Here is a 57,671-nt window from a genome sequence, read left to right on the forward strand (position 1 = left end):
CACCTCTGGAAATCGGCTCGATTCAGCCCACCCCGGAACTGGTGGACCAATATTTCAATGATTCGACCGACGAAGATGGCGACGGCTCGACGGACATGGCTGGATCCTGGTTGGGCAAAGAGGGCTTCAAGCGTGTCGACAGCCCCGCGTTCCATCCCGAGCTGATGGCGGTCGACGGACCGAACTGATACGATCCTGTCCGCGATGATGTCACGGGAGTCGACCACGAAAGCGGTCCCTGCGCATGAGGTTTTCGGTAAACGCGATGGTTCGTACAGCCCGAAAATGTCGAGACGTCCGTGACGCTCTCTGCCAGGAACCGCTTCAGCTTGGCGTTCTTCTCTTCCGGAGCCTTGATCGGCCGATCATGCCGAAGCCGGATGATGAGATGTTGAACTGATGTGTGATCCGCAGCGCGGTAAGGGAGATGTTGACCCGGTCGATCGCGTCCATGAAATAGCCTGTAACAGGACGGGCAGGATGCCGCCCCGTCTTCAGCGCGATGGCCTGGCCGCGATCGGTCGCCATGCCCGGCAAGTTGCGTGCGGCTTCAAAGGGCGCTTCTAGCCTTCGGCTGAGTGTGATATTGATTTCTATTTCGAAATAAATGATCCGGCTTGACCCGAAATGTCCGGCGCGCGCAGGGGGCGCCATGCCTCGATCCGGGGTGGCGCGCGAAGGCCGGAGGGGTGGGGCGTTCCGTCCCACAGGGGGGTGCCAGCATAATAGCGGTTCGCGGCCGTATTGCGGACATGGAGTTCGATCTCGGCCATCCCGGGCCGCCATGTCAGGGCGAAGACCGCCCGTGTCGTCACGCGTGTACCCACCGGCGCGCCGTCGAGCAGGCAGGTGACGGAGCCTGCGACGTGGGGCAGCACCAAATGCCATGTGGCGCCCTCGGGCGGCGGGGGTAGCGCGATGGTCCGCCGATAGATGCCCGTCCCGGCGAAGCGGGGATATCCCTGTTGTTCCCAGCCGCACGTGGTGGAGATACTGGCCCAGTCGTCGCCGTCGGCCGGGCGGAACATCCATTCATCGATCAGTATTAGGCTGTCCGCGTCGTCGGCGGAGAGATGCGTGCCCATTGGACGGGGGACCAGTGCGATCGCGCGATCCGGCGTGTCGGAGGGGATGTCGCGGATGTCCAGGCACAGCAGCCCCTGTGCGGGAAGATCAAGGTGCAGGGTGGCGTTTTCCGGAACCACCGCCAATGGATGGATCGTGCCGCTGGCGGCGTCCCAGCTGTCGACGGCACGGCGCACCGGCGCCGGGGCGAGCACGGCCGTGCGCGCGATGTCGCCGTCATTGACGCAGGCGAGCCTGAGGGTCTTCCCCAGCATCTGGGCGGCGACGCGCTGGGGGGCGCCTTCGATGCGCAGCGGCGCGGGGGAGAGATGTCGGGCTATGGCGCGGGCAATGGCGTCCGGCGTGTCGCAAGGGGGCGGCATTCCGGCGCGCAGGCGCGCGAGGGCGTCGGACGGTTCGGCGCGGCGGCAGTGCACGGGCGGCGCGCCCGAGTGCAGCACGCGCCCCCCCGAGTCGAGAAACGCGGCCAGGCACGCCGCCGTGCGCCCGTCCTGGAACAGGGTGACATGCGGCAGGATGATGCAGGCGTAACGCCCGCCCGGCAGTACCAGTTCGCCGCCATCCAGCGTGGCCAGGGCGAGTTGGCGCTCGTCAACGATGTCGAACCCGACCCCGGCGTCGGTCAGCGCCTGTGCCCACCAGCCGAAGGATCGCGTGCAAGGCAGGTCGCCACCACCGGTCCACAGTGTGTCCAGCGGATAGAGCAGCGCCACCGCCCGCAGGGGCGTGCCGTCCTCGAGGAAGGCGGATAGGCGGGCGAGTTCGGTGAACGTGCCGGGCATGTCCTGCCACCAGGGCTGGAAGTTGAAGCCGGGCGGGAAGTCGAAGCGTGGATTGAACCCGTCCTGCGTACCGGGGTCGAACCCGTCGGTCAGATACAGCGCGTGCAGCACGACCCGGCGCGCGCCCGAGAGAAGATGGCGGATGCATTGCATGCGCAGCCGTTCCGCCGTCAGCCCCCATTGCCCGGCGAGGGACGGCGCGCCGGTTTCGCGGCCCGTGGCATATTGTTCGACCGTGCAGCGGCTGCGCCCGTTGGCACGGGCGACCGAATCGCCCAGGCGCGCCGAGAGCTGCATGCGATAATCCGCCGCGTCGACCGACGTTGCGCTACGGTATGAATCGAAGGCGAAATAATCGACCCCGGGCATGACGCGCGGGTCGATCCCGCCGATGCCCGCGCGCAGGTCCCAGCCGCCGACGTGGGTCAGCAGTTCGTGCCCGCTGAATTCCACCTGATGGGCGTCGCACCAGTAGCGCAGCGTGCCCAGGAAGGCGGTGCGGATGCGGCGCGCGTGGCGGGTGAAGAACCCTGCCCGCAGTATGTCCGTGCGTGGTCCGACATCCTGCACCAGCGCCAGCAATTCCGGCATTTCGGCGGTGGTGAGGAGGTCGTCCGCCCACGGCAGGCTGTTGCCCAGCGCGCCGTAATGGCCGTCCCAGATGTAGAAGCCGGCGTAGGGATGGTCGAAGAAGAAGCCGCCGCCGCCCAGCGCGTCGCGTAGCGGGGCGTAGACCTTCCGGGCGAACCGCGCGGCGGCCTCGGGCAGCAGGTAGTTCACGAGGCGCGACGTCGCGCAGCGCCCGGCAAGGAACAATGTCACCCGCGTGCCGTCGGCGCAGTCCGGCAGGAGGATGCGGATCGTACATCCGTCATCACGCGTCGCAATGACCTCAACCGCCGCGTTGGTCTCAAGCCGGTAGCCGGCCGGGGGGGACGCGCCTTCGACGAAGGTGGCCACGGGTTGCCAGTCGGCCCATCGGGGGGTGCCGTCCTCGTAGCACCAGGTGCGGACGGCGGGGCCGAGAAAGTCGAGGAAAGGGGAGCGGATGGCGCCGATGTCCAGGATCGCCTCGCCGCGCGTCACCTGCCCCCGGGTCCAGAACAGGTGGCGTTCGCGCAGATGATCCGCGCCCTGGACCACGCGGCCGCCGCCATGGCCGGACATCCAGCAATATTCGTCGTAGATCTCGATCCCCAGGCCGAGCCGCGTGGCCTCGGCGCCGACGAAGCGGCAGCGCGCGAGGTAGGCGGGCGAGAGATAATCATCCAGTGGCAGCGAGAGGCGTGCCTGCACCATCACGCTGCCCAGCCCCGCATCCTTCATCCCGGCGAGGGCCGCGCGGCATGTCGCCTCGTCGGGGATATGGTCCCAGAACCAGAAGGCGGCGGTGCGAAATCGCGCCTCGGGCGCGGTGAACCACGGCGGCGCGTCGAGGGTGTGACCGGTCATTCGGCCGGCAGGAAATGCACACTCAGCCGTGCGCCCGGGGCCGCGTCACGCCATGTGACGTGGGTCGCGCCGTCCGGCCCGGCCTTGGGCGGCAGCACCCGGTCGTCGAGCCGGACCGAGACGACGCGGCCGTGCACGATGGCGGGCAGCGCGAGCGTGCCCTCGCCCGTGCAGTGCAGGCGGCACGAAAAGATCCCGTCGCCGAAGTGGAGATCGGTCAGTCGTCCGGTCGCGTCGGTGCGCAGGACCGGAATGTCCCCGTGCCGGAGCGTCGTCACCCCGCCGGTGGTCTCGAGCGTCACTCTGCCGATCGGGCTGCACACCGGCCCCAGCCGCGCATCCTCGCCCGCAAGGGTGATTTCCCAGCCCGACCACGGGTTGATGTCCATCACTTCCGCGACCCCCAGCATCGGTAGCATCGCCCCCCACGAGAGGAAAAGGTCCGCGTCGAGCTGGTCGGAGGCCTCGCCGTTGACCGCGCTGTAGTTTTCGCCCGAGATGCGCCGGTCGACCCACGACTGATCGAACAGGCGCATGCTGCGTTCGGCGAAGCGGGTGGCTTCCGCCACGAAGCCGTAGCGGCGCAGCGCGTGCCAGATGAAATAATTGACATTGGGCCAGATGCGTCCGCGCCAGTAGACATTGTCGGCGAAGGCCGGATGGTCGCGCGTGGCGTTCGGGATGACGTATTCGCCGCCGAAGGTCGCCGGGTCCTCCAGATGGCGCAGCAGCGATGCCGCCTGTTCCGCGGTCGCCGCCCCGCAGATCAGCGGATAGAAGCTGGTCGGTCCCAAGCCCTGGACGAAGTCGCCGTCGCGCTGGCGGTTGGCGAAGATGCCGCGCGCCTCGTCCCATAGTTCGGTGCGGATCAGCGTGCGGCTGCGGTCGGCCAGTGCCTCGAACCGTGCGGCGCTCTCTTCGCGCCCCGTCTCGCGCGCCATATGCGCCAGCATCTCCGCATCCAGCGCCAGGCTGCAGTTCAGTCCGACGTCGAGGGTCGAAAGCGTCCGGGTCGCGGGGTCGTAGAGCGCTTCGTCATGGGTCGTGGAATTGTCCATGCCGGTTTCGTTGCGCGCGCCGAAATGCGTGCCCTTGTACAGGGCCTGCCCCACGTCCGACGTGCCGCAGGAGACCAGGCCGCGCCCCTGCGGATCGCGATGGGCGCGCCACCACAGGTGGTTGCGGACATGGGGGCCGTACGTGGCCTCGAGCATCGTCCGGTCGCGGGAGCGCAGATACATCATCCACGCCATGAACGCGCCGTTGGGCGCCTGGGTGCGGTCCACCCAGGCGTCATTCGAGGTGACGATGCAGGCGAAATTGCCCTGTGGCGTAGCGCTGGCCAGCGCGGTCGCCATGTTTTCGCGCGCCATTTCGGTGTCAAACAGGCCGCACATCAGCGCCGCATAGGTCTGGTCGTTGTACCAGACGGCGAACCTGCCAAGGTTCCAGGTGCGGCTGACCGTGGTGTACGGCCGACGGTTCAGCCCGTCGTACAGGGTGTTCCACGCCATGATGTCGCGCACCGCGTCCAGCGCGCCGGCGTGGCGGCCGGTCTGCGCCGGCAGGCACGCGGAGACCTCGGGCACCGTGCCGAGCGCCGCGCGGGCCTTGGCGATGGCCAGCGCGGGGTCGTCGGAGACGGCGACGGCGAATGTTCCCTCGCGCATCATTTCGAGATTGAAGCGCAGCGCGATGACCCGCCCCTCGGTCCCGCGGCTGCCGGTGTAGAAATAGCCGTTCGCTTCGAAATCGCGCGCGACGTCCTCGATGGTGTCGTGCGTGGTCACCTGCACCGCGCGGTCGGCCGATACCAGGGCGACATGACGATAGCCGATGGCGACGACCGCGGCCCCCCCTTCGGCACCGTCCTCGTAGCGCACGATGGCGCCATCCTCGGCCGAGAGGCACAGCGTCACCCAGTAGCGCAGGCCCCATTCGGCGAGCGCCAGCCCCGTCCACGCGCCGCGCATCACGTAGGGATCGGCCTTGTCGTAGCGAAAGGCGATGCGGGTGCCGGCGTGTCGGGTTTCGAACTCGACCAGGCTGGCGTCGGTCGCGTGCCGCCCCAACAGAAGCTGCGGCCCCGGGGGCAGCAGGCTGGCCGTGCGGGTGCTGGTGGCGTACAGGACCGGCGTGACATGCACGCCGAGCGGCAGGAAGCTCAGTGCCGCCGGCCGGTCGGACCAGCTGTTCCAGGCGCGTTCGGCCGGGATGGTGGTATCGAGAATCATGCTGTCCCTTCGTCCGTGACGATTCCGTTGGCATGGTTGATGCGATCGAGCAGCGCGATCAGCCCGTCCTCGTCCGGCTCGCGCCCGAGCGACCAGCTCAACGTGTCATAAAGCCCGAGGAAGGAGGCGCCACAGCGTTCCAGCAGCGCGTCGGCCGCGGTGTCGTCGGCCGTCATCTGGCCGGCCAGCCAAGGCACCAGGAGCCGGCGCGCGTGATCGGTGGCCAGCACGATGCCCGGCGGTGTGTGCAGGGTCAGCCGCCGGGCGGCCGTGCCGTCGCCGGTTACGCGAAGCGGCGCACTCAGCCGGATGTCGCGCGAGGAAGCGCCGACCTCGATCGTGACCATGCCATCGGGTACGCGCCAGCCGTTCGATGCCACGTCGAACCAGGCGAAATCGCGCGGGCCGAGGGTGAAGGTGACCTGCCGGCTTTCACCGGGGGCCAGTTCGACCACTGAAAAGGACTTGAGCGCGCGGTCGGGATGGTCCGGCCCCGTACCGCGCTGCGAGGCGTCCCGGCCCAGATAGAGCTGGCAGATTTCATGGCCGGCTCGGGTGCCGGTGTTGGTGACGGTGCAGTGCACCGCGAGATCCTGGCCCGGCGCCAGCGCCGCGGAGTCGAGGACCAGGTCGCTGTAGCGAAAGCGGGTATAGGACAGGCCGAATCCGAACGGGAACAACGGGGCGATGCGTTTGCGGTCGTAATGGCGATAGCCCACGAAGATTCCTTCGCGGTACAGATGTTTTCCGTTCTCGCCAGGAAAGCCGGGCAGAGCGGGACAATCCTCGATCCGCGCGGGCCAGGTGACCGACAGCTTGCCCGACGGGTTGGCATGGCCGAACAGCAGGTCGGCGATGGCGCCGCCGAACCCCTGGCCCGCGTATCCCGCGGACAGGATGGCGGCGACGTCGTCGGCCCAGGGCAGAAGCACCGCGTCGGGATGGGTGAGCACCACGATCACCCGGTCATGCGTGCGGGCAAGTTCGCTAATCAGCGCGTCGTGGGCCGCCAGCAGGTCGAGCGAGCGGCGGTCTGCGTTCTCGCCGCTGACGCTGGGGGGGGTGGAGGCGAAGACGACCACGCTGCGTGCCCCGCGTGCGGCGGCCAGGGCCTCGGCATGACGGGCCGTGTCGGGGGTGCCGTCGTCGGCCCAGCCGGGACAGTGCAGGAGGCGGACGCCGGGCGGCGCCAGTGCGCGCAGTGCGTCGAGTGGCACATCGCAGGCGCGGGGGCGTACCACGGCGCTGCCTGCCCCCTGGATCTGCGGCGAGCGGGCGCCCGTGCCGACGACGAGAAGCGTTTCGCCGTCCACGGGGGCCAGCGGCAGGGCGCCCCGCCGGTTGGCCAGCAGCACGCAGGACCGCGCCGCCAGATGCCGGGCAAGCCGGTGATGCGCCGCGAAGTCGGGCGTCGGCACGTGCGTGCGCGCAGCAGCGCGCGCGCGCGAGACGAGGGCCAGCATGTTGACGCACGCTTCGTCGAGCGCCTGGGGAGGAACCTGCCCGCCGGCAAGCGCCGCGCGCAGGCGGCGCTTGCGCGCGGCGCTGTGCGGCATGTCGAGGTCGTTGCCCGCGACCAGCGCGGCCGGACGGTCCTGGATGCCGTGCCAGTCGGATACCACCGTACCGCCGTATCCCCAGCGGTCGCGCAGCACCTGTCGGAGAAGCCAGGGGTCGGCCGAGGTGTGCGTGCCGTTGAGCCGGTTGTAGGAGGTCATCACCGTCCAGGGCGCGCTGGCGGCGATCGCGCGTTCGAAGCCCAGGAGGTAGAGTTCGTGCAGCGCCCGAGGCTCCACGACCGAATCCATGCTGGTGCGTTCGGCTTCGGCATTGTTGCAGGCGAGATGCTTCAGCGACGCGCCTACGCCATTCCGTTGCAGCCCGTTGATCATGCCGGCCGCCATGTCGCCGGACAGCACCGGGTCCTCGCTGTAATATTCGAACCCCCGGCCGGCCAGCGGGCAGCGGCGCAGGTTGATGCCCGGACCGAGCAGGATGGAGACGCCGAGCGCGCGCGCCTCGGTGGCCAGCGCCGCCCCCATCCGGAAGGACAGCCCGACGTCCCAGCTGTTGGCGAGGGCGGAGGCGGCGGGAAAGCATGTCGCGGGCAGGCTGTCGCCCAGCAGCAGGCTGGCGCCCGCCTCCTCGTCCTCGCCGCCTGTCCGCACCGCGGCGAGGAAGGCGCCGAGATCGGCGTCCTCGCGCGTGATCTGGTCGGGGACGTAGCGCAGCCCGTTCGGACCGTCGACCATCACGATGGCGGGAATACCCAGACGGGGGATGGGCGCGGTGCTGAACAGGCCGCGACCGCTGACGAGGTCGATCTTCTCCTCGCGCGTCAGGCGGGCCGCCAGCTCGACCAGTGCGGCGCGATCGTCGGCGATGTCGGCGATGTCTTCGACGGTCATGGGTCAGTCTTCAGCGGGTTGGGGGCGGAGACGGCGGCGAGGTGACGCTCGGACGGGTAGAGGCAGATCAGCAGGATCGAGACGCAGGCCACGCACATCGGCACGCCGATGAAGCCGAAGGTGATGAAGGCGCGCGCGGTGGGCGTCTGGGTCGCGGCCTGCGGCACGTAGCCACCCCAGCCAAGCAGCGCCGCCGACAGCGCGCCGCCCATCGCCCAGGCGACCTTGCCGAAGAAGCTGTTGATCGAATAGGCCATCCCCGCCGCGCGTACCCCGGTGATGCGCGCGCCGAAATCGATCGAGTCGGCCAGCATCGCGTAGAAGACCGGCAGCGTCATGCCTTCGAAAAAGCATGTCAAGGTAAAGAGCGCCGCCAGCGGCTCGGCCCGGTTGGGGCTGATATAGAACAGCGCGAGGCAGGCCATGGACAGGACATAGGGCGCAATGACCGTGCCGCGCGGGCCAAGGCGCCGCACCAGGAAGGGCGAGGCCATCGTGCCGAAGACCTTGCCGATGCCCATCAGGGAGATCAGCAGTCCGCCGAACATCTTCGGCCGGCCCAGGACCTCGGCAGCGTAATAGATCGAAAGACCGTAGAACGCCGTCATGTTGATGTAGAACAGACTCAGCACGATCGTCACAGCAATCCAGGCCCGGTTGCGCAGAAGCGAGCCGAGCAGGATCGGCAGGGGCGCCTGGTCGGCGTCGAGCGTGTAGCGTTCGCGGCAGGTGAAATAGGGGATCATCGCGACGAGGCCGCCGACGAGCCCGGCGACCGCCATCGTGATCGGGTAGCCCAGCCGTTCGTTGCCCTGTCCGAACATCTGCACGGCGGGCAGGGTACAGGCGCCAACGATGAAGGTGCCCAGCGTCGCCCCACACATCCGGAACATCGCGAGCGACAGCCGGTCCTGGCCGTTGCGCGTCATGACGTTGGGCAGCAGCCCGTATGGTACGATCACCAGCGAGAAGGTGATCCCCAGGGCGAGATTGCCAACATAGGCCCAGGCCAGCTTGCCGTGCGGCCCCAGGGGCAGCGGCAGGAAGCAGCAGAAGGTGGCCAGGCCGAACAGCAGCGGAAACCATTTGAGGTAGGGCCGCACCCGTCCCCCGAACAGGATCCGCCGGTCGATCATGTAGCCGATCAGGGGATCGGAGACACTGTCCACCACGCGGACCAGCAGCATCAGCATTGCGACGCTGGCCGCCGTCAGCCCGTAGACATTGGTGTAGAAATAAAGAAGGTACGAACCGGACAGGCCGAACAGGCCGTTTCCCACGATGTCCCCGAAGGCGAAGCTCATGCGTTCGGCAAGGCGTGGGCGAGCACCCTTTGCCTCGAGGCGCGCGGGTGCGTCGATCGTCATGCCTGCTGGTGCTCCATCAGCTCTGGTCCTTAGCCCGATATTTATCGCGACGGCCGGATAAGGAGAAGGGCAGGACATCGCTGTCCCGCCCCGGGGATCGCCGCCGGTCAGAAGTCGGCCCGCACGCCGCCGAAGAACTGGCGCGGCGCGCCGGTCAGCAGCGATTGGTAGTCGCCGCTGAGCGGGTTGCCCAGGTCGCCGCCCATCATCGAGATATAATTGATCCCGGTCAGGTTGGTGACGTTGAAGGTCGCAGCAAGGTTATGCATCGGACCGATCCGGCCGAAATCGTACCGTGCGCCGAAATTCACAAGCCAGTAGCCCGGAACCGAGGTGTCGTTGGTGTAGCTGAATTCGCGGCGGCCCATGTACATCGCATCGATATGGAACGTCGCGCGGCGAAAGCTGTAATCGGCACCCGCCTTGTACATGAACTTCGGATAGTTCACGATCTGCTTGCCGTGGGTCGCATAGACGACGCCCTGCTGGGTAATGTTGTTGTCGTAGGTGGCGTGGTTATAGCTGATCGAATTGAAGATGCTCAGCCCGCGCAGCGGACGAAGGGTCAGGGCCGCGTCCATGCCGTTCATGGTCACGCCGCCAAGGTTGGTGACGATCGTCTGCGGGTTGAGCTGGCTGCCGCTGACCAGCGCGCCGAGACGGTTGGAGAAATCGACGTGATAGCCGCTGAGCGAGCCGTCGAGCAGTTTGTCGGTATAGCGGTAGCCCACCGAATAGGACCAGTCGGATTCCGGACGGATCGTCGAGCGCGACATGTCGAAGGCCGCCTGCGACACGGCGAAGGGCGAGGACGACAGGTGGTAGCCGCTTTCAGGATAGGCGCGCATGTTGCGCGACACGTCGAAATACAGCTCGTGATGGTGCAGGAAATGATAATCGGCGCTGAAGTGCGGCAGGAACGCGCCGAAGGTGGTGAGGCCCACGCCGCCTGCGACGTCCTGCACGCCGGTATAGGACGGGTCGTTGCCCGTCTCGGAAACGCGCGTGTTGCTCAGCAGTGATTTGAAGCCGGCGTGCAGCGAGAGGTTCTGGATAGGCCGGTAGGTTTCCTCGATGAAGGTCTGAAGCGTGTTGGTGTTGTACGTCTGCCCCCACGGCATCATGAAGGCGTCAGTCCACTTTCGGAACGGATTCGGTGTCAGCGTCTGGCCGGGTTCGAGAACCGGGTCGGAATAGGCGAACATGGGGGAAATATATTTATTGTTCTCGTACCACAGGCCGGCATGGATCTCGTGCTTGCCGAGTTCATAGGTGGCGGCCGAGGTCAGGCCGTAGCGATGGATCTGGGGCTGCTTGACGATCTCAGACATCGGCGCGCCGTTGGGCGATGCCATCCACGGATCGGACCATTCGGTATTCGAGTCCTGCCCGTGGCCGTAGATGACCGAATCCCAGCGCAAGTGTTCTGTCATCTGGAAGTTCAGGTTCACCCCGCCGAGGTAATCCACGGTGGTGGTGGTGCCATCATAATAGGAAACGTCGCGCGGATCGCTGGTCAAATCCTCGCCATGGGTGTAGATGCCCTGCGCGGCGAGATAGGCGGTCCGGTAGTCGGGATAGTAGTCCGACACCCCGTATCCCAGCTTGTGGATCATTTCCAGAGATTCGGCCTGGTAGTTCGTCTGCTGCAGGTCGGACCAGTCGAAGAACAGCGATATCCTGCTGTTTTCATGGATGGGCTGCACCAGTTTGAAATTGACCTGTTGGAGGAACTGGTCGCCGCCTTTCCACGACCACAGGTCGGTGTCGTTGCGCATGTACGAGGCGAAGAACTTGGTGCCGCTCGGGTTCAGCAGGCCGCTGTCGAAGCGGAAGAAGCTGTGCACGGTAGTATTGCTGCCGCCCATCTGGGCGATGGTGCCGCCCATCTTGTCCTTCGGGTCGGAGGAATAGAGGCGGAAAGCGCCGCCGAGGCTGTTCGTGCTGGGCATGTCGAGCGCGCCCGAGCCCTGCGAAACGTCCATCCGGCCGACGTTTTCCGATGAGATCGCCTCGACTGTATTCAGGCCGTTGTAGTTACGGTAGACGGGTTCGCCGAGAGGAATGCCGTCGAGCGAGAAGCCGATCTGGTTCTGGGCGAAGCCGTGCATGTAAAGTTGCACGCCGCCGGTATCGAGCCCCTGTGGGTCGTCGGACTGGAAGACGACGCCGGGCACGTTGGCCAGGGCCTTTAGCACGGACGTGCCCGGCGCGGAAATCTTGAACACCGTTGTCGAAACAGGGGTTTCCAGCCCACGGCTGGCGCGCCGCTGCATGACGCCGATGTTCTCGGTCGTGGAGGCCAGGAAGGTGTCCTGGTGGGGGGTACGGGCCTGGGCCGCCGGCTGGCCGGCCGCCGGGTGGGACGCGGGCTTGCCGCCGACGGTCTTCTTCGGCGTCGTGGCGGCTTCGGCGACGAGAGGCGGCGTGACGAGCATGCCTGAAAGAAGGAGGAGCAGACGGGTCGAGCAGCGGTCGCGTGTCAGCATCTTGCACCTTGCGGGCGTGGGGGCGGAAGGAAAAGGCAGGGCGGAGCAAAGGCCATGAAATATCATTACGTCCTGAGCTCGATACGATACCGGATTATCACGTACAGACGATATTTACGCAATCAAAAAAATTGGACCGAAGCCCTGAAGTGCCGCTTTGCCGGTAATTTTTGCGGAAATCCCGACACGGAAAAAAGGGGTTGGGTATCGGATTAATGACGTATACGTTATATTTGGTCTGGCTGGAGGATAGCTCGGCAGGCCGGGCGTGGCCCAGGCCCGCCGGGGCCGTGAAATCTGGAACCCGATCATGGAGCGGTTTTCAAGGCCGGCGGCCTTTGGGGGTTTCAGGCCGCGCCGCTGTACGTCGCCGAAAGATTCGTGACTCGGATGGCGTGAGATGACGGAGGCTGTGCCCCATCCAGTTTTGATGCCTCAGGCATCGTGTCTGGATGGTGTCGCGCATGATGCGCTCATGCTGGAGGTAGTCACCCGGCGGAAGCAGGGTATGCCGCCTGAATGCAACGCACATGGCTTCTTCCTCTCTGGACAGACTCGATGAGCTGGCAGCTTTTCAGCCGCCCTATCGGAGCCTTCCATAGTCTCATTCCTTCCGAACGGTCTTTTCATTCAGGTCATGTTTTGGGCGAGCGCCGCGACCGAAGCCTGCGATCGCTGCATTGCCGCTCGGACAGCGTGCGCCGTTCTGGCGCTTCCATGAAATAATCGTTCCATTCCGGGATGCGCTGAAAAATATGATCGAAACGCGCAAGTTATTTTTTAATGATTGACTCGATCATTTTGTCAGCCTATGCCTGATGCATGCTGCATGGATAAAAAAGAGAAAAATCATGCAAATAGGTATCAAGCGAACCCTTGATCGCATACCCGGCGGCATGATGGTCGTCCCATTGCTGACCGGTTCCCTGTTCGCCACCTTCGCCCCAGGGACGGGGCAGTTCTTCGGGTCATTTACTGGCGCATTATTTCGTGGGGCGCTGCCGATCCTTGCCGTGTTCTATGTCTGCATGGGCACGACGATCTCCCTGGATGCGCTTCCGGCCATGGCGCGCCGGGGTGGGACGCTACTGGGATCCAAGATCGCGATGGGGGTGCTTGTGGGCGTCCTGCTCGGGCATGTCCTCGGGGAGCATCCGGTAACGGGAGGATGGTTTGCCGGGCTTTCCACCCTGGCCGTCGTCGCTGCCATCAATGATACGAATGGCGGTCTCTACATGGCGCTGATGAACCAGTTCGGCCGCGCGGACGAAGCCGGGGCCTATGTGGTGATGACACTGGAATCGGGGCCGTTCCTGACAATGGTGACGTTGGGCGTGGCCGGCCTGTCGGCGTTTCCGTGGCAGACCCTGGTCGGGGCGATCCTGCCACTCGCCTTCGGGATCGCCTTGGGCAATATGGACCGGGACATGCGCGCTCTTCTGGGGGCCGCCAGTCCCGCGCTGATCCCGTTCTTCGCTTTCTCGCTGGGGACGACGCTCGACCTGCATCAGGTGTGGGGGGCAGGGTTGCTGGGGATCGGGCTGGGTGTCGGGGTGGTGGCCATGTCCGCCGTGGTACTGATCGGCGCTGACCGGCTGGCGGGCGGAAACGGCACGGCCGGCGCGGCCGCTTCTTCCACGGCGGGAAACGCGGCGGCGGTGCCGGCCTTGATCGCGGCTGCGAACCCCGCCTATCAGGCGGCGGCGGGGCCGGCGACGATCCTGGTCGCGGCCTGCGTCGTGACCTCCAGCCTGCTGGTTCCGCTGCTGACGGCGCAATGGGCGCGTCTTATGCGCGGGAATGGGCTCCCGGCCGAAAGCGTGGCGGCACCCTCTCCACCTGACAAGTTGCCGCAGACTCGTCTGGTGAAAATGTAAGACCATGAGGGGATGTTCCATGATCATCATCGCCGATGACTTGTCGGGGGCCGCGGACTGCGCCATCACCTGCGTCGCTGCGGGCCATGAAGTATCGGTGGCGCTGACCGGTGACCTCGACATGGCGCGCAGCCATGTCGTCGCGATCGACGCGGACACCCGGGGCCTCTCCCCGGCCGAGGCGCAACTGGTCGCCAGGCGTATCGGCGACATCCACGCTCGCCCGGGGCGAACCGTGTTTCGGAAAATCGATTCCACCCTGCGGGGGCATCTGGCGATCGAACTGGCCGCAACCCTTGCCGCGCGGCGTGTCCATGGGCCCGCCGTCATCGTACTGGCCCCCGCGTTTCCCGTGATGGGGCGTACGACGCGCGGCGGCATCCAGTATCTTCACCGCCTTCCGCTGGAGGAAACTGAAATCTGGCGCTACGAGAAGATGCCCGGACGTGCCATCCTCTCTGACATGCTGGCCGTGGCCGGACTTCGCGCGTCGGTGCTGCCGCTGGATGTGGTCCGAAATGACGGACTGGCAACCGCGCTGCTGGCGGCCGAGGCGGGGGTGGACGTGCTGGTGTGCGATGCGGAAACGGATATGGATCTGGCACGGATCGTGACGGCGGGGGCCGAACTGGGCGATCGCGCGATCTGGGCGGGGTCGGCGGGACTTGCGCGTTTCGTGTCGGGCAGCCTGCCGTCGGGTGCCACGCGGCCTGTACCACGCGTACCGGTCGCGCAGTCGGCGGGCCCGATCCTGTTCGTGATCGCCAGCCTTTCGGCCGTATCCGCCCGACAGGTCGCAATGCTGGCGGAATGCGCCGATGTCGCCCATGTGCGGATCACGCCGACCACCCTGCGCGCCGGTGCCGGAACGCCGGACTGGCGTCGCGCGCGGGATGAACTGTCGCGGGTGCTGACTGGGGTGAAGCAGGACGGGAAGGATGTCGTCGTCTCGCTCGCGCCTGAACCGGGCGCGAGCCTGGCGGACGGCGCGTCGCTCAGTGTGGCGCTGGGGGCTCTCCTGGCCCCCTGGGCAGGGCATGTCGGGGCCCTCGTCGCCAGTGGCGGAGAAACCGCTCGGGCCATCCTGCTGGCGTTCGGCGCGACGGGCCTGCGGCTGGTCGGTGAGGTGCAACCCGGCGTGCCAGTCGCCATTGCCGAGGGGGCCGTGACATATCCCGTCATTACGAAAGCCGGTGCATTCGGTGACGAGGCTACCCTGATGACCTGTCGCGCCCTTCTGAAGCAACAAGATCCTGCTCCCGCGAACTGAACGGAGTCGTTCTCATGTCCTTGCCACCTATTGCGATCACGATGGGCGATGCCGCCGGCGTTGGTCCCGAAATCATCATGAAAAGCCTGGCCCACGCGGATCTGTACGACCGCTGTCGTCCGATCGTCATCGGCGACGCGGAGCGACTGCGCCGCGCGGGTGACCTTGTCGGCACGGGCCTGCGGATCAATACGATCACGGCGGTGGAGCAGGCCCGTGCCCAGGCCGGCACCGTCGATTGCTTCGATCTGGGGCTGATCCCTGCGGATCTTCCGTTCGGTGCCCTTTCGCCCGTTGCGGGGGATGCCGCCTTCCATTACGTCCGGGTCGCAACCGAACTGGCGATGAAACGCAAGGTCTCGGCGATCTGCACCGCGCCGCTGAACAAGGAGGCCCTGCATGCCGGCGGGCACCATTTCCCCGGTCATACCGAGTTGCTGGCGGCCTTGACCGACACGGCGGAGGTTTCGATGATGCTGACGGCGCCGAATTTGCGCGTCATTCACGTGACCACGCATATCGGCCTGATCGATGCGATCGCGAAGATCGAGCCCGGATTGGTCGAACGGACGATTATGCGCGGCCATGCGGTGCTGGAGGCGGCGGGACTGCCGCGTCGGAAAATCGGCGTGTGCGCGATCAACCCCCACGCGGGCGAGAACGGTCTGTTCGGCCATGGGGAAGAAGCGGAAAAGATCGAACCGGCAATTCGCGCCTGTCGCGCCAGGGGATGGGATGTGGAAGGGCCGCTGCCGGCCGACACATTGTTCTTTCGCGCCGGACGGGGGGATTTCGATATGGTCGTCGCCATGTATCACGACCAGGGGCATGGGCCGGTCAAGGTCCTGGGCCTGGAAGCCGGTGTAAACATCACGGTCGGCTTGCCGGTCATCCGCACGTCGGTCGATCATGGCACTGCCTTCGACATCGCCGGGACCGGCGTGGCAGACGAGCGATCGCTGCTGGAAGCCCTGCGCCAAGCGGTGGCGCTGGCGCCGGCCGAGGGTATGACGACATGAAAATCGCGGCGGAACGGCGAGAGAGAATTCTGAAACATGTCGAGGCCGGCATGACAGACGCCGACGATCTTGCCGCGACGTTCGAGGTTTCGCTGTCCACGATCCGCCGCGACCTCGCACGACTGTCGCGCGAGGGCGTGCTGGTGCGGACGTATGGCGGCGGCACGCCCGTCAGCCATGCTGCGCCGGAACAATCCCTGGCACAGCGCGCCGACGAGCAGGTGAAGCAGAAACGCGCGATCGCACGCATGGCGGCTTCGTTGATCGAGGACGGCGAGACCATCATCCTGGATGCCGGCACGACGACCGGCGCGCTGGCCTTGGAACTGAAGCTGCGTGTCAATTTGCGCGTCGTGACCTGCGGCCTGACAAGCCTGCAGGTGCTGGCAGGGCAGCCCGGGATCGAATTGCTGTCACTGGGCGGAACCTTGCGCCCGGTCAGCCTCGGCTTCGTCGGGCCGTATGCGGAACTGGCCCTGCGGCGCATGACGGCTGACCGGGTGTTCCTGGGGTGCGACGGCATTGTCGCCAGCCGGGGGATCTGTGAATCTGCGGATGAGCAGGCCTCGCTCAAGGACCTGATGATCGCGCAGGCCAGCGAGATCTACGTGCTGGCGACGGCGGAAAAGCTGGGCCGCGCGACGTCGCACGCCTGGACCACCATCGACCGGCCCTGGACGCTGATCACCGATGCCGGAGCCACGCCGGAGCAGTTGGAGCCGTTCCATAAGCTGGGCCATGTCACCATCATGCGTGAGACTAAACTCTGACCCTTCAAGAGGGAAGCAGTCTACAAGGCGCACGTCGACAGGTCAGGTACAGGTCTGGGCACCGTGATCGACAGTCTCCTGCCCGTGGCATGATGTCCACGGCGGCATGGTGCTACGGAACGATCTTCTGCCGCTTTAACCGATCGATAGCCCGTAGCAAGGACCGTGAGGAACTCATGCATTCCGCAAAGCCGAATTCGCAAATCTTGTGTGTAATGGAAATGACATCGGCCTCGGTACGGAAGATGAAGTCTCCGAACCTCCGGCCGACGAGTCGCGCAAGGTCTCGCTCGAGAAGCCATTCGTGACGTTGAATATCTTACCTGCAGATTTTTTGAAGTTCGCTGCCTACAGGCTTGCGCGTACCAGCAATCCTGTCGATTGTTCTGCGCATCATATCCCCCTGGAGACCCTCATCGTCGTCAATTTGACGATGTCCGTGCCACCACGATCCTGAATCCATTGCCGCGCCAGAATCCGTTCGGCTCGAGACTGCCGCGATAGGTGCAGCAGGCTTTCATCTTGCCGCTGGAGAAACATCCGCCGCGCAACACCCTGCGCACTGTGACATCGGCGTCGAGCGCTTCACGTCCATCGTCGCGGTAGGGATAGGTGAAGCTTGGATTCGCCATATCCGAGCCCCAGAGCGTGGTCGTCCACTCCCATATTTGGCCGGCCATATCATCAATGCCAAGCGGCGTACGGCCGCCGGGGCAGATCCCCACCGCGGTCACGACGTTCAGGCCGAGTTCCGCCGAATTCGACAGGCCCGGTGCCCACGGTCCGGCCCAGGGGTAGCGAACGCTGCCCGGCTGGTCGGGCTGCGCCCCGCGCGCGGCCCATTCCCACTCCGGTTCCGTCGGCAGACGAACATGCTGGTCGGGCGTAATCCTTCCGCTGGCACGCCACTGCTCGGTCAGCCACGCGCAATAGGCGCAGGCGTCGTACCAGGTCAGGTCGGTCGCCGGGGCATTGGAACGTGTAGGCGACGCGGCGTCGGGAGAGGACCATGGCCGCCCGGTGAAAGAGGCGAACGCGCCGTAATCGGCGTTTGTGACCGGATAGCGCCCGATCAGGAAGGCAGCCACGTCTGCATGATGCACCGGCATCGAGTTGGGGTGGGTGTCCGAGCCGATGACCGCGCGGCCGGCGGGGATCGCGATCAACTCGCCCAGGTCGCGCGGATCGCCAATCAGCGCGAGGCTCTGCGCCGCGCGATCGCGCAGCGCCAGGGTCGCGTCCCCGCGTGCGATCATCTCGGCCAGTGCCGCGCGCGCGAACGCCAGCGCATCAGGCGAGGGGTCATAGGTCACGATCATGTCCGCGCCGATCAGGATACCGGTCGCGAAGGCATCACGCGTCGCGAGCAGGGCGCGGGCGAGTGGTCCGACTTCGCGGCCGTTTGCATGCCAGATTTCCGCAAGCAACGGTATGACTGTGCGCAAGGCGCGCGGATGTCCGGCGAATGTGCTGACAATCGTCGCAACCTGCGTGCGGGAGAGCGCGTGTGCGGCCAGCGCGGGGATCAGTACCGTACGGGCAAAAGCGCTGCCCATGACCGGGCCGAGTGAAGCCTCGTTGGATTGGAACGCCGTCTGGTCATCGCAAAGATAAGCAAGGGCCGCGTGCGCCAGCGCGTCGCGCGTTGCGCCGTCGAACGCCGAGGCAAGCCAGGCGTCGGCCAGAGCAAGCGCGCTGCCCTCAACGGCATGGCCAAGGACGGCGGCGGTCGCGAACAGATCAGGCCGCCCGCACATCAGGTCCGCATTCGCGACGAGTCCATAGGCCGCCACTGCATTTGCACGCTGTACGCTGTTGAAGTCGATCAGTGTGAATTGGGCGATGGCATCCGGCACCGGCAGGCTGCGGCAGTAATAATCGTTGCCAAGCAATATCAGGCGCAATGTCGCATGCCGGGCGAGCAGATCGCCCGCCTCCTGCAGTGCGGCAGAGGGATCCGAAAATTGCTCTATTCCGTCGATGATCAGCAGTACCGTCGGCGGTGCGGGCGCATCAAGTTCCGTATCGAGCCAGGGCGTATGCTCGTCAATCAGGTCGCTCAGGCTGATGCCGGCGCGTGCCGGGCAGTAGACAGGCCAGGGCACGTCGCCACACCATGACTCTTCCGCGGCCATGCCGAGATCGTTGCGCGCGACGACACGGCGCAGCTTCGCGAGACCATACTGCGGATCGCCCGTGTGCGCGCCGGCAAGATTGAGCGCAAGATCGAGTGCGAAGCTCGTCTTGCCTGCGCCCGTGCCGCCGAAGAACAGGCATCCCCGTTCCCGCGTCGCCATTTCCAATGCGGTGAAATGCACCGGCGGACGCGGCGCGTTCGGGTCGGCCAGCTTGCGCAGGCCTTTGGCCTCCATGTCTTCCTGCGTGTAGCTCACCAGCAGAGGGACGTAGAATGCGCCGATTGCGACAGGCGTGCGCGAACCATCCGGGAACCAGAGCAGAGGCATCGTGCCGAAACGTTCGATCAGAGATTCGGCCGAGGAGCGCAGGATCGACATGGCAGGACCTCAGGCGCGGAACAGCGCCGCGACCGCGGGGTCGTGGAATCGCTGAATTTCGATGGCATACCCTTCGGGATCCTCAAAAAAGAAATGCTCACAGAAATTTCCTTTCTGGATCCCGGTCAATTTCGCGACGCCGGCGGTCTGCATCCTCGCATGCCATCCCTCGACATCCTGGGCGACGATCGTCAGCAGGACGGCATTGGTCGGCTGGTGGCGCAAATGGCCGCGATTGCCGTCTACCATGCCGAAATAGCTGCTGTTGCCGATGCGGTAGATGCGCGCGAGTCCCTGATCCAGAACGAGCTCGAAACCGAGCGTGTGCTCGTAGAACGGGATGACCGATTCGAGCTTGTCATAGTAAAAAAAGGTGATCGAATAATCCTGTTTCATGTCCTGTGCTCCGGTTCGAGGTGAAGGATGCCCTTGTGGTCCAGGCCTATGCCGTGAAGGCCCGGGCGCGTGGCCACGAGCGTCTTGGGGTGCGCCAGATACAGCCACGGCGGTGCCTCGCGCAGATGCGCGAGGCATGCGCCATAGGCCGCTGCGCGCGCCGTGGGGTCGATGGTCTCGTTGGCGCGGGCGATCAACGTCTCGACGGCGTCGTCGTCGAAGCCCTGCCACCAGACACCATGGCTTTCACGGCTGATCTTGTCGTTCAGGACACGGAAGGTGCTGTGCGGCGAGGAGTCGAAAATCGCGATATCGCCCATCGCCTTGTTGCCGATCTCCCGCGCGTAGCCGGGCCGGTCGGTTGCGGTGTCGATCCGTACGTCCAGCCCGAGGTCTTCGAGTGCACGCTTGATGAATCCTGCGATTTTCGGTGCGTGTTCGGGCATGAAAGTGGGGGTGCGCAGCACGACCTCACCCGTGAAACCCAGGGGCGCGAGCAATGCGCGCGCGGCGTCCGGATCATATGGAAGCGGTGTGATGCCTGCCTCGGCGAACCCGTTATGATACGGGCTGACGATCGTGGCGGCCGGGATGGCGAGCCCGTCGTAGATCTCGCGGCACAGGGCGGCGTTGTCGATCGCAAGGTTCGCCGCGAGACGCGCCTCGGCCGAGCGAAAAAGCCCCCTGGAGCAATTGAGGTAGGCCATGACCGACAGGCAATGGGTGGCGCCGAGCCACTGCACGTCGGGTGTGAGGTCGGAAACGTCTTCGAGGCAGTCCATCTGGCATGCCAGGTCGATGCGTCCGGTGCGCAGGCGTTCAAGCCGATCTTCCGCCTTCGGGACGGCGAAGAAGGTCAGTTCCGGTTCGGTGCCGACCACAGCCGGGTGCAGCGTGGCGGACACGCCTGGCGTGAATTGAGTCACGCGGTAGCGGCCGGTGCCGATGACCGCACGCGCGTGGGCGTCCTGGCGCGACAGGTAGAATTCCGTGAAGATCTCGGGCAGGTCGCCCATCGGGCGTGCGGTGGTCACACGCAGCGTATCATCGGAGAGTGCGTCGAAATGAACGTCGGCGAAATAGCGTGCGTAGGACCATTTCATGCCGAACATATCGACCGATGTGCAGATCGCATCGATAAAGGCGACCACGTCCATGGCCGTGCAGCGATGGCCGTCGTGAAAGACGGCATCGGGACGCAGATGGAAATGCCAGACGGTCCCCTGTGCGTCGCATTCCCATCGCGCGAACAGAGCCGGGAAGATCCGGCCATCGCGCCACATGCACAACGGTTCCATGACCAGCGCCTTCAGCGTCAGGATGCTGCGGTCATCGGTCACACGATTGGCCGGGAAGAAGTCGACTTTTTCCTGCGCGATGGTCAGGGCCGGCGGGCTGGCGGTCGTCATTGTCCGGAGCGCCCTTTCGCGGTCTGTCGTCTTGGATTGAGATAGTCGGCGATCGCATCGGCGATCAGGTTGAAGGACAGCACGGTCAGCATGATCGACCCGCCAGCGCTGATCAGCACCCAGGGCGCCACACGCACGTAGTCGAGGTTGGCGGCGATATCGGCGCCCCACTCCGCCGTTGGCGGCTGTGCGCCAAGACCCAGGAACCCGAGGCTTGCCACCTGCAGGATCGCTGTTCCGACCGACAGGGCGCCCAGCGTCAACAGCGGTGCAATCCCGTTGCGCAGGACATGGCGCGTCATGATTCGCAGGCCCGGCACGCCGATCACCCGTGCGGCTTCGACATAGAGGGTGCCGGCGATGCGTTGGGCCTGGCTGCGGGCGAGCCGCGCGAATTGCGGTGTCATGGTGATCGAGATCGCGAGCATGGCGTCCAGCAGCCCCGGACCGAGTGCCGCGGCCAGTGCGATCGCAAGCACGAGCGCCGGAAAGCTGAGGACCGCATCGACCAGGCGCATCGCGACAGCGTCGAACAGACCACCATAGAACCCCGCGAATGTGCCAAGCGTGACGCCGGCGACGAACGCGATCCCGACCACGCCCACACCGATGGCCAATGTGTGTCGCCCGCCGTACAGCGTGCGGGCGAGGACATCGCGACCGAAAAGGTCGGTGCCGAATGGATGCGTCAGCGACGGCGCGCGCAGCATGCGCGTCACGTCCAGCGCGGTTGGTGTATGGCCTGCGAACAGGGGCGCTGCACCGACCAGCACGACCATCGTACACAGGATCGCCAGTCCGAACCGGCCGCCGCGATGACGGAGCATATGCCGCAGCAAGGGATTGTTCATGACAGGCGCCTCATCCCCGACCCCGGTCCTGACGGAGCCGCGGGTCGAGCGCGACGCTCAGCAGGTCCGCCGCCAGCGACATCAGCATGAACATCAGCGCAAAAACCAGGGTCGTGCTCTGGATCACCGGATAGTCGCGGGCGCGGATGGCTTCGAACATGTAGCGCCCGACGCCCGGCCAGGAAAAAACCGTCTCGGTCAGGATCGCGCCGCCCAGCATGTCGCCGAACTGCACGCCCAGGACCATGATCGACGGGCCGATGGCGTTGGGAAGCGCATGCTTCAGCAGGATCGCGCGCTCGGTCAGGCCTTTCGCGCGCGCGGTGCGGACGTAATCCTCGGACAGCGTGTCGATCATCGTATTGCGCAGGAACCGCCCCAGCGTGGCGGCCAGAAACGCCGCCAGCACGGTCGCAGGCAGCAGGATATGCGCCGCAAGATCGCCGAACGTCGTCAGGTGGAATGTCAGAAGGCTTCTTGTCAGCGCGAAGCCGCCCTGCTCCTCGCCGACAGCAAAGGCGCTGTTTCGACCGGCGACCGGCAGCACGCCCAGCCACGCGCTGAACACATATTGCAGCCCGAACGCCAGCAGAAACGCCGGGATCGACACCCCGCACAGAGAGAGGAACTGCAGCGTGCGATCGACGGGGCCGCCGGGCCTGCGCGCGGCCAGGATGCCTGCGGGAATGCCGCCCAGCAGCGCCAGCGCGAAGGCGGCGAACGCCAGTTCGATCGTGGCCGGCAGGCGCGCGGCCAGTTCGCTCGCGACCGTGCGGCCCGTCTTGATCGACGCGCCGAGATCCCCCCGTGCAAGGCCCCCGACATAGTCGATGAACTGCTGCAGGGCGGGTCGGTCGAGCCGCAGTTCGTGGCGGAGAGCGTCGATCTGGGCGGTTGTCGCGCCCGGGCCCAGCAGCGTTTCGGCGGGGTCGCCCGGGATCATGCGTGTCAGGCCGAAGACGATGACCAGAACGAGTGCCAGGACCGGCAGCATCGCGATCAGGCGCCGCAGCGCATAGGCGATCATGGATACGCCCGTGTCTTGGACACGCTCCAGTATTCGTTCAGTGGTGGGGTCGACTTGACCACAAGTCCCTGGACCTCCTTGCGGGCGAAGACGATGACCTTGTTGGTGAACAGGTACACCGCCGGGACGCGCGCCATCAGGCGCGCCTGGATCTGGCCATACAGGGTCTTGCGCCGCGTCGGGTCGATTTCGGTCTGCGCCTGCAGGATCAAGCCGTCGAGCGCCGTATCGGGCGGCATGCGAAACGTCATGGCGGTCTCGGCCAGTCCGGAGAGATAGCCGATGGTGATATGCGCGTCCGGATCATTGTACCACGGTTCGCGTCCGTCGAGGGCGGCCTCGAAACGACCGGCGACGTGCAGGGCGCGCAGACTTGGAAATTCCATCTGCTCGATGCGCGCGTCGATCCCCACGGCGGCGAGGCTGGCCTGCAGGAACGTCGCGACCGCCGCCCAGAATGTGCCCTCGAATGTATAAAGCGAGATCTGGAGCGCGCCGGGCGCGTAGCCGGCCGCCGCGAGCAGCGCGCGCGACTGCTGCGGGTCGTAGTGGGGCGCCAGGGACCGCATGGCCGGATCGAACGCCCAGTTGGTGGTCGGCAGCGGCCCATAGGCCCGGTCGACCGTGCCCGCGAGCACGCCATCGACCAGCCCGTCATAATCGACGGCGTGGGCGATGGCCTTGCGCACGCGCAGATCGGTGACGGGCCCCCCGGTTGCGCGGTTGTTGAACTCCAGTTGCCGCATGATCTGGCTGGAGATCTCGATGACCTGAATCTCGGGATTGCGCCGGAACGAGTCGATGTCGGCCATGGGTAGCGACGTCAGCTGCGCATGCTGCTGGCAGATGTCGATCTCGCCGCGCTCCAGTTCCAGCCTGCGCGTCGATGCGTCGGCAATGACGCGGTAGACAAGAAATTCCAGCGTCGATGGCCCGCGGAAATAGGACGGATTGCGCACAAGCGTCAGGCCGACATCGGGCGTGTAGCTTTGCAGGCGAAAGGCCCCTGTTCCGACCGGGTGGCTGGCGAAATCCGGGCCGAGGCGGCGGACGGCGGTTGGACTGACGATGCCGCTCTGTGGCTGTGCCAGCAGGGACAGGAAGAACGGAACCGGGCGCAGGAGCACGATGTCGAGCGTCAACCGGCCCGTGACCTCGAAGCGTTCGACGGCATCGAGGCTGGCGCGCATGTACGGGTTGAGCCTGCGCGTGCGCTCGAGCGAGAAGCGCACGGCCTCGGCGTCACACGGCGTGTCGTCGTGGAACGTGAGTCCCTCGCGCAGGGTGAAGGAATAGCGTCGGCCGTCGTCGCCGACGCGCCAGCTTTCGGCCAGACGACCTTGCGGTTCGGCGTCGCTGTCGCGCGCCCAGGACACCAGCGGGTCGAAGATATTGACGATGATCTCGCTGCCGATGGGCTCTGCCCGGTTCGCCGCGGGTTCCAGCCCCACGGGGTCGGACCCGATCGCGACGACCAGCACCTTTTCCCGGTCGATGGGGGCCGCGGCACGGCCGGGACGCAAGCGGCCGACGGCGAGGCCGGCACCGGCGAGACCGGCCAGAAGCAGGTCGCGACGGTCAGCGCAGAGCATGGCGGGGACCTGGCATTGATGCTCCGGACATGGCGGCGCAGCAGCGCTCGGTCTCATAATATCTTACGTGATATATTATTGGGAGCGGCGCAGTCAATTTTCCCATCTCGGATTGGGGCCGGGACAATATGGGCCGGGGTCCGCCCGGCAAGGCAATCGATGACCTGTTCGGCGCACTGGCAGGCGGTGGCGCTGAGCGCCTCTTCGGTCGTGCCGCCGATGTGTGGGGTCAGCAGGGTGCGTGGCATCGTGCGTACCGGATCGTCCTGCGCCGGGGGTTCGGTCGTGAAGACATCCAGCGCGGCAGCCATGACGCGCCGGTCTTCAAGAGCACGGCGCAGTGCGTCATTGTCGACCAGCGCCCCGCGTCCGGTGTTGATCAGCAGGGCGCCTGGCTTGATCGCATGCAGTGCGGCGTCGTCGATCATGCCCTGCGTGTCGGGCCGGAGCGGACGATGAAGCGAGACCACATCCGATGCCGCCAGAAGCGCATGCAGCGACGATGCGCGGGTTACGGGATACTGCGCCAGCAGTGCGTCGGGCGCGCCGGGCGACCAGGCGGCCACATGCATGCCGAAACCGTCACGGGCGATCCGGGCGACCTGCTGCGCGATCGCGCCGAAGCCGACCAGGCCCAGGCACCTGCCGTGCAACTGGACCATCTCGGGACTGTAGCGAAAATCCCAGTTTCCGTCGCGTACGGCGCTGTCCGCCTCCGGGATGCGCCGTGCAAGCGCAAGCATGAGCCCGATCGTGTATTCCGCGACCGACCGGGCGTTGGTGCCGGGGGTATTGGTGACGATGACGGAACGTGCCCGGGCCTGATCGAAATCGATGCGGTTCACGCCCGCCCCGTGGCTGGCGATGATGCGCAGCGCGCCCGCTGCCGCGATGGCGTGGGCGTCCATCCCCGCATCGCGCGTGATGACCGCGCATGCGCTGCCGATTTCCCGCGCGACCACATTCATCGCGGGAGACGAGGCAAAGCGTACCGGAATGCCGGCGGCTTCAAGACGTGCCACCCCGTCGGGATGGATGGGCTGGACGATGAAGCAGCCGGTCATGGGGCGTCAGGCCCCGACACGGACGCGCAGCGTGACGCCTGCGTCGTCGCCGTGCGTCTCGAAGTGCGTGCCGAACGGCGCTGACAGGGCCGCGAAATGCTCCAGGATTCTCTGGCCCTCCTTGCCTTGGGCAAGTGCCGGTACGCCGCGTGTATGGGCGGACGGCCCGAGATTCAGGGTGATCGGGTGGATTTCGATCGACGCGACCCTGCCGTCATGGAAGGTACAGATCGGCATGACCGTCTCCCAGAACCGTTGCTCGGCCGGGAAACCCTTGGCGTCGTCGTTGCTGCGCGCCTTGTAGACCCGATGCGGCGTCAGATCGATGTCGACGCGGTTGACGGCGTGGGATTCGGCGGGCAGGCGCTCGACCAGCTCATTCTGGCCGATGAAATTGCCGAGGCTGTAGAAGATGGGCTTGCCTTTATAAATCTCCATGCCGCGCAGCAGGTGCGGGCCATGGGCCGCGACGATGTCCGCACCCTCGTCGATCGCCTGACGTGCGAAGGTGACGAGAAATTCGGCTGGAATTTCAACGTCGATCTCGCCTGCGGCATTATAGCCGCTTTCGTGCGCATGAATGCTGACGATGACGGTGTCCGAGACCATTCGTGCCTCGCCGATCCAGCGCGCGATGCCCTGCGTATCGATTGCGTTCGGGCTGGTACGGATTTCGGTCCTGTCGCCTGCCTTGAAGCTCAGATTCTCGAACGCCAACACGTCGGGCGCTGACGGAAAGGCAAAGCCGAGCTGGATCTTGTCGTCCTTGACCTGCTGAAGGCCCAGCTCTGCATAGATGCGGCGCAGGGTCTCGAGCTCTTCGGACGAGACATGGTGCATCGTGCTGAAGCGCAGAGGATTGATGCCCGGGCGCCCTTGCATCACATGCGTCTGTCCGGCGGCTTCCTGTCCGCGCGCGAAGGTCGAGGTGCACGACAGCATCGCGACCGTGCCCAAGGGGTGCGTGGCATAGGCCGGGCGGCGCGCATCGTCCAGATGTTTTCCGATGCCTGCATAGAGGATCTCGCGACGGTCGAGTTCCTCCATGGTCTTGCGCAGGCCGGAAATGCTGTAGTCGAGGCTGTGGTTCGTCGCGGCCGCGAACAGGTCGAACCCTGCTTCGACCAGTTCGTCCAGCACCCATGACGAGGCGCCGAAATGCGTGCCGCCCATGTCCAGCGCCGGATCGCCGATGAAATCGTTCGGCACGAGTTCCAGATTCGTGAAGGAGATGTCGCAGTCACGAATCATGTCGAATAAGGGAGCGATTTTCGGGTCGCTGAGGCTGTTGAGACGGCGGAAGAGGATGCTGTCGCCAGTCAGGCAGATTTTCATGGATGTATCCGAAATGGGTGTGGCGGTTATGGGAGTCAGGCGGACTGGCGCTTCAACGTGTCCGAGAGAACGGCGGCGGCTCTGGCGAAGTCGGATTCGTCCATTGCCTCGTCGGGGTTGTGGCTGCCGTTGGCGTTGCGGACGAACAGCATGGCGGTCGGCACGCCCAGATTGGCGAATATCGCCGAATCATGACCGGCCCCGCTGGGCATGCTGCATGCGGGGACGTCCAGCTGGTCCGCGATTTCCAGCAGGTCGCGTTGCAGCCCCGCATCCAGCCGTGCCGGCAGGCTGCCGGTGACGGGGCCGAGGTCGATGTGTACGCGGTGCGCCTGCTCGACCGAGAGGCGAGCCGCATGAATGTGGGCATCCATACGCGACAGGAGTTCCGCATCACGCGAGCGGACGTCGATTGAAAGCGAAACCTTGCCTGAGATGGTGCTGAAATCGGCCTGTTGCGCGTCGGTATGGCAGACGCCGAAGGTCAGCGTCATTTCGCCGCCCTCGGCTTCGATCGTCAGCCAATGGTCCTGAAGGGTCGAGACGAAGGCGGCCATCGCGACGACCGCGTCCTGACGGAAGGCGCGCGGTGTTGCGCCGGAATGGGCGTATGTGCCTTCGATGGTGACGGTGCGGTATCGCAGGCTGCCGCAGATGCCGGTGACCACGCCGAGCGTCGTGTCGGTGCCGATCAGCACCGGCCCCTGCTCGATATGCAGTTCCAGGAAGCATCTGATGGTTGCGGGGCGGAGAACCTCGGCAGTCTCGCGCGTTTCCGGCGTGCCGCCCGATTGGACCATGTGTTCGGCCAGCGTGCGGCCGCTGCCGCGTTGCCGAACTTCAAGCGCGGGGGCGTCCAGCAGGCCGAATGCCGCCTTGCTTCCGATATAGGAAACGGGAAACCAGGCGCTTTCCTCCGCGCGGATCGCGACCACGGTGACGTCGCGACAGGGCTTGTATCCGTCCCTGATCCAGCCGGAGAGCGTGGCGAGACCCGCGACAACCCCGGCCGCTCCGTCGAAATTTCCGCCCATCGGGACGGAATCGACGTGCGAGCCGGTCATGACCGCAGGGGCCGCGCGATCAACGCCGGGCAATGTCATGAACAGGTTGCTGGCCCAGTCCGTGCGGACCTCCAGCCCCATCGATCGGGCCGTGTCGGCAAGCAGCCGGTGCGCGCGATTCTCGCCCGTGTCGTAGGAGGCGCGCGTGATGCCCGTGCCGTCGAAGCCGATCTCATGAAGATCGTGGAAAAGACGGCGCGCGAGGTCGAGGTCGATGGTCATGGACTTTGCCTGCCGTGGGTCGGTGTGGGCGGTATCGGGGATGGCGTTTCGATGTCCCCCGCGGTGATCGAGGCGACGATGGCGCCCTGCGCGGCATCGATGTGCTGCGTCATCAGTGCCGCGGCTTCGTCGGGATTGCGCGCGCGAATGGCGTCGAGGATCGCGCGATGTTCGTTCCGGCCACGTTCCACGCGGCAGGGCAGGCGGGTCGCGCCGAACATCCGCGTGCGCTGGCGCAGCTCGGCGACGATGCGTTCTATTTCAAGATTGGCGGTGGCCTGGGCGATGGCGGTATGAAACAGATCGTCCCGCCGCCAGTGGTCTTCATCCATCGCGCCCGGATCAGCGCATGCCGGGGCAGCGTGATCACGTTCGAGCGCCATAAGGGATTCGATCGTCGCGTCGTTCATGTGTTGCGCAGCGCGGCGCGCAGCCTGGCTTTCGATCAAGCGGCGCACGTCGAAGATCGAAATCACTTCCTGGATGGAGACAGTCGCGACAAACAGCAGCCGCCCCTGGCGCTGCAGCATCCGCTCGCCTTCAAGGCGGCCGAGCGCGTCGCGCACCGGCGTGCGCGAAAGAGCCAGCTGCTCTGCGAGGCGGCGTTCCTGGACCAGGCTTCCGCCCGGAAGGATGCCCGTTACGATCATGGCGCGCAGTCGCTGGTAGGCGCGGGCGGACAACAGAAAGTCACCGCCTGGTGCCGGCTTGTCGTCGGAAGGATGCTCCATCAGGATTCACACCTAACATATTAGTGGTATGCCAATAATATTCCGTCATGGATCAGGGATCCTATCCAGATCGATCCGACCGGCCGGCATTGGAAATCGGATATCCGTCCTTCATGAATTGCGGAATGTATCGACCCGCCGGGCGATGTTGTTTCGGCCGTGACCGTACGGATGGGGGTTCGTTTCACACCAGATGGCAGGCTACTTCATGGCCCGGCGCGATGGTGCGAGACGGTGGATCGACCTCGGCGCAATGGGGCTGTCGCAGCGTGCAGCGGGCATGAAAAGGGCAGCCTTGTCCGCCCGGTCCAGGCGCGGCGAGCGGCATTTCCGTTGCGGGTGCGTGATGCGTCCCGCGGCGCGGCGCGGCGGCGAGCAGCATCCGCGTGTAGGGGTGTTGCGCCCGGGTAAAGAGGTCGTCGCGGTCGGCCATCTCGACGATCCGGCCGCGATAGAGAACGGCGACCCGATGACTCATGCGCCGGACGACGGCCAGGTCGTGCGCGATGAACAGATAGGACAGGCCCAGTGCGTCGCGCAGATCGCGCATCAGGTTGAGGATGTGCGCCTGCACCGAGACATCCAGCGCCGAAACCGCCTCATCCGCGACGATCAGTTCCGGTTCCACCGCCAGTGCGCGCGCGATGCCGATCCGCTGTTTCTGTCCGCCGGAGAATTCATGCGGTCGGCGTGTGGCGCAGGTGGGGCTGAGGCCGACCTGCGACAGAAGCGCGCCTACGCGTTCCGATCGTTCCGTGGCGCCAAGCTCGGAGCGATGAATGTCGAGCGCCTCGGCAATGGACATGCCGACGGTCAACGACGGGTCCAGGGAATTGTGCGGATCCTGGAAGATCATCTGCATCTTCGTGCGGTATGCGCGAAGCCCGGCGGGCGTCAGGGCGTTGATGTCCTGGCCATCATACAGGATGCGCCCGCCTGTCGGCGTGGACAGGCGGAGCGCGAGACGGCCAAGGGTGGATTTTCCGCTGCCCGATTCGCCCACGATGCCCAGCGTTTCACCGCGCGCAAGGGCAAAGCTGATCCCGTGCAGGATCGGCGTGCTGCGGGGTCGTCCCCAGGGCATGAGCGATGGCCGCGCGTAGGCTTTTGTAACCCGGTCGTAGCGGAGGAGGGCGCTCATGCGTTGGCCTGCAACGGATGCCAGCATCGTACGAAACCACCCCCGGCGCGTTCGGACGGGGAGGGATAGTGTATGCGACAGCTGTCGGTGGCATGTGCGCAACGCGGCGCGAAGGTGCATCCCGATGGCAGTTCGCGCAGATCCGGCACGCTGCCTGGAATGGCGTAAAAGCGCTCTGCGTCGATATCGAGATCAGGCATCGAGGCAAGAAGGCCACCCGTGTATGGATGGTCCGGCCTGGCAAACATCGTTTCGACGTCGCCGCTTTCGATGATCCGGCCCGCATACATCACCGCGACGCGGTCGGCGTAGGACGCCACCACCCCCAGATCGTGCGTGATCATCAGAATGGCCATGCCGCGTCGCGTCCGGAGGGTATGCAGCAGGTCCATGATCTGCTTTTGAATCGTGACGTCGAGTGCGGTGGTCGGCTCGTCCGCGATCAGCAGCGCCGGGTCGCAGGCGATCGCCATCGCGATCATGACGCGCTGGCACATGCCGCCGGACAATTCATGTGGATAGGCGTCGTAACGGCGTGCCGGGTCGGTGATGCCGACCTCATCGAGCAGCGCGACGGAGCGCGCCCGCGCCTCGGCGCGCGAAAGCGGGACATGCGCGCGCAGCGTCTCCGCGATCTGTGCGCCGACGGTGCGCAGGGGGTTCAGCGCCGACATGGGGTTCTGGAAAATCATGGACAGACGGCGGCCGCGCACACGACGCATCGCACGTTCGGACATCGTGCCGAGGTCCTCGCCCGAGAGGCGGATCGTCCCGCTGACATGCAGCCCCTCTGCCGCCCCGGCCAGTCGCATGATGGCCAGGGATGTCATGCTCTTGCCGCAGCCGGATTCACCCAGAAGCGCCAGCATCTCTCCCTGGCGAACATGCAAGCTCAGGTCGTCGACGATCGTCACCCCCCCGTCCGTCGTGGCGACGGTCAGATGACTGACCTCGAGCACCGGCGGCGCAGGGGAGAGGGCATGCGCAAGCTCCATCAGCGCCGAACGAGGCTCTGGTGGATCTGTTCCAGGCCCTGGGCTAGCGTCGCGCGCGTGCAGCCGAAATTCAGCCGGACGAAAGAGGCCGTGTCGGTTTCATGGAATTCGTCCCCGGCGCTGAGCGCGACCTTCGCCTCGCGCAGGAAGAAAGCCTGGGGCGATTCCGGCAGATGGAGCTTCGAGCAGTCCAGCCACGCCAGGAACGTGGACTGAGGCGCGTGAATCCCGATTTCCGGGATCGTCCGCCGCAACGTCTCGACCATGAAGTCACGATTGCCCTGCAGGTAGCGCACCAGGGCGTCGCGCCAGGCGCCCCCACCGGCAAGGGCTGCCTCGGTGGCAACCAGGCCGAAGAGATTGACGCTGTCGACCATGCCCAGGCGATGGGCTTCGAACCGGCTGCGGAGGGCGGGGTCGGTGATGATCGCAAAGGCGGTTTTCAGGCCGGCGATGTTGTAGGTCTTGCTTGCGGCCATCAGGGTGATCGTCCGATGCGCGATTTCAGGCGAGAGGCTGGCGATCGGGGTGTGGGCACGCCCGTCGAACACCAGGTCGCCATGAATCTCGTCCGAAATGATCAATACGTCCTCGCGGGCGCAGATCTGCGCGATCTGGGTCAATTCCGCACGCGTGTAGACCTTTCCGGTCGGATTGTGCGGATTGCACAACAGGAACGCGCCGCATCCGTGCAGCCCTGCTGCGAATGCGTCGACATCAAGCGGCCAATCGCCCTGTGCGCCAGGGCTGAGGACGATATCCCGTCGCCGTAGATCCCAGTGGCCGGGTGCCCGCAGGATCGGGCGATAGATCGGTGTCTGGATGGCGATGGTATCGCCGGGCTGCATAAATGCCTTCATCGCCATGTTGAAACCGGGCTCTACGCCTGGAAGAAAGACGATATCGCTGGTTTCGATCCGCCAGTCATAGCGGACGCGCATCTCCGAGACGATCTGCGCGCGCAGGCTGTCCTTCGCTGTGGCATAGCCGAGTACCGGATGGTCCAGACGTGCGCGCAGTGCCTCCGTGATGGACGGGGCGACGGCGAAATCCATGTCCGCGACCCACATCGGCAGCACGTCGGGCGCATAGCGCGTCCATTTGTTGCTTCCGGTGCCGCGCCGGTCGATCACCGCGTCGAAATCAAAGCTCATATCCGGTGTCCGTCTCTGCGTGCTTTGCGTGGTTTCAGTGGAACCAGCATGTGTCGCCGCGCCGCACATAGGCGCCACGTCCGGGTGTGTTGACGATGGCGCTGCCGTCCCAGGCAAGGTCACCGCGCAGATAGGTTTTCGTCACGCGACCGGCAAAACGATGGCCGTCGAACGGACTCCAGTTCAACGCGTCATGGGCGTGTGCACTGTCCCACACATGTTCGCCGGGCGTGAAGATGACGATGTCGGCGTCGGCGCCAATGCGCAGTGCACCCTTGCGCGGCCAGAGGCCGAAGAACCGGGCGGGTCGCTCGCTCAGTTGCGCGGCCGTCAGCCTGGGGGCGTCGAGCCCGCGACGCGCGGCCTCGGTAAAGAACGCGGGCAGCAGCGTCTCGAGACCCGGTACGCCCGCGCCCGCATCGAAGATCGATGCCGCATTCTTGTTGTCGATCGGCCAGCTGGAATGATCGGAGCTGACGAACGCCACGCGCCCGTCGAGGATTTCCTGCCACAGGCCGTCGCGCGCGTTCGGCCGGATCGGTGGATTGACCTTCATGCGCGCGCCGAGCGCCGGACCATGTTCCTGCGGGTCGAGGACCAGGTAATGCACGCAGGTCTCCCCCGTCGCGCGGTGGCCGAGTGCGCGGTACTGTTCGGTAAGCTGGAAGCCGCGGGCGGTGGAGAAATGCACGAGATGCGCATGCGCGCCGCTTGCCGCACCGAGTTCCAGAAAGGCCGCCGAGGCCGCCAGTTCGGCCGCGATGGGGCGGCTGTCCGAATGGGCGGCGATTCCCTCGCGCCCCGCCGACCGGGCGGCGGCAATTCCGGCGCGCACCATTTCCTGATCCTCGTTGTGCAGGCCGAGCGGGATATCGGTGCCGGAGAGTGCCGCGAAGATCGCGTGGGTCTGGTCTGCGGTGATGCGCGGGAAACGTGTCGGGCTGCTTTCGAACGAGGAGATCTTGAACGCGACGACCCCCCCTTCGACCAGCGGCGCGATGTCGTCGATGCCTTGTCCCGGCATGACGGTCGCGTAGAGCGCGACATCGCAATGTGCAGACGTTTCGATGGCCTCTATTTTTGCCGCAAGGCGTTCCTGGTTGTTCAGCGGTGCGGGATTGTCGTACGGCATGTCGACAATGGTGGTGATGCCGCCTGCGATCGCGGATCGGGTCGTCGACTCGATGCCCGGCAGGCCACGGCAACTTCCCGCATGTGTCTGGCCGTCCACGACGCCCGGCAGGATGTAGCTGCCGGTGGCGTCGGTCGTTCTCGTGGCCGCAGGCGGCTTGCCCGCGCCGATTGCCGCGATCACGCCGTCACGCATGCCGATCCAGCCGTTCTCGATAGTCTCTGTCGGGGTCACGATATGACCCAGGATGATTTCGTCCACGGCCGTATGTCTTTCCGGATGCCGCAAAGGGGAGGGCACGGCGATTCAGCCGGGTTCCGGACCGATGGCGACGGGGCGCCGGGGGTCAGCGGACCAGGCGGACCACGATCCGGGATACATCGGCGCTTCGATCCCCAGCATCATCAGCACGGCGACATTGTGCGCCGCCGATACGCCCGCGCCGCAATAAACGCCAACCGGCGCGCTTCCATCGGCTTTTGCCGCGGCATAGAGACGGCGCAGGGTTTCCAGATCGGCGAAATGACCGTCGACGGTCAGATTGTCGGGTGCGGGGATGTTGCGCGCGCCCGGGATATGGCCGCGCGGCGGCGTGCCGGGCGACGTCGCCCCGCCACGATAGTTCGGTGCGATGCGGGAATCGAGCAGCACGCCGGAGCGGGCGAGGGATGCCGCGGCATCGATATCGAGTTCCGGCATGCCGCCCGCGCGCAGGATCACGTCACTGGGCGTGGCGGGCGCGGGGACCGTGTCGGTCACAGCCAGGCCGGCCGCCGACCAGGCCGGGAACCCGCCGTCCAGCATCAGAACATTTGTGAAGCCGGCCCATTTGAGCACCCACCAGGCCCGTGCCGCCTGCAGGTTGCCGTCATGGTCGTAGACGACGACGGGCTGGTCGAGCCGCAGCCCCCAGCGACGCGCGGCTGCCTGTAACGCCTCGATCGCAGGCAGGGGGCGTGACCCATGCACCGGATGGCTGGGGCTGGCGAAATCCGTCCCCAGTTCGGTGTCGATCGCGCCCGGGATGCGCGGTGCCTGCGCGAAGGGGCGGGGGCATGATGTGTCGTCCGATCGGACAGCAAGGATGGCAGGCGCCTGACCGGCCGCGATCAGGGCCGACAGGGTCGGCACCGATATCAGAACTGTATCGCGTTGGTCATCGGGCATTCTGTGTCCTTTGCCGGCTGATCCGGGCTTAGAGTGGAACGGTGGAGTTGTGCGCGCTGAGCAGGGAAGTCGTCAGACCGGCGCGCGTGCTTTCGGTATGTTTCGCCATGATCTGGCCTGCGGCGACGTGGTCGCGGCTGCGCAGAACTGTGACGATCTCGGCATGTTCCTGGTTTGTCTCCATATTGACGTCGCGTTTGCGGGCGCCGATGTAGAAAAACCGTTCGCTTTCCTCGAGATGGCTGATGACCAGTGCACTCAGGCGCGGGTTCTGCGAGCCTTTTGCGATCGCGACATGAAAGTCGCGGTTCGCATTGATGAAATAATCGATGCTGCTTTCTTCGGCGACGTCATAGGACGCACTCGCCAGCCTCTCCAGACGATCGAGGTCCTCGGTCGTCATGTTCTGCGCCGCGAACGAGGCGGCTGTTCGTTCAAGGACGGTGCGCACGGCGAACAGGTCGTTGATATCCTTGATCGTAACCGGGCGAATACGATAGCCGCGCCGGGGGTAGATATCGAGGAGGCCCTCCATCGCAAGGCGGGCCAGGGCCTCACGGACCGGCGTCTTGCTCATGCCGAGGCGCTCGGCCAGGTCGAGCTCGGAGACATCGCTGTCCGGCGGAAGCTGGCAGGTGATGATCTCCCGTCGCAGCAGGGCATAGGCCTGATCCGTTAGAGACGGCTCGCGACGGGATCCGGCGCGTGTTCCTTGGTTCAGCGCAAGCTTGCTCAAAATCCGGCCTTTCACAGATGGAATGCGATGCCGAGCATAAGCGCCTTCCATCTCTCTGGTAAGGTATCCTATGATATATTAAGAGGCATATCAAGCGGCCGCATGCGTTGATCCCCGCCCTTCGGGCGCGGTCGTCAGGAGAACTGTTTCGCAATGGGTAAGATATTGGTTGTCAATCCGAACTCATCACGTTCGGTGACGGAGTCGATGCGCGCCTGCACGAAAGGCCTGGAGGCGCTGGTTCCGCATCGTATTGAGTGGAAAACGAATGAAAAGGGGCCAGCCGGGATCGAAACCGACGCGCATGTCGGCGAGGTCGTGCCGCATCTGCAGGAAATCGTAGCCTCATCCGATGCCGATGCTTTCGTGGTGGGATGCTTCTCCGATCCGGCCGTGCCGCTGCTGCGCCATGAGACGGGGCGTCCCGTGGTCGGCCTGGCCGAAGCCGCATGCCGATATGCGATGTCACTGACGCGGCGTTTCGGGATCATTTCGATCGTCGATGCGTCCGTTGTGCGCCACAGGGCGCAGGTGGAGGCCATCGGAATTGAAGGATGGCTTGCCGGCGATCGCGCGCTGCAACTTGGGGTTGCGGAACTTGGAGGGGGTGGCACGCTCGAGCGCTTGCGCGTGGTAGGCCAGCAACTGCGTGACGATGACGGCGCGGAAGCGCTGATCCTGGGCTGCGCGGGGCTGGGGCGCTATCGATCGTCGTTGGAAGCCGTGCTGGAGGTGCCTGTCATCGATCCGGTCATGGCATCGGTCGCCCACGTTAACATGGCGCTCATGCTCGCCAGGTCCGATGGTGGCCCGGTCTCATAACGGCCGCATAAAAAAACTGACCCTGTCGCGCCGTGAACACGCCCCGAATTAAGTTGCGGAATAAAAACAAAAAAATCTGCCGGTGGCGTGTGCCTTGAGCGCGCGCAATGTGTGAGTGGGTCATAAATCAGTTGATATTTGTTTTGATATTCCATCTGATATTTCAGGACTGGAATTTCCTCAGGTGAAGAGTTCGTTTTGAAATGAGCATGACCCCCAGACGCGTCGCACTCCTTACCTTCACGGCGTTGAGCGCACTGTCCTCGACAGCTGTCGCACAGAGCGTCAACAGCAACGTCACCGAACGCGGCGTGCAGGCGTCGGGTGACGAGGCCGTCATCGTCACCGGCACGCGTGAAAGCGGAAAGCGCGCCCGCGACAGCCTCAATCCGATTGACGTGATCTCGTCCCGGGAATTGTTGCGGACGGGCCAGACCAACGTTCGTGACGCGCTGATGCAACTGCTGCCGTCGGTCAGTCACCAGACCCAGGGTACGACGGTCGGTGCGCTGACCGACTCGATTAATCTGCGCGGCCTCAGCCCGAACCAGACGCTGATCCTGGTCAATGGCAAGCGTCGCCATACGACGACGAACATCCAGACCGACGCGGGTCCGTTCCGCGGTTCGACGCCCGTGGATATCGACCTGATCCCGATTTCGATGATCGATCATATCGAGGTCCTGCGTGACGGCGCGTCCGCGCAGTACGGCTCGGACGCGGTCGCGGGGGTGGTCAACATCATTCTGAAATCGTCCGACCATGGCGGGACGGCGTCCGACGAAGCGGGCGCGTATGGCGAAGGCGACGGTTTTACCAATAACTTCAATATTGATCATGGCTTCAGCCTCGGCAGTCGCGGCTGGCTGCATGCGGGCCTGAGCTACCTGCACCGCGACCGCACCGACCGCACGAGCGTCGACGCCCGCACGGGACTATATGACAGCCACTGGATCGGCGATCCGGAGACCGACCGCATCGCCGCGGCGATCACGGGGGCGTACAGCCTGACACGGGGGATCGAGGCCTATACGACCCTGACCTACGCCCATCGCACGGCGGACACGTTCCAGATCTTCCGCCTGCCCAGCACCCTGCCGACGCTGTATCCCAACGGCTTTTCGCCGATGCTTGGGATCACCGAAAACGACTATGCGGCGACGCTGGGCCTGCGCGGTGGCAACCTCGGCGGGTGGGACTGGGATCTGAGCAGTACCTATGGCGGTGATCGCACGAATATCGGCATGACGAATTCGGCGAATCTGAACATTTACCAAGCGACCGGCGCCACGGATACGAGCTTCCACCTCTCGGATTCCGCCGCGACGCAGCTGACGAACAATTTCGACGTCAAGCGGGCGTTCAAGCCCTCGTTCTGGGCCTTCCCGATTAACGTCGCCCTCGGTGCCGAGCAGCGGTTCGAAACCTATTCGATCGGCCAGGGCAGCTACGAGTCCTATGCGATGGGCGGCTCGCAGGCGGTGGTCGGTGTGCAGCCGCAGAGCGCGGGCACGCATTCGCGCGTGGTCTATGGTGTCTATGGCGATGTCTCGACGAAACTGACGAGCAAGCTCCAGGTCGACCTTGCCGGACGTTTCGAGCATTATACCGATTTCGGTAATACCGAGGCGGGAAAAATCGCAGCGCGTTACGACTTCAACAAGTATTTCGGTATCCGCGGCACCGTCAACAATTCCATCCGTGCGCCGACGCTGGCGGAAGAATATCACACGTCGGCTACCGTCACGACGACCGGCGCGACGGGCGAACTGCCTCCGAACTCGCCGGGTGCGCGCCTTCTGGGCGCCAGCGCGCTGAAGCCGGAGCGTTCGACGAATGTCACCGCAGGGTTCGTATTGCATCCGCTGCATGATTTCGACATCGCGGTGGATGCTTATCAGCTCGATATCCGCGATCGTATCCTTGACGGGGGCACCTATAGCGGTGCGATGGCAATCGCCGCGTATGAAGCGAATGGGCGCACGCTTCCTTCGAACGTGGCTCTGTCGGGTGTTTCCGCGTCATATCTGACGAACGGGGCGAGCACCCGGACGCGCGGCGTGGACATCACGGGCAATTATCGCATCGATCTGAAGAGCCATGGCCGTCTGGTGGTGGATGCCGCGTTGAACCTCAATGAGACAAGCATTCGCCATATCGGAACGAACACGCTGGGCCGCAGCCTGCTGAATGCGCAGCAGGTCGCGTATCTGACGACCGATGCGCCGCGCAACGTCCTGATCTTTGGCGGCACGTGGACGCAGGGCCGTTGGAGTGTGAGCCTGCATGAGATGCGTTATGGTCACATCTTCGACCAGATGACGATCCAGCAGGGCACGAATGCCTATTCGACCAGCGTCTTCGCGCCCTACACACTGCATCCGCGGTTCATCACGAATCTCAGCGTCTCCTACAGCCCGGCAGAGCGCTGGACGGTTACGGTGGGGGCGAACAATCTGTTCAATACTTATCCCAACCACGTACCGTATGCCGCCACCTACTACAACCAGACCCATTATGATCGCTACGCCCAGCAGATCGGGTTCAATGGCGGGTTCTACTATTCGAACGTCTCCTACCGGTTCTGATGAATCTGTTTTCGTAACCGTCAATCTGATGAACGGCAACTGGATCACCACCATGAGGATGCCGTGCCTCATGGTGGTGATCCACGAAGTGCGCCTGCGGCGTGTCCCGTTGCCTGCGCCCTTTCGGAATGTCGGTCTGCCGTGGGAAGCGCTGCCGCGCGTTCGGGCAGATTGCCGTCTATCTTTAGCTATATCCAATCACTCTGACAGAGCGGACCGATGTCGAAACCTTTTCACCTCGCATTTTCAGTCGACGATCTTGATGCGGCTCGTCATTTCTACGGAACGGTCCTGGGGTGCGCCGAAGGGCGCAGCAGCGAGACCTGGATCGACTTCGACCTCTATGGGAACCAGATTGTCACGCACAAAGTCCTGACGGCACCGAAGCCCACCGATTGCGGTGGTGCGGTTGACGGCCACAATGTACCGATCCCGCATTTTGGTGTGGTTATGGACATGGAGTCCTGGCACGTGCTGGCGGCGCGCATGAAGGCCGCGAATGTGCGCTTCGGCATGGAGCCGTACGTTCGTTTTCAGGGACAACCTGGCGAGCAGGCGACGATGTTTGTCTTCGACCCCGCCGGAAATGCGCTCGAATTCAAGGCATTCAAAGATATATCATCTCTTTTTGAAAAAAACTGATTCAAGACAAGGCGAATGCTCCTTCCTGATCGAAAGCTCACGATTCGTGCACGAGAAGGAGCCGACAGTGAAGGCCAAGGCGGCCTCAGCGTGGAATGAGCGTTTGTTCTATTCCGACGCTGGGTTTCCTCACTATAGATTGGTATCGATGCGGTCTTTCATCCATTGGCGGTGGAACGACGTCAGCGGTTTTTTGCCTGCTCAGGTACTGCTCGTCAGCGCGATGCAGAGATAATACAGGCCGGCCACCGCAATCCCCGCTGACCCGGTGCGCTGGAACGTGCGCGCGAGAGGGGCGCGCGGCCTGGTGTCGGATGGTGAATGGCGGACAGCCTTCAGGAGACCGAACAAGGGTAGCAGCACCATCTGGTTCCCGGCCTCGACGCCGAGGCTGAAGCCGAGGATTGCCAGCAGGATCGTTCCCTTCGGCATCTGATGCATGAGGTCGAGCAGGCCGCCGGCGAAGCCCAGTCCATGGAAGAGGCCGAAGACGAACGCCGCGGCGAGCCGGGTCCGCCCCCGTGTCTGATCAGGCAATACGATATTCTGCACCGCCACGAAGACGATGCTCGCCGCGATCAGTGGCTCGACGACGGCGTCGGGCAGATGGATGAGGTTCAAGGCCGCCAGCGTCAGGGTGATCGAATGCGCCACCGTAAAGGCGGTCACGACCTTGACCAGATCCCATAGCGTCGCGGCCCCGAGCACCAGGGCGCTGATGAACAGCAGGTGATCGTAGCCGGTGAGGATGTGGTGAATGCCGTGCCAGAAGAAGGTTTGGACAATGGGCAGGGCATTCTGCCACCGGGATTGCCGCTGTACGCCCGATGTTTCGCTCGGAGCCAGTCGGACCACGGGGGTATCCAGCGCGAACGCCAGCCGATAGGTGGACTGATTGTAAGACCGCTCCTGCCTAAGGATATGGATGTCCGGATCGCGCGGCAGCAAGGTATTGACGAGGTAGACTGCGAGCGCGCTGTCGTGACGGTTTTCGAATGTCAGTTCATGTGTCGAGCCGCCCGACGGCATGCAGGCCTCGAACCCGAGCACGATCTCGCCGACACCGTTCCGTATCGCGTCCTTGGGCGGAAAGGATGAGGAGACCAGCCGAAGGGGCGCGGCGTGGCCGTCGATCGCCAGGGACAGATCCTGTCGGACCTGCGCCGCATAGGCCTGTTGTTCGGCCGTCGAGACGAGGTCATCGCCGTTGGGGTCGATACCGGCCAGCACCTTCGGGGCGACATCGATGCCAGGGGTCAGGCGAAGCTTTGCCGTGACATGGTCCTTCTCCACGGCGATCGTCGCCGCCTGCAGATACTCATCCAGCCGATGGGCGAGGGCGGGTGTTGCCAGGCCTGCCAACCCTCCCAGGGCGGCAGCGAGGACGAGCAGGCGCGCCCTCATGGAAGCGTCAGGGCATGGCCGTAATCATTCGTTGGATCGCGGTAAATGGTGTGGACATGCATGGTCGGGTCACCCCCCACGCCCTGTGGTGAGAATTCGATGACCAGCTTCGGCCCCTGGATGCGGTAGTAGGACGAGCCGTTCCGGCCTGGCTCATGGGTGGTGGGGCCGCTCCAGGCGAAATAAGTGTCGTTCAGACCGGCCTTGATCTCCTCCATGCGGGGCCTGGCATAAATGTCGTTCACGATGCCGGCCCATTCCGAAATCACGTCCAGCAGCAATGCGCGTTGCTGCGTCGTCATTGCCGAGGCTTTCAGCCCTTCCGGCACGATCGTCTCTCCATCATGGCCCGGCCCGAGCACCAGGTCGCCGATTGCATAGTTCAGGATTGCCTGCTTGCGCTGCGTATCATCCAGAGCGTCCAGCAAGGCGAATGCCTTGTCGTTCTCACCCGCGAGCACGCGCACAATCTTTCCGTTTTCCGTGTAGACGGAGGGCTGGGCGCCCGTCAGGGTGGGTGTCATCACGCCGGATGTCCCTGCAATCACGACATTGAGGCCCAGATGATGGCCGCCGAACTGGATCATCCAAGGCGCGCCGGCACCGGTCGTGCCGAAAATGCCGATCGTATAGACATCCCGACCGGAGGCGAAAGGTTGGCCGGCTTCTGACAGGGCCTGGTCGGAACCCATGATGTCGAGTATTTTCCGGTAGCCTTTGGGGCTGAGCAATACCTGGAACAAATGCATGGCGGCGGCGCGTTGCGAAGCGGTCAGGCTGCTCAGCCGCAGACCGGGGCGCGGCACGTCGCTGACCGGATAGTTCGACCAGACCGCAGCACCATATTTCTCGCCGACGAAACCGCCGGGCGGACCCATGCCGGGACGATCTCCAGGGCCGGGACGGCCTCCGGGACCGCCATCGGGACCACGATGATCCCCTCCGGGACCGCCCACAAATCCTCCCCCGGGGCTGTTTCTGGCGAACCTGGCAACCGTGGCTGTCTTTTGCGGTGTGAAGGGGAACAACAGTTTTGCGCGCTGATCGGCGCCGAGCGTGTTCAGGAAAGCCGTCGCGGCAATGGTCACAGCCTGCGTTTCAGTGTCCGACACGGTGTCCGCTCTGGCCGCCGGCATGGAGCCTGCCGTGCCGAAACCGTAATCTAATGCGGCGACGGGTAGGGCCAGGGCGAATAACAGGGGCATTTTCTTCACGGTCGCACGCCGGTCCCGGTGCGTCGTTCGATTGACTTTGCGCATGTCTCTGTCCCGTCTGAAGGCTCCTCACGCATGCGCTGTGTTTCTATCGGGAGGAAGTCTCAATTTGTTTCAGCGGTGCCCCGCGACGTCCAGGGAATGCGTCGGCTCTTCGGAAACGGGTGCGTAGATCATGGCGGTCATCAAGGACATAGCGCAGGACAAATGCATCGATGACGATGTGCTAATCTGACGACAAGCGTAGATGAGGCACGCCCCTGCAGGGACATAGACCGTCATCGGCGCTGACAATGGTCAGCGCAGGCAGGCAGGAGGCCGCGGCAGCACGCGAAGGTATTGCCTTCCGCGGCGAGCATTTGCGCGCCGGCCGCTGCTGCCAGAGGACGATCGGTGACGCGACGCCGCCTGGCCTGCGGCCGGCGTCTTGTCGCAGCCAAAGCGGTAGATGCGCCGGGTCTCAGTGGGCCTCTTCCATAGGGTATGTACTCGGCTTCACCCAGCAGCCGGCCGTTCTGCGGCGAGGCGATCCAGAGCGCGGCCAACGGCTGCGAAGAGATCGTCGAGCTGGTCGCCCGTGATGATCAGGGGCGGGCAGAAACAGAGCGCTTCGCCCACGCTGCGACAGATCACGCCCTCTTCCTCGACCATTGCAGCAACGGCCTTCGCCGCGGTTGAGGCCGGAAGGTCGGGCCACGGATGAATTTCGAGGGCACCGATCAGGCCCAGTGAACGCGAGGAATGGACCAGCGGGTGTTCCGCCAGCTTTTCGAGACCCGCCTTGAACTGTCCCGACAGTGCGGCGGCATTCCCCACGAGGTCACGCTCTTCGATGATCCGGATGTTCTCCAGCGCAACGGCGGCGGCGACAGGGTGACCGGATGCGGTGAAACCGTGTCCGAAGCTGCCGATGCGTGCGGATTCATCTGCGATTGGCTGATAGAACCGATCGTTTACCAGAATGGCCGAAATCGGCATGTATGACGACGAGATCTGCTTGGAAACCACCAGGGCGTCAGGCTCGATACCCAGGCTCTGGCAGCCGAACATCTTGCCGGTGCGGCCAAAGCCGCAGATCACTTCATCGGCAACGAGCAGAATATCGTGCTTGCGCAGGATTTTCTGCACGCCTTCCCAGTATCCGGCCGGCGGAATCAGGACGCCGCCAGCCCCCATCACGGGCTCCCCCCAGAAGGCCGCAATGGTCTCGGGACCTTCACGCTCGATGAGGTCCTCAAGATCCTGAAGCATACGCCGGGTAAATTCGGCCTCGGTCTCTCCCGGGCGGCCGAAATGGACATAGGAGGGGCAGGAAGTGTGCTTCATCCTGTCCAGCGGCAGGTCGAAGCTTCCATGGTTCAGCGGCAGTCCGGTGATTGAACCGGCGGCGATGGTGACGCCGTGATATCCCTTTTCGCGACCGATGATTTTTTTCTTGTCGGGCTTGCCCAGCGCGTTCGAACGATACCAGACCATCTTGCAGGTCAGGTCGTTGGCTTCCGAGCCCGAAGAGGTGAAGTGAACCTTGGACATCGGGACGGGAGCGAGTTCGAGCAGTTTCTCGGCCAGTTCGATGGACGGACCGTGCGTCTTGTAGGAAAAAGTGTGATAATACGGAAGCTTGTCCATCTGCGCGCAGGCGGCTTCCTTGAGACGTGGCTCGCTGAACCCGACCGCCACCGACCAGAGGCCGGCCATGGCCTCGATATAACGCTTGCCGCTATTGTCGAAGACATAGATGCCTTCGCCCGATTCGATCACAAGGCCGCCAGATTTTTCATACTGGCGAAAATTGACCATCGGATGCATCTGGCTCGCTGCATCGCGGGCCTCGATCGAGTTGGGGCGCATGATCATGGCTGTGTCTTTCGGAAGCTCGGGGAAGGTGGACTAGGAGGCGGCCAGCAGATCGACGTCGTGGCGGTCGGCCAGACGCCTGAATTCTTCCGGCGGAAAATTGCCGGAGGCAATCCCGTTTGCATCGGTGAATCCGCAGGGTTTCGTGAGCGCGGAGTTGTCGAATGTGGTGCTGACGGCAAGGACGGTCGTACGATGGGTCCGGACGATCATTGCCTGGCCGAACTGTGCTTCTTGTGGATCGTGATCCGTCAGTTCACCGCTTTCGCTGATCGCACCAATGCCCAGGCCAGCATGATCGGCATGAAGATTGTCCAATTGGTCAAGACAGGATGTGCCCATCGTCTATTGCGTTTCCGCTCTGAATGCGCCGTCGGGAAGATAGATATCGCGTCGGGCCGCCGCATTTGAAAGAATAACCGCAATACGGAATGAATTGATGACGATTGTCAACTCGACATCGGGACGCGGAGCCGGTGCGAAGCAGCCGTTGTACCTCTGGTGCCGATCGCCCGCGTTTCGCCCGGCTCGATGATGGAAGCGGCCGTGCGTCGGCATCGACGGTCTCTGTCGACGCAAGGGAACGGCTCCTCGCGGGTGACGACGGCCGGTGCCCTGACACCGTCAGGCACGGCGACGCAGGAGACCATGCGCATCAAGGTCGGCAAAGTCCTGCGGACGGTCTCGCGCCGGGCGCCGGGCATGCCCATGCCGTGAACGGGCCGTGCAATTGCTCACCGCAGGATCTTCCGATCGGGCAGAAGAAGCGCGCCTGATCGGTCAATCGATCGAACGCAGCCAGGGCCGAAAGCGCCAGGGGCCCCTTGGCGGGACAATTCGCCATGTGACGGAGAGGCGTCTCATTTCCTCGGTCCCGGCGATGGACAGAGCGCCGGGTCTGGTGGACAGTTCGAGCACAGCGGGGGTTCCGGTCCTCTTTTTGAGCACATTGTTCGGGGCCGCGAGGGAGCATTCGCGGAAGGTGGCGCAGCCGACGACGCCGGCATCCATAATCGCGGCATCATAATCCCGAGAGGATGAATGACACGCCACACGCCAATAAAATTGACCGTACGGTCAAATTTTGGATGAGACCCACAAATCACCAGGAGGCCAAAACAAGCCCCTTCGGGTCAGCTCAGGACCGCATGTTCGTCTGGCAGTTCATTGCAGAACGCCTCGACTTCCCGACGGACAAGGGCCGCAAGCGTCATGACATCTTCGCTCGTTCTCGTGTCTCCGACATAGAGTTCGTAGTGCACCGTGGGGAAGGCCTCCTCGGTCGGCAGGATACGAAGCTGGCTGCTTGCAAGCTCATCGAGAACAGCCACTGCCGGGATCGGCGCGATGCCAAGACCATTCCGAAGCAGATGTACGAGCATTGCCAGGGAATCGGCATGATTCAGACGCAGGTCTGCCGCGCGTTCCCTGCCGAAATAATGCAGGATGGATTGATGACCCGGCGATGTCGGAGAATATGAGACGATAGGCTTGCAGGCGAGTTTCCTTTTCGAAAAAAGCGATGGGCCGTCGGCCGCAAGCGCTGCGGACCCGATCCAGTACATCGGAAACGAGCAGAGCGGTTCGGCAGAAAATCCGCGCGTGGACAGGCCGGCCCGGGCCATTGCGATATCAATCCTTCTCTCGCGGAGCATCCGGACGACCTCTCCGGACTCTGCCGTATGGACACTCAGCCTCAGGCCCGATGCGAGACTTGCAACCTGCCGGCTCACACGCGGCAGGATGCTGCCCGCCAGGCTGCCGACCGCGCCGATGTGTACGGTCCGAACGCCGTTTCCCGCGGCGCGCACCTCCTGCTTCATGACTTCACGCGCCTGCAGAAGAGCCTCCGCGTGAGGAATAAGGCATCTCCCGGCGCTGGTGAGCGCGAATTCCCTGCCTTGCCGATTGATAAGCGTGCAGCCGAGATCCGCCTCCAGGGCGGCAATCCGGCTCGAGATAGCCGCCTGGGAAATGTGGCAGACCTCCGCAGCCTGACGAAAACTCCGGAACCGGCTGACGGCCAGAAAGGCTTCGAGAAATTTCATGTTCATCGCGCAACCACCGTGACCGAACAGACACTGCAACCTCCTGTTTAGGCACCAAGCAGGGCTGTTGATAGAAATTTCTTATCGATTGAACAAAAAAAAATGTTTGATGTGTCGATCCGGATCCCAATACGATGTTGAAACGGACCGATCGGTCATTCTGAAATAGCCAAACGGTCATCATCTATCACGTCGGTCACGTCACTCCCGGAACGTGGAGCGGCCGCAGAATGTGGCGATGGCTCGATTTGCTGGAATCTTACTGCGAAGTGGGGAAAATGTGAGAAAAGCCTCTCGAAAGTCGGTTCTTGTAAACGGCGCGTCACTCACGGCGCTCGCCCTGGGCGGGTGTCTTTCCGCCACCCAGGCGCAGGCTGCCGCACACACCGACAGCGTTGCCGATGCGCACAGGACACCGGCTGTCACCAGGCATGCCTCGCCGGCTCCGGCCCGGTCATCTCAGGCGGCCGCGCCGCGTGACGGCGGCAATGGCGTTGTCAACCCCGAGGAAATTGCCGTTACGCACACGCGCAACATCGGGGGCGGCCTGATGAAGCACCAGAGGGCTCCGGAAAGTGTGTATTCGGTTACCGAGGCGGCGATCGCGCAGAAGCTGGCGGCTGCATCCCCGCTCCAGCTGATGTCGACCATGCCTGGCGCCAACTTCGGCACGAGTGACGCCTACGGGCTCTCCATCCGGAACTTCATGTCTGTTCGCGGTCTGGACCAGACGGAAATGGGCTTTTCCGTCGAAGGCGTTCCGGGCACGGACATGATGTCATATTTTCCTTATACGGAAACATATGCGGATAACGAGAACATTGCCGAGGTTACCCTGATTTCGGGCAACTCACGCCTTCAGGATCCGATCATCAGTGCTTCCGGCGGCGAGTTTTACGAAACGGTTCGTACGCCTTCGGACAGGATGGGAGGAAAGCTGACCTATTCCGCCGGATCGTATCGCGGGCAGCGCGCCTTCGGGCGTTTTGATACGGGTTATATCGGAAACACCGGCGTCAAGGCGTTCGTTTCGTATTCCTATTCCGGGGCCGACAACTTCATCGGCAGCGGGCGGAACCAGAGGCAGCATGTCGATCTCAAGCTGCACAAGGACTGGGCGCCGAACTCCTTCAGTTCGCTGTTCATGTCCTACACCGGATGGGTCAACTCCCGCATTGCGCCGATATCGCTTGCCAACTGGGAAAAAGCCAATGCCGCTGGAAATGGTTTCAGCGCGTACACCTATGCGGGCAGCTATACACCCGGCACGACGACCAACTACTGGCCGAGCAACGTCTACAACCGGCAGTCGGTTCTTCTTTCACTACAGAACAAGTTCCAGCTGACAGACAAGCTGACATTCCATTTCACGCCCTATTTCCGCTACACCTATTATAACAGCCCCGGCCAGACGACGTTGAACCCGGCGTCTGTGTACAACGGCGACCAGCTCGTGACGCCCGTGTTCGACTCAAGCTATCTGCAGGGGGGAAAGCTTGCAGCCGCGTCGGTCGGTCCGACGACGCAGTACCAGACCGGCGTGAACGCCTACATCGAATACGACATCACCAAGACGAATCACTTCATGTTCGGCTACTGGCATGACAGCTGGAACGGCAAGTCGGATACCAGCCTGGCGCTCATGAACCAGCAGGGTCTGACCGAGAGCCTGCAGGGGCAATATCCTCTTCTGGACACGGCAGGCCAGGCGATTTCCGGAAGCCGTTTCCAGATCGCCACCGACACAAACCAGTTCTTCGTTGGCGACACACAGTCGTTCTTCAACAACAAGCTTCAGCTCAGCGCCGGCTTCAAGGAGCTGATGTACTACGCTTCCGGCACGGATCAGGTGCCCGGTCCCCAGTACAAGTTCTCCGCCGCGATCAGCGAACCCATGCCGCGCGTGAGCATTTCCTATGACGTCAACCGGCACATGCAGGTCTATTTCAACGCGACCACCAATTCGCGCATGCCGGTTGCGGCCACGACCTACGTCAACAAGTACAATCTTTCCACGGGCGGCTATTCCCAGGCCGGAAATGTGCAGACGAAGCCTGAGTACTCGATCGGTGAACAGATCGGATTCCGCTACTACGGGATGTTCAATGCCGACCTGAGCCTGTTCAATACGAATCTGACGAATCATCAGGTTTCATCGCTGCAGATCATCAATGGCTCCCTGGTCGGGCAGTCGATTTCTGCCGGCGGAGAGACCATCCAGGGCATCGCAGCCGAGGTCTCGACCCATCGCTACTGGGGGCTGCAGGCCTACCTGAACGGGCAGTATCTGCACACCCGCATGGGGAACAACATGATGGTCGGAAACGATCTGCTTCCCACAAAGGGGAAGCAGATGGTGGAAAGTCCGAAATACATGTTCAACCTGGGACTCAACTATACCAAGGGTCCGTTCTTTTTCGACCTTTCGTTCAAGTGGGTTGATTCCCAATACTCCACATTCATGAACGACCAGAGCATGCCGGCCTACAAGACCGTCGATGTCGGGCTTGGCTATCATTTTCCATCCTATCGGTTCCTCCGGAACCCGATTGTCCGCCTGAACTTCAACAACCTGACGAATGTCAAATATCTTGGCAGCCTGGCGGGCGTCACCACGAACGCGAACCCGACGAAAGGGATTTACGGCACGACCATCAGTGGCAGCGCGCCGTCGTACTACCTCTCGGCGCCGTTCGCCGCGATGATGACGGCCTCGGTAGACCTGTGATGCCTGTCCCGGCCTGTGCGGGTGTGATGGCCTGCCCATGCTGAACCGAGGCTCCTCGAAAGGCGCCTCCGGCGTTTCATGGGCAGTTCTGTTCGGCCTGATCGTGCCGTCCGCGGTGCTGATGGCCGTGGACAAGCAGGCCATGGTGGTGCTGGCACCGACCATTCGCGATCATTATCACCTCACGGTGGCCCAGACGACGGATGTGCTATCGGTTGCCGTTGCGTCCTACGCACTCAGTCAGATCCCGGCAGGCTGGCTGTGCCAGCGTCTGGGGCCGCCGCTCATGCTTGGCCTTGCCTGCCTGAGCTGGTCCCTGTCGGTCATGGCCCTGCCACTTGCATCGACCATCGTAGGGCTGTCGGTCGCCCGCTTTGCCATGGGCGTCTTCCAGTCGCCCGACTGGGCGGCAAGTGTCATGATGATCCGCAGCCGCTTTCCCGTCGAGCTTCGGGGACGGGCGAGTTCGGCATTGCTGTCCGGTCTCTATTTCGGGATGGTGATCGGCGGACCGATCTGTGTCAGCTTCCTGAGCTTTGGGACATGGCAGTGGTGCTTCTACGCTCTTGGCGCCCTGGGGCTCGGCCTTGGTGCGATCGTCCTCTGGACGCAGCGCAAGGACCTGAAGGCCGACGCTCCGAAACGCAGGGCTTCAGGTCCGATTTTTCGCACGGCGCTGTGGTTTCTGAAGCCGCAATGCCTTGCCATCGGCCTGACCTATTTTTTCCTTCTCGGGATTCAGAGCTTTTTCACAACCCTGATGCCGCTGTATCTTACGGACGTGCGCCATCTGACACCGACTGAAATGGGACGAAGCTCGTCGCTTTCCTTCATGTTTCTTTATGGGTCCGTTATCCTCTGCGGCGCGGCAAGCGACTTTTTTTCGCGACGCTTCTCGGGCCTGTGGGCGGCACGTATCCCGCTGGGGATTGCAGGCGTGGCCGGGTCGAGTCTGTGCCAGTATCTGGCTCTACAGGCCGGTTCGGCAACCATGGCAGTCGCCTTCATGTGCCTGTCGCTCTTCATGATCGGAGCAGGGCAGGTCTGCGTCTGGACATCCATTCAGGATCTTGGACGCGAAAACGCAGGGCTTCTTGTCGGCTGGACACAGCTTCTCGGGAACGGGGCCAGCGCCCTGGTCCCCGTGGTGGGGGCGTATCTTGTTCAGGCGGCACATGGCAACTGGAACGTGATCGGCTACATCGTTCTCCTGTGCGGCCTGATGGGAATGCTTGCCGTCCTGTTCGTCAATCCGCAGAACCCTCTCTCTGCACCTCATCACGAACAATCAACTTAAATTTCGAGGAATTTCCATATGCTTCCGAAATACGTCGTAAATCCGATGCCGGCCCAGTGCAGTTCCGAGGTCGTGGATCTTCTCTCGGGCGTCGAGACGGCTACAATCGGGCACTGGCGCCTGATGGGATTCTGCAATCGGCGGATCCAGCCGATGCTGCGCGGCAAGCATGTCGTCGGGACGGCCGTTACGCTCGCGATTGCCGGGCCGGATTCAACATTGCTTCACCATGCTGCGGGCCTGCTGCGTCCTGGCGACATCCTGCTTGTCGACCGGCTGGGCGATGATCGCTATGCGTGCTGGGGTGGCGGGGTGACCGCGGCAGTCAAGGCTTCCGGTGCCACGGCCGGCGTCGTCGACGGTCCCGTGACCGACCTAGCGGAAATCGAGGAATCCGACCTGCCGATGTGGGCGGCCGGCATCGCGCCGATCACGACCCGTCTGTACGATCTCGGCGGGCGGATGAATGTTCCCGTCTCTATCGGCGGTGCCGTTGTGCAGCCGGGTGACTACGTCCTGGCCGATGAGAGCGGCGTTCTCGTCCTGCCGGCCGCCGAGGCCGAGGCGGAAGCACGGCGTGCGCTCGAAGTTCAGGCGCGTGGCAAGGCAAACGAAGCCATGATCCGCAAGCGCGAGGTCAAGCTTGGTGAACGCAGTGGCGCGTCGGCAAAGGTCGAAGCCGGGCTGTAAGATAGAACGCTTCCTGCCGTGAGCCCACAGATCCGGACGATCATGGCCACGAAAACGGAAACCGTGAATGCCGGCGGGGATGTAGGTATCTGCCGCATTGCCGCCGAGTAAATCAATGGGGCCGGAGCCGCGTGGCTCCGGTCCTGCCGTGGATCTGCGTGCGCTGGCATGTCCGGCCGGACGCACGTCCACGGCGCGCGGCCGGTTGATCTCGGCAGGACTCCGGCCCGCATATGTGCGGAAAGGGCCTTGGCGGGATCGTGAACATCGCATCCCGGGCCGCCCTGGTCGCTCCTGTATGGACACGCGGCTTACGCGGCCAGCAAGGCCGGTACCCTCGGCCAGACAAAAGTTCCGGCCTTCGAATGGGGGCCGCACGGTTTCACGACCAATGCGATTTCGCCTGCCGTCGTCGAAACCGAACTGGTTGAGCAGGTCTGGTCCGGCCCCGTCAGCGTGGAGTTGGCTGATTCGGTCCTGCGCCTTGTCCTTCGGGCAGGGTAGGGACCGAAGGGCGGATCCGCAGTCGTTCGTCCAGGCGGGATCGACATCCATCGTGATTCGAACATATGCGCCACTGCATCTTCCGCGCCCTCGTGACATGGTTTTGAGAGGCGCTCCTGGTCAGCCTGCTCACAGCAGCTTGTCCAGCGTGATCGGCAGGTCGCGGATGCGCCGTCCCGTCGCGTTGTAGACGGCATTGGCGACCGCCGCACCGACCCCGGTGATGCCGATTTCCCCGATGCCGTGCGCGCCAAGCGGCGCATGGGGATCGGGAGAGTCGGTCCAGATCACGTCGATCTGGGGCACGTCCAGATGGACGGGCACATGATAGTCCGCGAGGCTCGGGTTCATGATCCGGCCCGTGCGCGCGTCAAACAGCGTCTCTTCGGTCAGCGCGAGGCCGAGACCCATGATGATGCCGCCGCGGAACTGGCTCGCGGCGGTACGGGGATTGAGGACGCGGCCCGCATCGAAGGAGCCAAGAAAGCGGCTGATGCGCGTTTCGCCCGTCACCGCGTTCACCCGGACCTCGCAGAACTGCGCGCCATAGGAATGCATCGCGTATTTCTGAACCTCGAGAGGCATCGGCGCTTCGGCCTCGGCCGAGATCTCGTCGCGGTTCGCGCGTGACAGGATGGAGGCATAGCTCTCGAACCGCTCGGGAAGGCTCCTGTGACCCAGGCCGCCGTCGCGTGCCTCGACATCGCCCGCTCTCAGCCCGGCCAGCGGCGAATCATTCCCGACGAGCTTCAGCAGCGCCGGAACCAGCTTTTCGCTCGCGGCGGTCACCGCGGCGGCGATGGACGCCGTCTGCGACGACCCCCCCGCGATGGTGCCCGGCGGCAGCGCCGTATCGCCATAGGCGAAGGTGACGTGCGCGATGGGCAGGCCGAGCCGGTCGGCCGCGGCCTGCACCTGCACGGTGGCGGTGCCCATTCCCATCTCGTGGCTCGCCATCGCGACGCGGGCCTGACCCTCGCGCGTCAGCGTGATCCGTGCGGCGCCCCCGGGCATGCGGTAATAGGGATAGGTCGCGGTGGCGACGCCCATGCCGATCAGCCATTCGCCCTCGCGGCGCGCGCGCGGCGTGGGGTTGCGCGCCGACCAGCCGAATCGTTCGGCACCCCGCGCATAGGCGTCCAGCAGATGCCGCGCCGAAAAGGCGTGGCCCGATGTCGGGTCTTTCACGGGTTCGATCCGGCGCCGCAGTTCGATCGGATCCAGCCCCATGCTGTCCGCCAGTTCGTCGATCGCGGATTCCAGCGCGAACGTGCCGATGGATTCCCCCGGTGCGCGCATGAAAGTGTTGGCGACCATGTCCAGGTCCGCCACCTTCTGCTCCAGCTTGAAGCTGTCGGCGGCATAGAGATGCCGGGCGGGGAAGCTGAACTGTTCGGGGCAATTGTTATAGGCCGTCATGGCGGCGATCCCGGTGTGGATCAGCGCCGAAAGCGTGCCGTCCGCCCGGGCGCCGAGCGCCACGCGCTGCCGCGTCGTGGTGCGGCCGCCGGAGACGCGGAACACGCCTTCGCGCGACAGGGAGACACGGACCGGCCGGCCCGAAAGCCGGGATGCGGCGATCGCCAGGATCTGGTGATTCCACAGCGTCTTGCCGCCGAAGCCGCCCCCCACGAACGGGGAGAGGATGCGGATCTGTTCTTCCTTCAGACCGAAGATGCCCGCGAGGGTCCAGCGCGTGCCGTTCAGCATCTGGGTCGCGTCATGGACGACCAGCCGCCCGTCGGCTTCCCACCAGACAGTTGCCGCGTGGGGTTCGATCGCGGCATGGCTGTGGCGCGGGGTATGGTAGGTCCGGTCGATTTGATGCGCCGCTTCGGCGAGGGCCGCCTCGGCGTTCCCGATTTCGATCACCGCCGGCTCGCCCAGCACGCTGTCGGGCCGGTGCGCCTGGGCCGTGGCGGCGTCGAAGGATGTGCTTGCCGTCTCCTTCGTGTACGTGACGCGTACCAGCGTGGCGGCATGGTCCGCCTGTTCCTGGGTTTCGGCCAGGATCACCGCGATCGGTTCGCCGTTCCAGTGGATGGTGTCATCCTGCATGACCGGCAGGCTGCTTGCCCCCGCCGCACGGGGATCGGACATGAAGAGGGCGGGCGGCGCCATGCGCGGCGCGTTACGGTAGGTCATGACCAGCACGACGCCGGGCACCGCCTGCGTCGCGTCCGTATCGAGGGTCGCGATGCGACCGCGCGCGATCGTCGAATAGACCAGCGCCGCATAGACCATGTTCCCGGCCGGTACCTCGGCGGCAAAGCGCGCCTCCCCCTTCACCTTGCGCGGACCATCGATGCGCGGCACGGAACTGCCGATCGCACCGTGCCTGCCGATCAGCGGGTCCGGTGTCCCGCCGGGCAGCCAGCGTTCCGGCGCCAGGCCGATGGCGGTCTGCATCAGTTTTTGGGCGGCATCCCGGATCGTGGTCATGCCGTTTCTCCCGCCAGCTCGTTCAACACGGCGACAATCGTCCGCCTGGCCAGCTCGATCTTGAACCCATTGTCGCGCAGGGGCGCCGCGTCCGCGAGTTCGGCTTCCGCCGCGGCCCGGAAGCACGCTTCACTCGCCGGCCGACCGCGTAACGCGGCCTCGGCGGCGAATGCCCGCCACGGCTTGTGCGCGACGCCGCCCAGGGCCAGGCGCACGTCGCGGACCATCCCATCCCCGGACCGGTCGAGTACTGCCGCAACGGACACCAGGGCGAAGGCGTAGCTGGCCCGATCGCGCACCTTGCGGTAGGTCGAGCGAACCGCCCAGGGCAGCGGGGGCAGTTCGATCGCGGTGATCAGCTCGCCCGGTTCCAGCAGCGTCTCGACCTCCGGCCGGCCCATGGGCAGGCGGTGCAGATCGACCAGTGGCAGGGTGCGGGCGCCAGCCGTATTTTCGAGATGGACGACCGCGCCCAGCGCGGCGAGGGCCACGCACATGTCGGAGGGATGCGTCGCGACACAGGCGGGTGACGCGCCCAGGATCGCATGGGTGCGGTTGAAGCCGTCGATCGCATCGCAACCCGCCCCTGGCACGCGTTTGTTGCACCGCGCGGCATCGTCGTAGAAATAGGCGCAGCGCGTCCGCTGGAGGATGTTGCCGCCCACCGTCGCCATGTTTCGAATCTGCCCGCTGGCGCCGGAAAGAATTGCGCGCGCCAGGACGGGGTAGCGTTCCCGGACCGCCTGATGCTCGGCAACGGCGGTGTTGCGCACCGCCGCCCCGATCATCAGGCTGCCATCGTCGCGTTCTGCGATCATGCGTGAAAGACCCGTCACGTCGACGAGCCTGTCGGGACGCTCGATCGTCTCGCGCATCAAATCGACAAGATTCGTCCCGCCGCCAAGATATTTGGCCCCTTCGGCCATGCCCAGCCCGGTTGCGGTGGCGGCATCGCCCGCGCGGGCGTAGCTGAACGGGGTCATTCTGCCGCCTCCGCGCTATAGATTTCTGTGATTGCGTCGATGATGCCGTTATGCGCGCCGCAGCGGCATAAATTGCCGCTCATCCGCTCGCGCAGTTCGTCGCGGGTGGGTGGGATCGTCGTGGCCGCAAGGTCGGCCGTGACGGCGCTGGGCACACCGCGCCCGATTTCAGCCGCCATCCCGATCGCCGAACAGATCTGTCCCGGCGTGCAATAGCCGCATTGGAACCCGTCATGGTCGATGAAGGCCTGCTGCAACGGATGAAGCCTGCCGTCGTCGGCCAACCCTTCCACCGTGCTGATGGACCGGCCTTCATACTGCACGGCCAGCGCCAGGCAGGACAGGATGCGCTCGCCATCCGCCAGCACGGTGCAGGCGCCGCACGCCCCCTGATCGCAGCCCTTCTTGGTCCCATGCAGTTCGAGATGCTCGCGCAGCAGGTCCAGCAATGAGGTGCGCGGATCCAGCGCGACCTCCATGCCCTGTCCGTTGATGGTGATGAGCATGATGCCTACATCCGGAAAGCTGCCGCGATTTTAAAGGAGCGTGCCTGCTCCGGCTATCTGAATCGATGTCACGATCACGCGCCGGTCGCGGCGCCCGCACTTCGCGTCGCCGGAACGCGCGGCACGGGCAGCGGTTGTCCCCGGGAAAATCATCAGGGCGTCGAACGGCTTTTGCGTGGGAACAGGAGATCAACCATGAACGTCCTGACCTCAGTCAGGTCATGTGGGAAGAACGTATCCAGGGAGGCGTCGGCAAGACGGAGGCAACGCAGAGCATTCCGGATTTTCCCTACCATAAATACGCGGAACTGATCGGCCTCCGGGGCATCTATGCGGATGACCCCGCAAAGGTCGGCGCTGCCTGGGACGCGGCATTGTCAGCCGACCGGCCGGTGACCCTGGAGGCCCGGACGGACCCCAACGTGCCACCGCTGCTGCCGCATATCACGCTGCAACGGGCGAAGGTCTTCCTGTCCATGCTGCCGGAGGAACCGGAGCGCGGCAGCGTCCTGAAAAACACGACCCGCCAGGTCATGACATCCCTGCTGCCTGCCCCAAAGGAATGGCGACCGGGACATGCATGACCGACGGCCGGTCTGCGGGGTTGCATCGGGGGGCGGTCGCAACCCCATGGACGAAGGCTCGTTTCCTCCAGAGGTTCATGACGACGGAGGGAATGACCATGAGACACGCGTCGGAAACGGCCGCCTCGCACCACGGCGACGACGAGAAGCGCCGACCGGCCCCGGGCGTCAGTTCGCCGCCCGAGGCCCGGCCGGACCCCGATGCGGACGTGCCTCCGTCACCGGAGGAGGAGCCGCAGGATCTGCCGGAACCGCTCACCCTGCCGCAGCATGACGGTCCATCGGACAAGACGGCGTCCGACAGGACATCGCGCCGGCATATGGCGGATATCGAAAAATGAAGGTCAACCGGATCGCCTTCCACTCGTTCGGCGTGCATTCGCAGCAGACCGCAGGAGACGAAGATGCCCGTACATGAAACACACCACGGCAATCCGCCGCACGGCCGGATTGAGGACAAGGTTGCCGTGATCACGGGGGCGGCCAACGGCATGGGCCGTGCCACGGCGGAACGTTTCGCGGCCGAGGGTGCGCGGCTGGTCCTGGCCGACCTCGATGGGGAGAAGCTGGGAGCCTTCGTCGAGGAAATCGGGGCGGGAGGCAGCGATGTTGTCGGCGTGCGCGGCGATGTTTCCAGCGAAGCCGACGTCCAGTTCCTGATGTGCGAAGCCGTTCGCCATTTCGGCCGGATCGATATCCTGATCGCCAATGCCGGCATCATCCCGGAGGCGGATCTGGCCTCGGCCACCGTTGATCTGTGGGATCACACGATGGCTGTCGACGGGCGTGGCATGTTCCTGAGCTGCAAATATGCGGCGGCCGAGATGGTTAAGGCCGGGAAGGGGGCCATCGTCTGCCTGTCGTCGATTTCCGCGTTCGCGGGTCAGAAGGGCCAGGCCGTCTACGGGCCCGCGAAATTCGTGGCGTCCGGGTTGACGAAGCACCTGGCCATCGACCTTGCCGACAAGGGCGTGCGCGTCAATGCCGTTGCCCCGGGTACGATCGATACGCCCGCCGTGGCCCAGCTCGGCAAGGAAGGCATCGAAAAGGTGATCTCGATGCATCCCCTCGGCCGGATGGGCAAGCCGGAAGAAGTCGCCAGCGCGATCCTGTTCCTGGCGTCCGACGAAGCGTCCTTCATCACCGGCGCCGTCCTGCCCGTCGACGGCGGGTATCTCGCCCAGTAATCAGTCCCGCACCGCCGCCCGGCAGGTTTTCGCGCATGGCGGCAGCACCCGCGGGGCAGGGGCGATCATTCTCATCTAACGACACAGCAGGATTTCCGAAGGGGCCTGCTCTTTCCGCCGGCGACGGGCGTGCCGCTCCGGCCATCGGGTCATGCTGTGCCTGACCCAAGACAAGCGAGGAGAAACCGCCTTGTTCCCATCGCGATCCACACCTGCCCTCATACAGATCACGGGGGCTGCGCTGGCCCTCCTCGGCGCGGCTCTCGTGGTTCCGGGCATCTGGCTGATCCTGCTGGGTGACAGCGGTTACTACGCCATCGCAGGCGCGCTGACGGTTGTCAGCGGCATTCTGATTGCCATGGGGCGACGCGTGGGGCTCTGGGTCTATGCCGCCATGCTGGCCTATACCCTGGTCTGGGCCCTGTCGCGGGTAGGCTTGGATGGATGGCGCCTGATGCCGCCGCTGGCCTTGCCGTCCGGCGTCGGCCTGTGGGTTTTCGGCCCCTGGGTCGGGGGGCGCATGAATGACCCGAATGGCCGCATCCGCGTCAACGCGATCGTGCTCGGCGGCATGGGCGGCTGCGCTGCGTTGTTCGTGTTCATGTTCGCCTGCGGATGGGCCATCACGGCATCGCGGACCATCCAGCATAATCCCTTCCCAGCGGATCGGGGCGGCGGCACGTTGACGAATGCCGAATCCCTGGCGAACAATGAATGGCGCTACATGGGGGGTACCTCGGCCGGTGACCGGTTCGGCATCGCGAACCAGATCACGGCGGAAAATGCCCATAATCTCAAGCCCGCATGGGTTTTCCACACCGGGGACCTGCCACGGCCCGGCGAGAACGCGCGCGGCCGCGAATTCAGCTTCGAAGCCACACCGCTGAAG

Annotated in this window: 45 protein-coding genes and 2 pseudogenes (1 of these 47 running past the window's edge); 16 read left to right on the plus strand and 31 right to left on the minus strand. The window is 64.4% G+C overall.

The genetic code is table 11. The features are described from left to right. On the plus strand, positions 1–188 hold a 188-nt coding region (locus HLH28_RS15820; protein ID WP_220790137.1), incomplete at its 5' end, for a hypothetical protein. A gap of 136 nt (positions 189–324) precedes the next feature. Here HLH28_RS15820 and HLH28_RS15825 read toward each other — a convergent pair. From HLH28_RS15825 to HLH28_RS18485, 7 genes and pseudogenes are all read right to left on the minus strand, one after another. Beyond that, on the minus strand, positions 325–654 hold the full coding sequence (locus HLH28_RS15825; protein ID WP_182960962.1) for a hypothetical protein: 330 nt from the start codon (positions 652–654) through the stop codon (positions 325–327). Further along, positions 594–3,320 carry a glycoside hydrolase family 2 protein gene (locus HLH28_RS15830; RefSeq protein ID WP_182960964.1) on the minus strand — a complete coding sequence of 909 codons (2,727 nt, stop codon included), beginning with the start codon at positions 3,318–3,320 and terminating at the stop codon, positions 594–596. The genes HLH28_RS15825 and HLH28_RS15830 overlap by 61 nt, the downstream gene beginning before the upstream one ends. Continuing rightward, a complete protein-coding gene (locus HLH28_RS15835) occupies positions 3,317–5,554 on the minus strand; it encodes an MGH1-like glycoside hydrolase domain-containing protein (RefSeq protein ID WP_182960966.1) in 2,238 nt (745 codons plus the stop codon). The genes HLH28_RS15830 and HLH28_RS15835 overlap by 4 nt, the downstream gene beginning before the upstream one ends. Beyond that, a complete protein-coding gene (locus HLH28_RS15840; protein ID WP_182960968.1) occupies positions 5,551–7,962 on the minus strand; it encodes a beta-glucosidase family protein in 2,412 nt (803 codons plus the stop codon). The genes HLH28_RS15835 and HLH28_RS15840 overlap by 4 nt, the downstream gene beginning before the upstream one ends. Next, on the minus strand, positions 7,959–9,329 hold the full coding sequence (locus tag HLH28_RS15845; protein ID WP_182960970.1) for an MFS transporter: 1,371 nt from the start codon (positions 9,327–9,329) through the stop codon (positions 7,959–7,961). The genes HLH28_RS15840 and HLH28_RS15845 overlap by 4 nt, the downstream gene beginning before the upstream one ends. A 107-nt stretch (positions 9,330–9,436) precedes the next feature. Then, a complete protein-coding gene (locus HLH28_RS15850) occupies positions 9,437–11,818 on the minus strand; it encodes a TonB-dependent receptor (RefSeq protein WP_182960972.1) in 2,382 nt (793 codons plus the stop codon). 610 nt (positions 11,819–12,428) lie between these two features. Next, positions 12,429–12,553 (minus strand): annotated as a pseudogene (locus tag HLH28_RS18485) (IS481 family transposase); the annotation flags it as partial. Positions 12,554–12,669: 116 nt separating this feature from the next. On the opposite strand from HLH28_RS18485, the gene HLH28_RS15855 reads away from it, so the two are divergent. Genes HLH28_RS15855 through HLH28_RS15870 form a run of 4 tightly spaced genes read left to right on the plus strand, consistent with a single transcriptional unit; the run spans position 12,670 to position 16,754 of the window. Beyond that, entirely contained in the window at positions 12,670–13,695 is a 1,026-nt protein-coding gene (locus HLH28_RS15855) for a 2-keto-3-deoxygluconate permease (RefSeq protein WP_182960974.1), read from the plus strand. A gap of 19 nt (positions 13,696–13,714) precedes the next feature. Next, positions 13,715–14,965 carry a four-carbon acid sugar kinase family protein gene (locus tag HLH28_RS15860; protein ID WP_182960976.1) on the plus strand — a complete coding sequence of 417 codons (1,251 nt, stop codon included), beginning with the start codon at positions 13,715–13,717 and terminating at the stop codon, positions 14,963–14,965. Positions 14,966–14,979: 14 nt separating this feature from the next. Then, complete coding sequence (pdxA, locus tag HLH28_RS15865) at positions 14,980–15,984, plus strand: 4-hydroxythreonine-4-phosphate dehydrogenase PdxA (RefSeq protein ID WP_182960978.1); 1,005 nt, start codon at positions 14,980–14,982, stop codon at positions 15,982–15,984. After that, positions 15,981–16,754: a DeoR/GlpR family DNA-binding transcription regulator gene (locus tag HLH28_RS15870; RefSeq protein ID WP_182960980.1), complete on the plus strand. Its 774-nt coding sequence runs from the start codon at positions 15,981–15,983 to the stop codon at positions 16,752–16,754. Before pdxA ends, HLH28_RS15870 begins: the two co-directional genes overlap by 4 nt. Before the next feature lie 422 nt (positions 16,755–17,176). Here HLH28_RS15870 and HLH28_RS15875 read toward each other — a convergent pair whose 3' ends face one another. The 16 genes from HLH28_RS15875 to HLH28_RS15950 form a co-directional block, all read right to left on the minus strand. Then, entirely contained in the window at positions 17,177–19,270 is a 2,094-nt protein-coding gene (locus HLH28_RS15875) for a formylglycine-generating enzyme family protein (protein ID WP_182960982.1), read from the minus strand. Between the two features lie 9 nt (positions 19,271–19,279). Next, positions 19,280–19,666: a VOC family protein gene (locus tag HLH28_RS15880; RefSeq protein WP_182960984.1), complete on the minus strand. Its 387-nt coding sequence runs from the start codon at positions 19,664–19,666 to the stop codon at positions 19,280–19,282. Continuing rightward, positions 19,663–21,075 (minus strand): ABC transporter substrate-binding protein, encoded by a 1,413-nt coding sequence (locus tag HLH28_RS15885; protein WP_182960986.1) that lies wholly within the window; start codon positions 21,073–21,075, stop codon positions 19,663–19,665. Before HLH28_RS15885 ends, HLH28_RS15880 begins: the two co-directional genes overlap by 4 nt. Next, the gene (locus HLH28_RS15890; protein WP_182960988.1) at positions 21,072–21,926 is read right to left on the minus strand and encodes an ABC transporter permease; all 855 of its coding nucleotides are present in this window, start codon (positions 21,924–21,926) and stop codon (positions 21,072–21,074) included. Before HLH28_RS15890 ends, HLH28_RS15885 begins: the two co-directional genes overlap by 4 nt. Positions 21,927–21,936: 10 nt before the next feature. Next, positions 21,937–22,953, minus strand: coding sequence for an ABC transporter permease (locus tag HLH28_RS15895; RefSeq protein ID WP_182960990.1), 1,017 nt, complete (start codon positions 22,951–22,953; stop codon positions 21,937–21,939). Continuing rightward, positions 22,950–24,545 carry an ABC transporter substrate-binding protein gene (locus HLH28_RS15900; RefSeq protein ID WP_182960992.1) on the minus strand — a complete coding sequence of 532 codons (1,596 nt, stop codon included), beginning with the start codon at positions 24,543–24,545 and terminating at the stop codon, positions 22,950–22,952. The genes HLH28_RS15895 and HLH28_RS15900 overlap by 4 nt, the downstream gene beginning before the upstream one ends. 53 nt (positions 24,546–24,598) lie before the next feature. After that, positions 24,599–25,609: a hydroxyacid dehydrogenase gene (locus HLH28_RS15905; RefSeq protein ID WP_182960994.1), complete on the minus strand. Its 1,011-nt coding sequence runs from the start codon at positions 25,607–25,609 to the stop codon at positions 24,599–24,601. Between the two features lie 6 nt (positions 25,610–25,615). After that, positions 25,616–26,944 carry a CapA family protein gene (locus HLH28_RS15910; RefSeq protein ID WP_182960996.1) on the minus strand — a complete coding sequence of 443 codons (1,329 nt, stop codon included), beginning with the start codon at positions 26,942–26,944 and terminating at the stop codon, positions 25,616–25,618. 35 nt (positions 26,945–26,979) lie between these two features. Next, entirely contained in the window at positions 26,980–28,230 is a 1,251-nt protein-coding gene (locus tag HLH28_RS15915) for a Zn-dependent hydrolase (protein WP_182960998.1), read from the minus strand. Continuing rightward, the gene (locus HLH28_RS15920; RefSeq protein ID WP_182961000.1) at positions 28,227–28,961 is read right to left on the minus strand and encodes a GntR family transcriptional regulator; all 735 of its coding nucleotides are present in this window, start codon (positions 28,959–28,961) and stop codon (positions 28,227–28,229) included. Before HLH28_RS15920 ends, HLH28_RS15915 begins: the two co-directional genes overlap by 4 nt. Before the next feature lie 184 nt (positions 28,962–29,145). Next, complete coding sequence (locus HLH28_RS15925) at positions 29,146–30,102, minus strand: ABC transporter ATP-binding protein (RefSeq protein WP_182961002.1); 957 nt, start codon at positions 30,100–30,102, stop codon at positions 29,146–29,148. After that, the gene (locus tag HLH28_RS15930; protein ID WP_182961004.1) at positions 30,099–31,097 is read right to left on the minus strand and encodes an ABC transporter ATP-binding protein; all 999 of its coding nucleotides are present in this window, start codon (positions 31,095–31,097) and stop codon (positions 30,099–30,101) included. Before HLH28_RS15930 ends, HLH28_RS15925 begins: the two co-directional genes overlap by 4 nt. Continuing rightward, entirely contained in the window at positions 31,097–32,251 is a 1,155-nt protein-coding gene (locus HLH28_RS15935; RefSeq protein WP_182961005.1) for a MalY/PatB family protein, read from the minus strand. The genes HLH28_RS15930 and HLH28_RS15935 overlap by 1 nt, the downstream gene beginning before the upstream one ends. Before the next feature lie 34 nt (positions 32,252–32,285). Beyond that, complete coding sequence (locus HLH28_RS15940; protein ID WP_220790138.1) at positions 32,286–33,644, minus strand: dihydroorotase; 1,359 nt, start codon at positions 33,642–33,644, stop codon at positions 32,286–32,288. 45 nt (positions 33,645–33,689) lie between these two features. Then, a complete protein-coding gene (locus HLH28_RS15945; RefSeq protein ID WP_182961007.1) occupies positions 33,690–34,550 on the minus strand; it encodes a sulfurtransferase in 861 nt (286 codons plus the stop codon). 28 nt (positions 34,551–34,578) lie between these two features. Next, positions 34,579–35,337: a GntR family transcriptional regulator gene (locus tag HLH28_RS15950; protein WP_182961009.1), complete on the minus strand. Its 759-nt coding sequence runs from the start codon at positions 35,335–35,337 to the stop codon at positions 34,579–34,581. 102 nt (positions 35,338–35,439) lie between these two features. Here HLH28_RS15950 and HLH28_RS15955 point away from each other — a divergent pair, with 102 nt between their 5' ends. The 3 genes from HLH28_RS15955 to HLH28_RS15965 all read left to right on the plus strand — a co-directional run bounded on the left by HLH28_RS15955 (position 35,440) and on the right by HLH28_RS15965 (position 39,338). Further along, positions 35,440–36,108 carry an aspartate/glutamate racemase family protein gene (locus HLH28_RS15955; RefSeq protein ID WP_182961010.1) on the plus strand — a complete coding sequence of 223 codons (669 nt, stop codon included), beginning with the start codon at positions 35,440–35,442 and terminating at the stop codon, positions 36,106–36,108. A 209-nt stretch (positions 36,109–36,317) separates the two neighbouring features. Next, a complete protein-coding gene (locus HLH28_RS15960) occupies positions 36,318–38,696 on the plus strand; it encodes a TonB-dependent receptor plug domain-containing protein (protein WP_182961012.1) in 2,379 nt (792 codons plus the stop codon). 219 nt (positions 38,697–38,915) lie between these two features. After that, positions 38,916–39,338, plus strand: a complete 423-nt coding sequence (locus HLH28_RS15965; RefSeq protein ID WP_182961014.1) for a VOC family protein — start codon at positions 38,916–38,918, stop codon at positions 39,336–39,338. A 201-nt stretch (positions 39,339–39,539) separates the two neighbouring features. Here HLH28_RS15965 and HLH28_RS15970 read toward each other — a convergent pair whose 3' ends face one another. The 5 genes from HLH28_RS15970 to HLH28_RS15990 form a co-directional block, all read right to left on the minus strand. Next, complete coding sequence (locus tag HLH28_RS15970; protein ID WP_182961015.1) at positions 39,540–40,742, minus strand: HupE/UreJ family protein; 1,203 nt, start codon at positions 40,740–40,742, stop codon at positions 39,540–39,542. Further along, a complete protein-coding gene (locus HLH28_RS15975; RefSeq protein WP_246396291.1) occupies positions 40,739–41,878 on the minus strand; it encodes a DUF3500 domain-containing protein in 1,140 nt (379 codons plus the stop codon). The genes HLH28_RS15970 and HLH28_RS15975 overlap by 4 nt, the downstream gene beginning before the upstream one ends. 573 nt (positions 41,879–42,451) lie before the next feature. Next, complete coding sequence (locus HLH28_RS15980) at positions 42,452–43,813, minus strand: aspartate aminotransferase family protein (RefSeq protein ID WP_182961016.1); 1,362 nt, start codon at positions 43,811–43,813, stop codon at positions 42,452–42,454. A 33-nt stretch (positions 43,814–43,846) separates the two neighbouring features. Beyond that, positions 43,847–44,155, minus strand: a complete 309-nt coding sequence (locus HLH28_RS15985) for a DeoR/GlpR transcriptional regulator (protein ID WP_182961017.1) — start codon at positions 44,153–44,155, stop codon at positions 43,847–43,849. Positions 44,156–44,946: 791 nt separating this feature from the next. Continuing rightward, positions 44,947–45,867 (minus strand): LysR family transcriptional regulator, encoded by a 921-nt coding sequence (locus tag HLH28_RS15990; protein WP_182961018.1) that lies wholly within the window; start codon positions 45,865–45,867, stop codon positions 44,947–44,949. A 232-nt stretch (positions 45,868–46,099) separates the two neighbouring features. Between HLH28_RS15990 and HLH28_RS15995 the strand changes: the two genes are divergently transcribed. From HLH28_RS15995 to HLH28_RS16010, 4 genes are all read left to right on the plus strand, one after another. After that, positions 46,100–48,589: a TonB-dependent receptor gene (locus tag HLH28_RS15995; protein WP_182961019.1), complete on the plus strand. Its 2,490-nt coding sequence runs from the start codon at positions 46,100–46,102 to the stop codon at positions 48,587–48,589. Positions 48,590–48,626: 37 nt separating this feature from the next. Continuing rightward, positions 48,627–49,886, plus strand: a complete 1,260-nt coding sequence (locus HLH28_RS16000) for an MFS transporter (protein ID WP_182961028.1) — start codon at positions 48,627–48,629, stop codon at positions 49,884–49,886. A gap of 45 nt (positions 49,887–49,931) precedes the next feature. After that, complete coding sequence (locus HLH28_RS16005) at positions 49,932–50,576, plus strand: RraA family protein (protein ID WP_275943744.1); 645 nt, start codon at positions 49,932–49,934, stop codon at positions 50,574–50,576. Positions 50,577–50,870: 294 nt separating this feature from the next. Then, positions 50,871–51,080, plus strand: a complete 210-nt coding sequence (locus HLH28_RS16010) for an SDR family oxidoreductase (RefSeq protein ID WP_246396294.1) — start codon at positions 50,871–50,873, stop codon at positions 51,078–51,080. Positions 51,081–51,209: 129 nt separating this feature from the next. Here HLH28_RS16010 and HLH28_RS16015 read toward each other — a convergent pair whose 3' ends face one another. The 3 genes from HLH28_RS16015 to HLH28_RS16025 are packed head-to-tail and all read right to left on the minus strand — an operon-like array spanning position 51,210 to position 55,011. Continuing rightward, positions 51,210–53,522 (minus strand): xanthine dehydrogenase family protein molybdopterin-binding subunit, encoded by a 2,313-nt coding sequence (locus HLH28_RS16015; protein ID WP_182961032.1) that lies wholly within the window; start codon positions 53,520–53,522, stop codon positions 51,210–51,212. Next, positions 53,519–54,505, minus strand: a complete 987-nt coding sequence (locus HLH28_RS16020) for an FAD binding domain-containing protein (RefSeq protein ID WP_182961034.1) — start codon at positions 54,503–54,505, stop codon at positions 53,519–53,521. Before HLH28_RS16020 ends, HLH28_RS16015 begins: the two co-directional genes overlap by 4 nt. Next, the gene (locus HLH28_RS16025) at positions 54,502–55,011 is read right to left on the minus strand and encodes a 2Fe-2S iron-sulfur cluster-binding protein (protein ID WP_182961036.1); all 510 of its coding nucleotides are present in this window, start codon (positions 55,009–55,011) and stop codon (positions 54,502–54,504) included. Before HLH28_RS16025 ends, HLH28_RS16020 begins: the two co-directional genes overlap by 4 nt. Positions 55,012–55,217: 206 nt before the next feature. Here HLH28_RS16025 and HLH28_RS16030 point away from each other — a divergent pair. The 4 genes and pseudogenes from HLH28_RS16030 to HLH28_RS16045 form a co-directional block, all read left to right on the plus strand. Further along, positions 55,218–55,595 (plus strand): annotated as a pseudogene (locus tag HLH28_RS16030) (thiamine pyrophosphate-requiring protein); the annotation flags it as partial. Positions 55,596–55,693: 98 nt separating this feature from the next. Then, positions 55,694–55,936, plus strand: a complete 243-nt coding sequence (locus tag HLH28_RS16035; RefSeq protein WP_182961038.1) for a hypothetical protein — start codon at positions 55,694–55,696, stop codon at positions 55,934–55,936. A gap of 63 nt (positions 55,937–55,999) precedes the next feature. Continuing rightward, positions 56,000–56,782: an SDR family NAD(P)-dependent oxidoreductase gene (locus HLH28_RS16040; RefSeq protein ID WP_182961040.1), complete on the plus strand. Its 783-nt coding sequence runs from the start codon at positions 56,000–56,002 to the stop codon at positions 56,780–56,782. Between the two features lie 190 nt (positions 56,783–56,972). Beyond that, positions 56,973–57,671, plus strand: the 5' end (the start) of a protein-coding gene (locus HLH28_RS16045) for a membrane-bound PQQ-dependent dehydrogenase, glucose/quinate/shikimate family (protein ID WP_408869860.1). It continues 1,725 nt past the right edge of the window; 699 of the gene's 2,424 nt are visible here — the first part of the coding sequence; it begins with the start codon at positions 56,973–56,975; its stop codon lies beyond the right edge, outside the window.

Source organism: Gluconacetobacter tumulisoli, from assembly GCF_014174155.1.
GTDB lineage: Bacteria > Pseudomonadota > Alphaproteobacteria > Acetobacterales > Acetobacteraceae > Gluconacetobacter > Gluconacetobacter tumulisoli.

Bases quoted from the DNA above. Each gene is read 5' to 3' on its own strand.
- HLH28_RS15825 (WP_182960962.1), bottom strand. From the start codon at position 654: ATGGCGCCCCCTGCGCGCGCCGGACATTTCGGGTCAAGCCGGATCATT.
- HLH28_RS15830 (WP_182960964.1), bottom strand. From the start codon at position 3,320: ATGACCGGTCACACCCTCGACGCGCCGCCGTGGTTCACCGCGCCCGAG.
- HLH28_RS15835 (WP_182960966.1), bottom strand. From the start codon at position 5,554: ATGATTCTCGATACCACCATCCCGGCCGAACGCGCCTGGAACAGCTGG.
- HLH28_RS15840 (WP_182960968.1), bottom strand. From the start codon at position 7,962: ATGACCGTCGAAGACATCGCCGACATCGCCGACGATCGCGCCGCACTG.
- HLH28_RS15845 (WP_182960970.1), bottom strand. From the start codon at position 9,329: ATGACGATCGACGCACCCGCGCGCCTCGAGGCAAAGGGTGCTCGCCCA.
- HLH28_RS15850 (WP_182960972.1), bottom strand. From the start codon at position 11,818: ATGCTGACACGCGACCGCTGCTCGACCCGTCTGCTCCTCCTTCTTTCA.
- HLH28_RS15855 (WP_182960974.1), top strand. From the start codon at position 12,670: ATGCAAATAGGTATCAAGCGAACCCTTGATCGCATACCCGGCGGCATG.
- HLH28_RS15860 (WP_182960976.1), top strand. From the start codon at position 13,715: ATGATCATCATCGCCGATGACTTGTCGGGGGCCGCGGACTGCGCCATC.
- pdxA (WP_182960978.1), top strand. From the start codon at position 14,980: ATGTCCTTGCCACCTATTGCGATCACGATGGGCGATGCCGCCGGCGTT.
- HLH28_RS15870 (WP_182960980.1), top strand. From the start codon at position 15,981: ATGAAAATCGCGGCGGAACGGCGAGAGAGAATTCTGAAACATGTCGAG.
- HLH28_RS15875 (WP_182960982.1), bottom strand. From the start codon at position 19,270: ATGTCGATCCTGCGCTCCTCGGCCGAATCTCTGATCGAACGTTTCGGC.
- HLH28_RS15880 (WP_182960984.1), bottom strand. From the start codon at position 19,666: ATGAAACAGGATTATTCGATCACCTTTTTTTACTATGACAAGCTCGAA.
- HLH28_RS15885 (WP_182960986.1), bottom strand. From the start codon at position 21,075: ATGACGACCGCCAGCCCGCCGGCCCTGACCATCGCGCAGGAAAAAGTC.
- HLH28_RS15890 (WP_182960988.1), bottom strand. From the start codon at position 21,926: ATGAACAATCCCTTGCTGCGGCATATGCTCCGTCATCGCGGCGGCCGG.
- HLH28_RS15895 (WP_182960990.1), bottom strand. From the start codon at position 22,953: ATGATCGCCTATGCGCTGCGGCGCCTGATCGCGATGCTGCCGGTCCTG.
- HLH28_RS15900 (WP_182960992.1), bottom strand. From the start codon at position 24,545: ATGCTCTGCGCTGACCGTCGCGACCTGCTTCTGGCCGGTCTCGCCGGT.
- HLH28_RS15905 (WP_182960994.1), bottom strand. From the start codon at position 25,609: ATGACCGGCTGCTTCATCGTCCAGCCCATCCATCCCGACGGGGTGGCA.
- HLH28_RS15910 (WP_182960996.1), bottom strand. From the start codon at position 26,944: ATGAAAATCTGCCTGACTGGCGACAGCATCCTCTTCCGCCGTCTCAAC.
- HLH28_RS15915 (WP_182960998.1), bottom strand. From the start codon at position 28,230: ATGACCATCGACCTCGACCTCGCGCGCCGTCTTTTCCACGATCTTCAT.
- HLH28_RS15920 (WP_182961000.1), bottom strand. From the start codon at position 28,961: ATGGAGCATCCTTCCGACGACAAGCCGGCACCAGGCGGTGACTTTCTG.
- HLH28_RS15925 (WP_182961002.1), bottom strand. From the start codon at position 30,102: ATGAGCGCCCTCCTCCGCTACGACCGGGTTACAAAAGCCTACGCGCGG.
- HLH28_RS15930 (WP_182961004.1), bottom strand. From the start codon at position 31,097: ATGGAGCTTGCGCATGCCCTCTCCCCTGCGCCGCCGGTGCTCGAGGTC.
- HLH28_RS15935 (WP_182961005.1), bottom strand. From the start codon at position 32,251: ATGAGCTTTGATTTCGACGCGGTGATCGACCGGCGCGGCACCGGAAGC.
- HLH28_RS15945 (WP_182961007.1), bottom strand. From the start codon at position 34,550: ATGCCCGATGACCAACGCGATACAGTTCTGATATCGGTGCCGACCCTG.
- HLH28_RS15950 (WP_182961009.1), bottom strand. From the start codon at position 35,337: ATGGAAGGCGCTTATGCTCGGCATCGCATTCCATCTGTGAAAGGCCGG.
- HLH28_RS15955 (WP_182961010.1), top strand. From the start codon at position 35,440: ATGGGTAAGATATTGGTTGTCAATCCGAACTCATCACGTTCGGTGACG.
- HLH28_RS15960 (WP_182961012.1), top strand. From the start codon at position 36,318: ATGACCCCCAGACGCGTCGCACTCCTTACCTTCACGGCGTTGAGCGCA.
- HLH28_RS15965 (WP_182961014.1), top strand. From the start codon at position 38,916: ATGTCGAAACCTTTTCACCTCGCATTTTCAGTCGACGATCTTGATGCG.
- HLH28_RS15970 (WP_182961015.1), bottom strand. From the start codon at position 40,742: ATGAGGGCGCGCCTGCTCGTCCTCGCTGCCGCCCTGGGAGGGTTGGCA.
- HLH28_RS15975 (WP_246396291.1), bottom strand. From the start codon at position 41,878: ATGCCGGCGGCCAGAGCGGACACCGTGTCGGACACTGAAACGCAGGCT.
- HLH28_RS15980 (WP_182961016.1), bottom strand. From the start codon at position 43,813: ATGATCATGCGCCCCAACTCGATCGAGGCCCGCGATGCAGCGAGCCAG.
- HLH28_RS15985 (WP_182961017.1), bottom strand. From the start codon at position 44,155: ATGGGCACATCCTGTCTTGACCAATTGGACAATCTTCATGCCGATCAT.
- HLH28_RS15990 (WP_182961018.1), bottom strand. From the start codon at position 45,867: ATGAACATGAAATTTCTCGAAGCCTTTCTGGCCGTCAGCCGGTTCCGG.
- HLH28_RS15995 (WP_182961019.1), top strand. From the start codon at position 46,100: ATGGCTCGATTTGCTGGAATCTTACTGCGAAGTGGGGAAAATGTGAGA.
- HLH28_RS16000 (WP_182961028.1), top strand. From the start codon at position 48,627: ATGCTGAACCGAGGCTCCTCGAAAGGCGCCTCCGGCGTTTCATGGGCA.
- HLH28_RS16005 (WP_275943744.1), top strand. From the start codon at position 49,932: ATGCCGGCCCAGTGCAGTTCCGAGGTCGTGGATCTTCTCTCGGGCGTC.
- HLH28_RS16015 (WP_182961032.1), bottom strand. From the start codon at position 53,522: ATGACCACGATCCGGGATGCCGCCCAAAAACTGATGCAGACCGCCATC.
- HLH28_RS16020 (WP_182961034.1), bottom strand. From the start codon at position 54,505: ATGACCCCGTTCAGCTACGCCCGCGCGGGCGATGCCGCCACCGCAACC.
- HLH28_RS16025 (WP_182961036.1), bottom strand. From the start codon at position 55,011: ATGCTCATCACCATCAACGGACAGGGCATGGAGGTCGCGCTGGATCCG.
- HLH28_RS16035 (WP_182961038.1), top strand. From the start codon at position 55,694: ATGAGACACGCGTCGGAAACGGCCGCCTCGCACCACGGCGACGACGAG.
- HLH28_RS16040 (WP_182961040.1), top strand. From the start codon at position 56,000: ATGCCCGTACATGAAACACACCACGGCAATCCGCCGCACGGCCGGATT.